This is a genomic window from Streptomyces sp. NPDC000151, assembly GCF_040301705.1.
Lineage (GTDB): Bacteria > Actinomycetota > Actinomycetes > Streptomycetales > Streptomycetaceae > Streptomyces.
The window spans coordinates 1-55,733 of the sequence record NZ_JBEPFC010000012.1; the positions used below are offsets into that span (position 1 = coordinate 1).

General features: G+C 73.2%; 53 protein-coding genes and 1 pseudogene. 26 read left to right on the forward strand and 28 right to left on the reverse strand.

The annotated features are described in order from the left end of the window. The 3 genes from ABT381_RS06140 to ABT381_RS06150 form a co-directional block, all read right to left on the reverse strand. Positions 1-1,112, reverse strand: a 1,112-nt coding sequence (locus ABT381_RS06140; protein ID WP_351588428.1) for a 3-hydroxyacyl-CoA dehydrogenase NAD-binding domain-containing protein, incomplete at its 3' end; no start/stop codon positions are given. A 173-nt stretch (positions 1,113-1,285) separates the two neighbouring features. Beyond that, a complete protein-coding gene (locus ABT381_RS06145) occupies positions 1,286-2,038 on the reverse strand; it encodes a CoA-transferase subunit beta (RefSeq protein ID WP_037799927.1) in 753 nt (250 codons plus the stop codon). 26 nt (positions 2,039-2,064) lie between these two features. After that, positions 2,065-3,045 carry a CoA transferase subunit A gene (locus ABT381_RS06150; protein ID WP_502965697.1) on the reverse strand — a complete coding sequence of 327 codons (981 nt, stop codon included), beginning with the start codon at positions 3,043-3,045 and terminating at the stop codon, positions 2,065-2,067. An 86-nt stretch (positions 3,046-3,131) separates the two neighbouring features. Here ABT381_RS06150 and ABT381_RS06155 point away from each other — a divergent pair, with 86 nt between their 5' ends. The 9 genes from ABT381_RS06155 to ABT381_RS06195 all read left to right on the forward strand — a co-directional run bounded on the left by ABT381_RS06155 (position 3,132) and on the right by ABT381_RS06195 (position 12,782). Next, positions 3,132-4,046 (forward strand): LysR family transcriptional regulator, encoded by a 915-nt coding sequence (locus tag ABT381_RS06155; RefSeq protein ID WP_351588431.1) that lies wholly within the window; start codon positions 3,132-3,134, stop codon positions 4,044-4,046. Positions 4,047-4,167: 121 nt separating this feature from the next. After that, on the forward strand, positions 4,168-5,391 hold the full coding sequence (locus tag ABT381_RS06160) for an acetyl-CoA C-acetyltransferase (RefSeq protein ID WP_351588434.1): 1,224 nt from the start codon (positions 4,168-4,170) through the stop codon (positions 5,389-5,391). Between the two features lie 139 nt (positions 5,392-5,530). After that, positions 5,531-6,871, forward strand: coding sequence for an MFS transporter (locus tag ABT381_RS06165; protein WP_351588437.1), 1,341 nt, complete (start codon positions 5,531-5,533; stop codon positions 6,869-6,871). 44 nt (positions 6,872-6,915) lie between these two features. Continuing rightward, entirely contained in the window at positions 6,916-7,749 is an 834-nt protein-coding gene (locus ABT381_RS06170) for an alpha/beta fold hydrolase (protein ID WP_351588440.1), read from the forward strand. Positions 7,750-7,916: 167 nt separating this feature from the next. Continuing rightward, entirely contained in the window at positions 7,917-8,408 is a 492-nt protein-coding gene (locus tag ABT381_RS06175; RefSeq protein WP_351588443.1) for a helix-turn-helix domain-containing protein, read from the forward strand. Then, positions 8,395-9,072 (forward strand): hypothetical protein, encoded by a 678-nt coding sequence (locus ABT381_RS06180; RefSeq protein WP_351588446.1) that lies wholly within the window; start codon positions 8,395-8,397, stop codon positions 9,070-9,072. The genes ABT381_RS06175 and ABT381_RS06180 overlap by 14 nt, the downstream gene beginning before the upstream one ends. Beyond that, positions 9,065-10,279 (forward strand): MAB_1171c family putative transporter, encoded by a 1,215-nt coding sequence (locus ABT381_RS06185; protein WP_351588449.1) that lies wholly within the window; start codon positions 9,065-9,067, stop codon positions 10,277-10,279. The genes ABT381_RS06180 and ABT381_RS06185 overlap by 8 nt, the downstream gene beginning before the upstream one ends. Positions 10,280-10,429: 150 nt before the next feature. After that, positions 10,430-11,656: a cytochrome P450 family protein gene (locus tag ABT381_RS06190; protein ID WP_351588452.1), complete on the forward strand. Its 1,227-nt coding sequence runs from the start codon at positions 10,430-10,432 to the stop codon at positions 11,654-11,656. 172 nt (positions 11,657-11,828) lie between these two features. After that, a complete protein-coding gene (locus ABT381_RS06195; protein ID WP_351588455.1) occupies positions 11,829-12,782 on the forward strand; it encodes a D-alanyl-D-alanine carboxypeptidase family protein in 954 nt (317 codons plus the stop codon). Here ABT381_RS06195 and ABT381_RS06200 read toward each other — a convergent pair. From ABT381_RS06200 to ABT381_RS06225, 6 genes are all read right to left on the reverse strand, one after another. Then, on the reverse strand, positions 12,769-13,371 hold the full coding sequence (locus tag ABT381_RS06200) for a DUF309 domain-containing protein (RefSeq protein ID WP_351588458.1): 603 nt from the start codon (positions 13,369-13,371) through the stop codon (positions 12,769-12,771). The genes ABT381_RS06195 and ABT381_RS06200 overlap by 14 nt on opposite strands. After that, the gene (locus ABT381_RS06205; protein WP_351588461.1) at positions 13,371-13,703 is read right to left on the reverse strand and encodes a DUF427 domain-containing protein; all 333 of its coding nucleotides are present in this window, start codon (positions 13,701-13,703) and stop codon (positions 13,371-13,373) included. The genes ABT381_RS06200 and ABT381_RS06205 overlap by 1 nt, the downstream gene beginning before the upstream one ends. A gap of 52 nt (positions 13,704-13,755) precedes the next feature. Next, the gene (locus tag ABT381_RS06210; protein ID WP_351588464.1) at positions 13,756-14,217 is read right to left on the reverse strand and encodes a thioesterase family protein; all 462 of its coding nucleotides are present in this window, start codon (positions 14,215-14,217) and stop codon (positions 13,756-13,758) included. After that, positions 14,214-15,179 carry a 3-hydroxyacyl-CoA dehydrogenase NAD-binding domain-containing protein gene (locus ABT381_RS06215; protein WP_351588467.1) on the reverse strand — a complete coding sequence of 322 codons (966 nt, stop codon included), beginning with the start codon at positions 15,177-15,179 and terminating at the stop codon, positions 14,214-14,216. Before ABT381_RS06215 ends, ABT381_RS06210 begins: the two co-directional genes overlap by 4 nt. 41 nt (positions 15,180-15,220) lie before the next feature. Further along, positions 15,221-16,108, reverse strand: a complete 888-nt coding sequence (locus ABT381_RS06220) for a beta-keto acid cleavage family enzyme (protein ID WP_351588470.1) — start codon at positions 16,106-16,108, stop codon at positions 15,221-15,223. 139 nt (positions 16,109-16,247) lie between these two features. Further along, a complete protein-coding gene (locus tag ABT381_RS06225; RefSeq protein WP_351588473.1) occupies positions 16,248-17,138 on the reverse strand; it encodes a TetR/AcrR family transcriptional regulator in 891 nt (296 codons plus the stop codon). 205 nt (positions 17,139-17,343) lie between these two features. Here ABT381_RS06225 and ABT381_RS06230 point away from each other — a divergent pair. Further along, positions 17,344-19,038, forward strand: a pseudogene (locus ABT381_RS06230) (SpoIIE family protein phosphatase); the annotation flags it as partial. Positions 19,039-19,140: 102 nt separating this feature from the next. After that, positions 19,141-20,415 (forward strand): MFS transporter, encoded by a 1,275-nt coding sequence (locus tag ABT381_RS06235; RefSeq protein WP_351588474.1) that lies wholly within the window; start codon positions 19,141-19,143, stop codon positions 20,413-20,415. 58 nt (positions 20,416-20,473) lie between these two features. Here the strand turns inward: ABT381_RS06235 and ABT381_RS06240 are convergent, their stop codons facing one another. After that, entirely contained in the window at positions 20,474-21,217 is a 744-nt protein-coding gene (locus ABT381_RS06240; RefSeq protein ID WP_351588476.1) for a L,D-transpeptidase family protein, read from the reverse strand. Positions 21,218-21,616: 399 nt separating this feature from the next. Between ABT381_RS06240 and ABT381_RS06245 the strand changes: the two genes are divergently transcribed. Beyond that, positions 21,617-23,014 carry an NADP-dependent succinic semialdehyde dehydrogenase gene (locus ABT381_RS06245; protein WP_351588478.1) on the forward strand — a complete coding sequence of 466 codons (1,398 nt, stop codon included), beginning with the start codon at positions 21,617-21,619 and terminating at the stop codon, positions 23,012-23,014. A gap of 18 nt (positions 23,015-23,032) precedes the next feature. Here ABT381_RS06245 and ABT381_RS06250 read toward each other — a convergent pair whose 3' ends face one another. Beyond that, positions 23,033-25,174: a SpoIIE family protein phosphatase gene (locus ABT381_RS06250; protein WP_351588481.1), complete on the reverse strand. Its 2,142-nt coding sequence runs from the start codon at positions 25,172-25,174 to the stop codon at positions 23,033-23,035. Between the two features lie 170 nt (positions 25,175-25,344). Here ABT381_RS06250 and ABT381_RS06255 point away from each other — a divergent pair, with 170 nt between their 5' ends. Continuing rightward, the gene (locus tag ABT381_RS06255) at positions 25,345-26,232 is read left to right on the forward strand and encodes a universal stress protein (RefSeq protein ID WP_351588483.1); all 888 of its coding nucleotides are present in this window, start codon (positions 25,345-25,347) and stop codon (positions 26,230-26,232) included. Here the strand turns inward: ABT381_RS06255 and ABT381_RS06260 are convergent, their stop codons facing one another. The 5 genes from ABT381_RS06260 to ABT381_RS06280 form a co-directional block, all read right to left on the reverse strand. Next, positions 26,233-27,444 (reverse strand): metallophosphoesterase, encoded by a 1,212-nt coding sequence (locus tag ABT381_RS06260; protein WP_351588485.1) that lies wholly within the window; start codon positions 27,442-27,444, stop codon positions 26,233-26,235. 84 nt (positions 27,445-27,528) lie between these two features. Beyond that, positions 27,529-28,035, reverse strand: a complete 507-nt coding sequence (locus ABT381_RS06265; RefSeq protein ID WP_351588488.1) for a DUF1990 domain-containing protein — start codon at positions 28,033-28,035, stop codon at positions 27,529-27,531. After that, complete coding sequence (locus tag ABT381_RS06270; RefSeq protein ID WP_351588491.1) at positions 28,032-28,877, reverse strand: YndJ family protein; 846 nt, start codon at positions 28,875-28,877, stop codon at positions 28,032-28,034. The genes ABT381_RS06265 and ABT381_RS06270 overlap by 4 nt, the downstream gene beginning before the upstream one ends. Positions 28,878-28,981: 104 nt before the next feature. Further along, a complete protein-coding gene (locus ABT381_RS06275) occupies positions 28,982-29,746 on the reverse strand; it encodes a crotonase/enoyl-CoA hydratase family protein (protein WP_351588494.1) in 765 nt (254 codons plus the stop codon). Next, on the reverse strand, positions 29,743-31,401 hold the full coding sequence (locus ABT381_RS06280; RefSeq protein WP_351588497.1) for an acyl-CoA dehydrogenase family protein: 1,659 nt from the start codon (positions 31,399-31,401) through the stop codon (positions 29,743-29,745). Before ABT381_RS06280 ends, ABT381_RS06275 begins: the two co-directional genes overlap by 4 nt. Positions 31,402-31,456: 55 nt before the next feature. On the opposite strand from ABT381_RS06280, the gene ABT381_RS06285 reads away from it, so the two are divergent. Beyond that, on the forward strand, positions 31,457-32,203 hold the full coding sequence (locus tag ABT381_RS06285; RefSeq protein ID WP_351588499.1) for a PaaX family transcriptional regulator C-terminal domain-containing protein: 747 nt from the start codon (positions 31,457-31,459) through the stop codon (positions 32,201-32,203). 41 nt (positions 32,204-32,244) lie between these two features. Here ABT381_RS06285 and ABT381_RS06290 read toward each other — a convergent pair whose 3' ends face one another. Further along, a complete protein-coding gene (locus ABT381_RS06290; RefSeq protein WP_351588502.1) occupies positions 32,245-33,090 on the reverse strand; it encodes a triphosphoribosyl-dephospho-CoA synthase in 846 nt (281 codons plus the stop codon). A 269-nt stretch (positions 33,091-33,359) separates the two neighbouring features. Here ABT381_RS06290 and ABT381_RS06295 point away from each other — a divergent pair, with 269 nt between their 5' ends. The 4 genes from ABT381_RS06295 to ABT381_RS06310 all read left to right on the forward strand — a co-directional run bounded on the left by ABT381_RS06295 (position 33,360) and on the right by ABT381_RS06310 (position 36,873). After that, positions 33,360-33,755, forward strand: coding sequence for a TOBE domain-containing protein (locus ABT381_RS06295; protein WP_351588505.1), 396 nt, complete (start codon positions 33,360-33,362; stop codon positions 33,753-33,755). 18 nt (positions 33,756-33,773) lie between these two features. Further along, positions 33,774-34,571, forward strand: coding sequence for a molybdate ABC transporter substrate-binding protein (gene modA / locus ABT381_RS06300; protein WP_351588508.1), 798 nt, complete (start codon positions 33,774-33,776; stop codon positions 34,569-34,571). Further along, positions 34,568-36,520 (forward strand): ABC transporter permease, encoded by a 1,953-nt coding sequence (locus tag ABT381_RS06305; RefSeq protein ID WP_351588511.1) that lies wholly within the window; start codon positions 34,568-34,570, stop codon positions 36,518-36,520. Before modA ends, ABT381_RS06305 begins: the two co-directional genes overlap by 4 nt. A 119-nt stretch (positions 36,521-36,639) precedes the next feature. Beyond that, the gene (locus ABT381_RS06310) at positions 36,640-36,873 is read left to right on the forward strand and encodes a hypothetical protein (protein WP_351588514.1); all 234 of its coding nucleotides are present in this window, start codon (positions 36,640-36,642) and stop codon (positions 36,871-36,873) included. Positions 36,874-36,924: 51 nt separating this feature from the next. Here the strand turns inward: ABT381_RS06310 and ABT381_RS06315 are convergent, their stop codons facing one another. Beyond that, complete coding sequence (locus ABT381_RS06315; protein WP_351588517.1) at positions 36,925-38,118, reverse strand: lactonase family protein; 1,194 nt, start codon at positions 38,116-38,118, stop codon at positions 36,925-36,927. Between the two features lie 203 nt (positions 38,119-38,321). Between ABT381_RS06315 and ABT381_RS06320 the strand changes: the two genes are divergently transcribed. The 3 genes from ABT381_RS06320 to ABT381_RS06330 all read left to right on the forward strand — a co-directional run bounded on the left by ABT381_RS06320 (position 38,322) and on the right by ABT381_RS06330 (position 41,084). Beyond that, a complete protein-coding gene (locus ABT381_RS06320) occupies positions 38,322-38,996 on the forward strand; it encodes a dienelactone hydrolase family protein (RefSeq protein WP_351588519.1) in 675 nt (224 codons plus the stop codon). Next, positions 38,993-40,342 (forward strand): erythromycin esterase family protein, encoded by a 1,350-nt coding sequence (locus tag ABT381_RS06325; protein WP_351588522.1) that lies wholly within the window; start codon positions 38,993-38,995, stop codon positions 40,340-40,342. Before ABT381_RS06320 ends, ABT381_RS06325 begins: the two co-directional genes overlap by 4 nt. A 70-nt stretch (positions 40,343-40,412) precedes the next feature. Beyond that, positions 40,413-41,084 (forward strand): phosphoribosyltransferase, encoded by a 672-nt coding sequence (locus ABT381_RS06330; RefSeq protein WP_351588525.1) that lies wholly within the window; start codon positions 40,413-40,415, stop codon positions 41,082-41,084. On the opposite strand, the gene ABT381_RS06335 is transcribed toward ABT381_RS06330, so the two are convergent. The 3 genes from ABT381_RS06335 to ABT381_RS06345 form a co-directional block, all read right to left on the reverse strand. Further along, complete coding sequence (locus ABT381_RS06335) at positions 41,056-42,354, reverse strand: acyl-CoA dehydrogenase family protein (protein WP_351588528.1); 1,299 nt, start codon at positions 42,352-42,354, stop codon at positions 41,056-41,058. The genes ABT381_RS06330 and ABT381_RS06335 overlap by 29 nt on opposite strands. A gap of 8 nt (positions 42,355-42,362) precedes the next feature. Beyond that, complete coding sequence (locus tag ABT381_RS06340) at positions 42,363-43,298, reverse strand: sulfite exporter TauE/SafE family protein (RefSeq protein WP_351588531.1); 936 nt, start codon at positions 43,296-43,298, stop codon at positions 42,363-42,365. Between the two features lie 138 nt (positions 43,299-43,436). Further along, positions 43,437-43,895, reverse strand: a complete 459-nt coding sequence (locus tag ABT381_RS06345) for an RrF2 family transcriptional regulator (RefSeq protein ID WP_351588534.1) — start codon at positions 43,893-43,895, stop codon at positions 43,437-43,439. 82 nt (positions 43,896-43,977) lie between these two features. Here ABT381_RS06345 and ABT381_RS06350 point away from each other — a divergent pair, with 82 nt between their 5' ends. Beyond that, positions 43,978-44,772 carry a class I SAM-dependent methyltransferase gene (locus ABT381_RS06350; RefSeq protein ID WP_351588537.1) on the forward strand — a complete coding sequence of 265 codons (795 nt, stop codon included), beginning with the start codon at positions 43,978-43,980 and terminating at the stop codon, positions 44,770-44,772. A 7-nt stretch (positions 44,773-44,779) separates the two neighbouring features. On the opposite strand, the gene ABT381_RS06355 is transcribed toward ABT381_RS06350, so the two are convergent. Together ABT381_RS06355 and ABT381_RS06360 are read right to left on the reverse strand one after the other, a co-directional pair. Next, a complete protein-coding gene (locus ABT381_RS06355) occupies positions 44,780-45,682 on the reverse strand; it encodes an aminoglycoside phosphotransferase family protein (RefSeq protein ID WP_351588540.1) in 903 nt (300 codons plus the stop codon). A gap of 3 nt (positions 45,683-45,685) precedes the next feature. Beyond that, complete coding sequence (locus ABT381_RS06360; RefSeq protein ID WP_351588543.1) at positions 45,686-46,600, reverse strand: NADP-dependent oxidoreductase; 915 nt, start codon at positions 46,598-46,600, stop codon at positions 45,686-45,688. A gap of 269 nt (positions 46,601-46,869) precedes the next feature. Here ABT381_RS06360 and ABT381_RS06365 point away from each other — a divergent pair, with 269 nt between their 5' ends. After that, complete coding sequence (locus tag ABT381_RS06365) at positions 46,870-47,949, forward strand: tetratricopeptide repeat protein (protein ID WP_351588546.1); 1,080 nt, start codon at positions 46,870-46,872, stop codon at positions 47,947-47,949. Here ABT381_RS06365 and ABT381_RS06370 read toward each other — a convergent pair. After that, positions 47,852-49,285: a lipase maturation factor family protein gene (locus ABT381_RS06370; RefSeq protein WP_351588549.1), complete on the reverse strand. Its 1,434-nt coding sequence runs from the start codon at positions 49,283-49,285 to the stop codon at positions 47,852-47,854. The two genes, ABT381_RS06365 and ABT381_RS06370, sit on opposite strands and share 98 nt — an antisense overlap. A 268-nt stretch (positions 49,286-49,553) precedes the next feature. Here ABT381_RS06370 and ABT381_RS06375 point away from each other — a divergent pair, with 268 nt between their 5' ends. After that, positions 49,554-49,727, forward strand: coding sequence for a hypothetical protein (locus tag ABT381_RS06375; protein ID WP_351588552.1), 174 nt, complete (start codon positions 49,554-49,556; stop codon positions 49,725-49,727). 64 nt (positions 49,728-49,791) lie between these two features. Here the strand turns inward: ABT381_RS06375 and ABT381_RS06380 are convergent, their stop codons facing one another. Continuing rightward, complete coding sequence (locus tag ABT381_RS06380) at positions 49,792-50,367, reverse strand: TIGR03086 family metal-binding protein (RefSeq protein WP_351588555.1); 576 nt, start codon at positions 50,365-50,367, stop codon at positions 49,792-49,794. A 151-nt stretch (positions 50,368-50,518) separates the two neighbouring features. On the opposite strand from ABT381_RS06380, the gene ABT381_RS06385 reads away from it, so the two are divergent. After that, positions 50,519-52,069 (forward strand): AMP-binding protein, encoded by a 1,551-nt coding sequence (locus ABT381_RS06385; RefSeq protein ID WP_351588558.1) that lies wholly within the window; start codon positions 50,519-50,521, stop codon positions 52,067-52,069. Positions 52,070-52,181: 112 nt separating this feature from the next. After that, positions 52,182-53,351, forward strand: coding sequence for a glycoside hydrolase family 88 protein (locus ABT381_RS06390; protein WP_351588561.1), 1,170 nt, complete (start codon positions 52,182-52,184; stop codon positions 53,349-53,351). 14 nt (positions 53,352-53,365) lie between these two features. On the opposite strand, the gene ABT381_RS06395 is transcribed toward ABT381_RS06390, so the two are convergent. The 3 genes from ABT381_RS06395 to ABT381_RS06405 are packed head-to-tail and all read right to left on the reverse strand — an operon-like array spanning position 53,366 to position 55,687. Next, positions 53,366-54,373: a zinc-dependent alcohol dehydrogenase family protein gene (locus tag ABT381_RS06395; RefSeq protein WP_351588564.1), complete on the reverse strand. Its 1,008-nt coding sequence runs from the start codon at positions 54,371-54,373 to the stop codon at positions 53,366-53,368. A 41-nt stretch (positions 54,374-54,414) separates the two neighbouring features. Then, positions 54,415-54,894, reverse strand: coding sequence for an RpiB/LacA/LacB family sugar-phosphate isomerase (locus tag ABT381_RS06400; RefSeq protein WP_351588567.1), 480 nt, complete (start codon positions 54,892-54,894; stop codon positions 54,415-54,417). Between the two features lie 34 nt (positions 54,895-54,928). After that, entirely contained in the window at positions 54,929-55,687 is a 759-nt protein-coding gene (locus tag ABT381_RS06405) for a triose-phosphate isomerase family protein (protein ID WP_351588570.1), read from the reverse strand. Positions 55,688-55,733: the final 46 nt, after the last annotated feature.

A 55,733-nucleotide genomic window follows, 5' to 3' on the forward strand; every position in this document is an offset into this window, starting at 1 on the left:
GGCAGCGACAGCGGGTCCACGCCGAGGGTGCGCGCGGGCGGCAGGCCCAGCCCCGCCACCGCCTCGGCGACGGTCGTGCCCCAGGTGGCGACCAGCACGACCGAGCCGTCACCCGGGAGTTCGGCGTCGTCGAGCACCGCGCCTCCCGTGGCGAGCGCCGAGCGCAGCGCCTCGGTACCGGGGCCCGTGTCGGCAACCCACACGGGCCGCTTGCCGTCGCCGGTGACGGGCGGCTCCGGCGTGGCGGCCGGTGTCGGGTCCTCGGGGCCGTACGCGTACCAGCCGCGGCCCGTCTTGCGGCCGTGCAGCCCGGCGGTCACCCGGTTCGGGGTGAGGAAGGACGGGCGGAGCCGGTCGGAGTGGCGGAAGCCGTGCCAGATGGTGTCGATGACCGCGGCGGTCACATCGAGCCCGGTCAGGTCCATCAGCTCGAACGGGCCCATCTTCAGGCCCAGTACGTCACGCGCGACGCGGTCGATGTCCGGCGCGTCGGCGACGGTCTCCTCCAGCAGCGCCAGCGCCTCGGTGACCAGTCCGCGCCCGGCGTGGTTGACGAGGAACCCGGGGGTGTCCGCGACCACCACCGCGCGGTGCCCCGTCCCCGCCACCAACTCGCGGAGCAGCTCCGGGATGTCCGGCCGGGTCGCCGCGCCCGGTACCACCTCCACGATCTTCATCAGCGGTACCGGATTGAAGAAGTGCAGCCCCGCCAGGCGCGACGGGTCCGCCAACGTGGCCGCGATCTCGGTGACCGACAGCGAGGAGGTGTTGGTCGCGAAGACCGTGGTGGCGGGCAGCGCCTCCGCCAGCTTCCCGAACACCTCCGCCTTGGTGTCCAGGTCCTCCCGCGCGGCCTCGATGACCAGCTCGACCTCGTCGCCGGGCGCCCAGGGGGAGTCCAGCGGCACGATCCGGGCGAGGGTGTCCGCCGCCTCCCGCTCGGTCGTCCGGCCCTTGGCGACGGCCCGGTCGAGCATCCCCCGGACGAAGTCGACGGCCGCGCCGACCGCCTCCGTACGGATGTCGCCCAGCTCGACGGTGTGGCCGGCTGTGGCGGCCCACTGGGCGATGCCGCGACCCATGACGCCGGCGCCCACGATCCTGATACGCACGTCAGATACTCCCTCGGTTCCTTGGCAGGGCCCCTCCCTCTCCCCACGAGCCACGAGGAGAGAGCCCCGTGATCGAGGCCCCCTCCCCCGCCTCCACCACACTCCTCGTGAAGCTACTCCCGCCCACTGACAATCCGGCGTGCGCCTCACACTCCGGGCGTTGCCCACCGCGGTCAGCGCAGGTACACCCGGTCCGGATCGACATCCTCGCGCAGCAGGCGCAGCTCCTCGGCGCTGGGCGGTTGTACGGTCTCCACCGTGTCGGCGACCGCCAGGTCCCAGCCGGTGTTCTCGCGTACCTGATCGACCGTCACGCCCGGGTGCACGGCGACCAGCTTCAGCTCCTCGCCGACCCCCTCGCGCGCCAGGATGCCCAGCTCGGTGATGACCCGGGTGACGCCCGTGCCGAGCGGCCGCACGCCTTCCTCCAGGGCGCGGTCGGGGCCCGGCGTGGTGCAGAAGTCCAGCTTCTCCGTGAACGAGCGCGGGTCGTGCCGGCGCATCACCACGAACACCTCGCGGGAGTTGGCCATCACCTCGACCGCACCGCCGGACCCGGGCAGCCGCACCTTGGGCGCGTCCCAGTCGCCGATGACGGAGGTGTTGAGATTCCCCCACTTGTCGATCTGCGCGGCGCCGAGGAACCCGACGTCGATGTGACCGCCCTGCAGCACGTACCCGAAGAGCGCGGGCATGGACAGCACCGCTTCGGCACCGGTGATCAGTACCGCGTCCGCGATGGTCTCGGGAAGGTGCGAGGGATGGGCCCCGCACACCCCCGACTCGTACACGATCTCCAGCCGCGGCGCGACCGTGAGGTGCGCGAGCGAGGCGGCGAGCGTGGGCAGTCCGATCCCGGCGAACACGGTCCGCCGCCCGGCCAGCTCCCGCGAGGCGACGACGGAAAGCCGCTCGGAGGAGGTCATTTCGGTGGGGTGAGTGGTCTCGGTGCTCACAGTCGCCTCCCGTAGTTCACCGGCAGGCTGAGTGCCTCGCCGACCGCGAGGGAGTTCCAGAACTCCTCGCCGAGCTTGCTGACGTACTCCGCGTGGTCCGCGGTGTCGAACACCCACTCCTTCAGCCACGCCTGCAGCCGGTCGCGGTCCTTGCTGATGCCGGACCAGGCGCGGTAGAAGGCGTTGTCGCGGTCGTAGTAGCCCTGGGCGAAGGAGGGGTGGGCGCCGCGGGGGCAGGCCACCACCGCGTCCACGGCGTGTGCCGGGATGACCGTGCGGTTCGGGTCGGAGCGGACGACCTCGTCCTCGACGATCTCCTCGACGACCACCACCGCCTTGTCCGCCGCGTAGACCGCCTCCGCCTGAACGCCCGTCAGGCCCCAGATCTGGGTGTTGCCGCTGCGGTCGGCGCGCTGGGCGTGGATGATCGTCACGTCCGGGTTGACGGGCGGGACGACGTACACCTGCTCGGGCTCGCCGTCCGGGCCCGGGTAGGGCGAAGTGACCTTGCGCAGACCCTCGTTGACCGAGGGCAGGTCGCTGCCGCCGTACGAGCGCAGCGGGTAGAACGGCAGCCGCTGGGCGCCCGCGAGGTAGCGGCAGATCATGCCGTAGTGGCTGTACTCCTCGAAGACCAGCGGCTCGGGGTCGGCCTTCTCGATGCGGCGGCGCAGCTCACCGAGCGATCCTGCCGAGGAGTTGCCGACGAAGGAGGAGACGAGGCGGGTGACGCAGCCCGCGGCGAGCATCTGGTCCACGACGATGTCCGCGGTCATCCGGACCACGGTGAGGTCGCGGCGGCCCTGCCGGATGATCTCGTGTCCGGCGGCGGTGGGGATGAGGTGCGTGAAGCCTTCGAGCGCGACGGTGTCGCCGTCATGGACGAAGGAGGAGATGGCCTCCCGCATCGTCATGGTCTTGTCCACGGTGCTCCTCGGCGTGCGGGGTAGCGGATCCGGTCCCGGATACCGTTTCATCGGCCATTGATCTGCGTCCAATACCGAATTAAGGTCAGACTGAGACGGTATGAGTAATAGTCGGTGACTGGGCGGGAGTGGGCGTCATGGAGCTGCGGCATCTCACCGCCTTTGTCGCGGTCGCCGAGGAGCTGCACTTCGGGCGCGCCGCCAAGCGGCTGCAGATGGCGCAGCCGCCGCTGAGCCAGCAGATCCGGCAGCTGGAGAAGGAGCTGGGTGTCCAGCTCTTCGAGCGCAACACCCGCTCGGTCCGGCTGACCAGCGCGGGCCAGTCCTTCCTCGATCCGGTACGCACGGTCCTGGCCGACCTGGACACCGCCACCCGCGCCGCGAAGGCCGCCGGGCGCGGTGAGTACGGCCGGGTCACCATCGGCTTCGCGGGCGCGTCCACGCACGAGACGCTGCCGCTGCTCACCCGCGCCGTACGGGCCGCGCACCCGGCGCTGGAGCTGGTGATGAAGGGCCAGACGTACGCCAATGTCGCGCTGGCCGGGGTCGCCGACGGCTCCCTCGACCTCGGCTTCGTCCGCCTCCCGGTCACCCAGCCCGGCGTCGCGACCCGGGTGATCGACGAGGAGGAGCTGGTCTGCGCGCTGCCTTCGGACCACCCGCTGGCCCGTCGCCGGCGCATCCCCATCGCCGCGCTGGCCGACGAGCCGTTCGTGAGCTTTCCCGCCAACGCGGGGTCCACGGTCCGGGACGCCACCGTCCGGGCGTGCGAGGCCGCCGGGTTCAACCCGCGGGTGGTGCAGGAGGCGCCCGATTCGTACACGATCCTGGCGCTGGTCGGCGCGGGCGTCGGCGTCACCCTCACCGTCACCTCCTGCCAGCACATCCAGCAGACGGGACTGGTCTACCGGCCGCTCGCGGGCCCGCCGATCCGGCTGCAGGCCGCGCTGGCCTGGCGTCCGGACAACCCCTCCGCGGCCCTGCGTACCGTCCTCGCGGTGGCCGAGGAGGCGCTGCCGACACCGGAAGGCAAGCCTCCGGCACGCGTCTGACCTGCGGTGATCGCCGATTGATAAATCTGGCGTCCGAATGCTGAGTGAATTGGATATTGGACCGGCTCAGTGCTCGGGTGGAAAAGTCACCGGGAAGCGTCCACCAGGAAAGGCCCGTGGCATGTCCGATCCCACCGAAATCGTCCTCTGCGAACCGCTGCGCACCCCGATCGGCAAGTTCGGCGGCGCGCTCGCGGGGCAGCGTCCCGCAGCGCTCGCCGCCCGGCTGATCACCGAGATCGTGCAGCGCACCGGTGTCGCGCCGGAGAAGATCGACGAAGTGATCCTCGGGCACGCCTGGCCCACCTCCGACGCGCCGGCCATCGGCCGGGTGGCCGCCCTGGACGCCGGCCTGCCCGAGACCGTCACCGGTGTCCAGGTCGACCGCCGCTGCGGCTCCGGCCTGCAGGCGGTGCTGGACGCGGCGATGCAGATCAAGGCCGGGTTCAGCGACGTGGTGATCGCGGGCGGCGTGGACGTGATGAGCGCCGCGCCGTACTACACCCACGAGGGCCGCTGGGGCATCAAGGGCCCCAACCTCCAGCTGCACGACTCGCTCAGCCGCGGCCGGGTCACCGCGGGCGGCGCGAATCACCCGATCCCCGGCGGCATGATCGAGACCGCGGAGAACCTGCGCCGCGCGTACGGGATCAGCCGCGCGGAGCAGGACGCGCTGGCGCTCCGCTCGCAGCAGCGGGCCGGGCGCGCCATCGAGGCGGGCCTCTTCGACGACGAGATCGTGCCGATCACGGTGCGCGGCCGCAAGGGCGACACCGTCGTGGCCGCCGACGAGCACCCGCGCCCGGACACCACCGCCGAGCAGCTCGCCAAGCTCAAGCCGATCATGGGCAAGCAGGACCCCGACGCCACCGTCACCGCGGGCAACGCCAGTGGCCAGAACGACGCCGCCGCTGCCTGCCTGGTCACCAGCGCCGCCACCGCCGAGCGGCTCGGCCTCACCCCGATGGTGCGGCTGGTCTCCTTCGCGCGTACCGGCTGCGCCCCGGAGACCATGGGCCTCGGCCCGGTCGGCGCCACCCGCTCGGCGCTGGACAAGGCGGGCCTCAAGCTCTCCGAGCTGGACCTGATCGAGCTGAACGAGGCGTTCGCCGCGCAGGTACTGGCCTGCACCAAGGAACTGGGCCTCGGCGAGGCCGACCACGAGCGGATCAACGTCAACGGCTCCGGCGTCTCGCTGGGCCACCCGGTCGGCGCCACCGGCGCCCGCATCCTGGCCACTCTGGCCCGCGAGATGAAGCGCCGCGAGGCCCGCTACGGCCTGGAGACCATGTGCATCGGCGGCGGCCAGGGCCTGGCGGCCGTCTTCGAGCGGGTCGCGGGCTGACCTACCACACCACCTCCGGGGCGCCGCCAGGACAACGCGGCGCCCCTGTTTCCCCCTCCCTCCTTCCCGCCCTCTTTCCTTCCTTCTTCCTTGCCCGCACCTCCCCTTCCCTGGATCAAAGACGCTTTCAGGAGCCCGTATGAGTGCGCAGACGGCACGTGAGCACACCAGAGCCGCCAACAGAGCGGGAATCGGCGCCTTCATCGGCTCCACCATCGAGTGGTTCGACTTCTACATCTACGGCACCGCCTCGGCCCTCGTCTTCGACAAGGTCTTCTTCCCCGAACTCGACGGCGCGCTCGGCACGTTGGTGGCCTTCGCGACCTTCTGGGTCGGCTTCCTGGCCCGCCCGCTCGGCGGCATCGTCTTCGGGCACTACGGCGACCGCCTCGGCCGCAAGAAGACCCTCGTCATCACCCTGCTGATGATGGGCCTGTCCACCACCGCCATCGGCCTGCTGCCCGGCTATGCCTCCATCGGCGTCGCCGCGCCGATCCTGCTCGTGGCCATCCGGATGATCCAGGGCATCGGCCTGGGCGGCGAATGGGGCGGTTCGGTCCTCATCGCCTCCGAGAGCGCCCCCAAGGGCAAGTCCGTGCTGTACGGGGCCTTCGCCCAGCAGGGCTCGCCCGTCGGCAATACCCTCAGCACGCTGAGCTTCCTCGCCATCAGCCGGCTGCCGGACGACGCCTTCACCTCCTGGGGCTGGCGCGTCCCGTTCCTCGCCTCCGCGCTCCTCGTCATGGTCGGCCTCTTCGTACGCCTCAAGGTCGCCGAATCGCCCGCGATGGCGAAGCTGATCGAGAAGAAGGAGGTGGCGAAGCTGCCGCTGACCGAGGTGCTGCGCAGCCACCCCATGCTGATCGTCCTCGGCATCGGCGCCTGCACCATCGGCCTGTCCGCGACGTACTTCAAGTCCACCTTCGCGCTGTCCTGGGCCACCAGCGCACTGGACTTCGACCGCAGCGCCTTCCTCACCATCATCCTGGTCGCCAACATCACCCAGATCATCGTGCAGCCCTTCGGCGCGGTTCTGGCCATGAAGATGAAGAGCTGGTCGCGTGCGGTGTGCGTGATGCTCATCCCCGAACTGGTCCTGATGCCGGTGATGTTCGTCCTCATCAGTACCGAGAACTACGGCCTCGCGATGTTCGGCGTCGCGATCGCCACCATCCCGCACTGCCTGTACTACGCCGCGCTGGCCGGAATGCTCGCCAGCCGCTTCCCCGCCCACCTGCGCTACACCGGCATCTCGCTCTGCTACCAGCTGTGCGGCACGCTGCTGGGCGGTACCACCCCGATCATCGGCCAGTCGCTCCTCAACTGGACCGGCTCGATCACCGCGGTCATCGTCTACGCGGTCTTCCAGGTGGCCCTGACCATGGGCTGCATGCTGCTGCTCCTGCGCCGCCCGAACCACGACGAAACGGCCTCCGAGCCGGCCCCCACCACTCAGGCCACGGCTCCGCTGCCCGGGTGAGAAGCTCGTGGGCGTCCGCTGCCGACGCCCACGGGAGGCCCGCCGTGCCCGCCGCGCCCGACGCCGAATCCTTCGTCCACCTCCGTGGCCGCCGCTTCGCGTACCGGGACTCCGGCGGGCCCGGCCCGCCGCTCCTCGCGCTGCACGGGCACTTCGGCCGCGGCCGGATCTTCGCGCCACTGGCCGGGGCGCTGTCCGGCCGGTACCGCGTCGTCGCCCTGGACCAGCGCGGCCACGGCCTGTCGGACAACGGCGGCGACTTCACCCCCGAGGCGTACGTCGAGGACGCGGCCGCGTTCCTGCGCACTCTGGACCTCGGCCCCGCCGCCGTGCTCGGGCACTCCATGGGCGGCGCCGTCGCGTACCTGCTCGCCGAGCGCCACCCCGCTCTCGTCTCCGCGCTGGTCGTGGCGGACATGACCGTACGCAACCACGAACCCGAGACCCACCCCGTCCTGGACGTGACGGCCTGGCCGCGCCGGGCCGCCTCGCGCGCGGCGCTGCGCGCGGCCATCGAGGCGCACGGCATTCCGGACGCCGGTTACTTCATGGACAGCGCCGTGGAGTACGCGGACGGCTGGGGGCTGCTGTTCGACACCGGCGACATGATGGCCTCGCAACGCGCCTTCACCGGCGACTTCTCCGCCCGCTGGGCCGCCTCCCGGCAGCCGGCGCTGCTGCTCAGGGCGGGCGAGAGCTTCGTCCTCACGCGCGGCACCGCGCAGTGGATGGCCGACGTGCGGCCCGGCACCCTCTTCGCCGAGCTCGCGGGCTGTGGGCATTGGCTGTACGCCGACGATCCGGAAGGCTTTGCGCGGGCCGTCGGCGGGTTTCTGGACACCCTCCGTATCGAAGAGGCCGACTCAACCACGAGTTGATGCCCGGAACGCCGGATAACGCTCACGGTGGGTAGGTGGACTGGTGCGTCCCGTTCCGCTCGTGAAAGGATGTGCGAAGCGGAGAGCGCGCGACTCAACTGTCCGTTGGGTGTGTGCGCTGCTTCGCCGTGGCTGGGACCAGGGCGGACAGGGATGGGGCACCGAACATGACGCGAGGAGGCGACGGCGCGCCGAAGAGCGGGCAGAGCCCGCTCGCCGAGCGGCTGAACCACCTCTTCGCCCACATGCACCCGCCCGGCGCGCCGTACACGAACGCCTACGTCGCCGAGGAGATCAGCGAGGGCGCCGAGTACGGCGACGTCACGCTCTCCGAGCAGTACCTCTCCATGCTCCGCAAGGGCAGACGCACCAACCCGAGCCACGAAGTGCTGCGCGCGCTCGCCAAGTTCTTCGCGGTGCCGGTCGGCTATCTGGTGGGGGACCTCTCCCAGCCGCAGGCCGACCGGGTGGAGGAGGAGCTGCGCTTCCTCGCGGCCATGCGGGACCAGCGGGTGCGGACCATCGCGCTGCGTTCGGTCGGCCTGCCGCCCGAGGTGCAGGACAGCCTGACGACGATCATCTCCCAGTTCCGGCAGCAGATGGACCTGCCGCCGGACCCGCCGGCGACCAGCGGTGAGGCGCCGCATGCCGGCCACTGACGAGCAGCTCTTCGCCGCCTGGCGGCGGACGGGAATCGAGGACGGTACGGCCATGCGGGTACGGCGCATACGCAGGCGGTGCAAGCAGCTCGTACAGGAGCTGGCGCTGCCCGCCGCGACCGATCTGCCGGGCCTGTGCGAGATCGTGGCGCGCCGCGTGGGCCGGCCGGTCCGGCTCGCGCCGATGAGCCTGGGCGGCGTGGTGTCCGGCATGACGGCGGGCACCGACGACGGCTGGTGGGTCTTCTACGAGCGGCAGACCTCGCCCTGGCACCAGACCCACATCGTCCTGCACGAGTTGAGCCACCTCCTCCTCGGGCACGAGCAGGACCCCACCGTCACCGAGGACGCGCTGAAGGTCTGGACGCCCTCCATGGACGTCGCGACGGCCGCCCGGCGGATGGGCCTGACCGCCCGCTTCGCCCGCCACCACTGCTACGACAACGCCACCGAGCACGAGACCGAGGTGCTGGGCACGCTCCTGATGGCCCATGTGGTGCCCGCCACCGCCAAGGACGACCCGCCGCTGAGCGGCGACGCCGCCGAGATCGCGGCCGCGCTGGGCCCCGCGCTCAAGCACATCCGCCGCGAGCTGGACGGTGCTCCGCACGCCCCGAACGCGGGGGACGCCGACCCCGATGACGGGGGACCGCCGCGTGTTTGACGTCGTCTACTTCTGCTTCGCGGCCGTCGCCTGGGCGCTCGCGGGCTACAAATTCCGCGCCTGGCTGCGCGACCGGGCCAACGCCGACCTGGGCCTGACCAGCATGATGACGGCGGGCGTCGCCACGGTCTTCCTGTTCTCCGCGCCGAGCCTGTACCGCGCCTTCGACCGGCTCACCGGCGTCGCCAACCTCGCCATGGTCTTCCTGTACTCCTCCGTCGTGGTCTTCGCGGCCGGCGCCCTCGTGCTGCTGCTCCGCTGGACCGGCGGCGAGGACGAGGCGGGCCGCCGCCGGGCCCGCTCCCGTACGCGCACGGTCCTCACGCTCGTCGTCGTGGCCTGGGCGGTGGCCGTCACCGGCTTCGCCGTCGGCCGCCCGGACGCCGTGGAGCACCCGCGCGACTTCAGCACCGCGTACACCGACGCGCCCGGCGTCATGGTCTTCCTGATGCTGTACCTCGCGATCTTCGGGGCCAGTCTCGCCGGGCTCGGCACGCTCTGCCCGCGCTACGCCACCAAGGTCGGCCCGTCCTGGCTCGCGCGCGGCCTGCGCGTGCTGGCCGCCGGCTGCTGGCTCGGCCTGCTCTACTGCGCCTGCAAGCTCCTCGGCTTCGCGCTCTCCTGGGCCGGGCACCCGGCGCTCTGGCTCTCCAACGGCGTGGCGCCGCTGAGCGCCTCGGTCGCCGCGATCCTCGTCCTCACCGGCTTCGCGCTGCCCGCCGCCGGGCCCCGCGCGTCCGCCTGGCGCCGGCTGCGCCGCCTCTCGCCCCTGTGGCGCGAGGCCACCGCGCAGGCCCCGGAGGTCACGATGGAGGGTTCACGGCCCGGCCGCTGGCCCTTCGCCGACCTGGAGTGGCGGGCCAACCGCCAGATGGCCGAGATCCGCGACGTACAGCGCGGCGTACGCCGGTACGTCGAGTCCGACGCCGTCGACGTCGCCCGCGAGCGGGCCCGCGCGGTGGGCGTCGGGCCGGAGCAACTGGCCGCGGTGGCCGAGGCCGTGGCGCTGCGCCGGGGCCTGGACAACCGGCAGGCGGGCCGGCTCCCGGAGCCGTGCGCCGAATCCGTCGTCGTCACGACCGACATGGCGCCGGCCGCGGAGTACGAACACCTGGCGCTGGTCGCGGACGTCTACCGCTCGTCCCTGGCCGAGACCGTGCTCGCCGAACTCCGGCAGCGCAGCAGCGTCAAGGAGCGCGGGGCCTAGCGGCGGCGCACCACAGACCAGGTGGCTCGGTACGGGGGTCCGAACCGCCTTTCGGCGCAGGGCGGCACGGGGCATGGCCCCGTAGCCGCCCTGTGCCTTGTCATGCCCCGGATACGGGAGGCGGGCCGCCACCCCATAAGGTCGGGATTCATGCAGAACACCGCCTCGCCCGACCGTCCGGACCCGATCGACACGACGATGCTGCTCGACGACCCCTACGCGGGGTACGAGCGGCTGCGCGAGGCGGGTCCGGTCCACCGGATCACCGGGCCCGACGGGCAGCCCGCCTGGCTCGTCACCCGCTACGCCGACGTCCGCAGCGGGCTCGCCGACCCCCGGCTCTCCCTCGACAAGCGCAACAGCTCGACCGGCTACCGCGGCTTCTCCCTGCCGTCGGCCCTGGACGCCAATCTGCTCAACATGGACCCGCCGGACCACACGCGGGTACGCCGTCTGGTGGCCAAGGCCTTCACGCCGGGCCGCGTCGACAAGCTCCGCGCCCCCGTGGCGAAGGTCGCGCACGACCTGCTGGACGCCATCGAGGGCAAGGGCCGCGCCGACCTCCTCGCCGACTTCGCCGGGCCGCTGCCGATCATCGTCATCTGCGACCTGCTGGGCATCCCGGAGCGCGACCGGCTCGACTTCCGTGCCTGGTCCGACGCGCTGATCACGCCCGACCCGGCCCGCCCGGAGGCGGCGAAGGAAGCGGTCGGCGCCATGCTCCGCTTCTACACCGGGCTGATCGCCACCAAGCGCGCCGAGCCGGGCGACGACCTGCTCTCCGACCTGATCGCCGTGCGCGACGAGCCGGACGGGGACGGCGGCGTGGCGGGGGACCGGCTCAGCGAGGACGAGCTGACCTCGCTGGCCTTCCTGATCCTCCTCGCGGGCTACGAGAACACCGTTCACCTCATCGGCAATTCCGTCCTCGCGCTGCTCGACCACCCGGACCTGCTGGCCGAGTTGCGGGCAGAGCCCGCCGGACTGCCCGCCGCGGTCGAGGAGTTGGCGCGGTTCGACGGCCCGGCGCCGCTGGCCATCCGGCGCTTCCCCCTGGAGGACATCGAGATCGGCGGCGTACGGATTCCGGCGGGGGAGAGCGTGCTGCTTTCGATCGCAGCCGCCAACCGTGACCCGGAACGCTTTGCCGATCCCACGAAGCTCGACCCGCACCGCGATATTTTCGGCCATCTCGCGCTCGGCCACGGCATCCACTACTGCCTCGGCGCCCCGCTCGCCCGGATGGAGACGCAGACCGCCCTCGACGCCGTGATTCAGCGGTTCCCCGGGCTTCGTCTCGACGTGCCGAGGGACGAGATCCAGTGGCGGCGGAGCATCCGGGCACGTGGCCTGATCTCGCTCCCCGTCGCCTGGTAACGGCGACTCGAACAGGCTTTTCCTGCATAACCGTTCCGGCATGCGGTAGAAAGGTTCTGAGCCCGCCCGGTGTGCATCCCCCGTCGCACCGGGCGGGTCTTCGCGTACCTGCCGTGAGCCGTCTGGCGCATCACCGACTGCGCATCGCCCCGGCCGTCCCTAACGTGGCTGCATGGGAACCGACACTGCTTCGACCAGGATCAACGGCACCCTGACGGCCATAGCCGTGGCGGGCGCCCTCACCGCTCTGCTCGCCCCGGCGCACGCCACGTCGACGCCCCAGGGCAGGGCCGCACCGGAACGATCCATCCCCCATACGGCGGCCTGGCCCGGAGCCCGCTCCGCACGGCACGCCGCAGCGCCGCCCGGCGGGCTCACCGCCCGGGCCTGGGCCGTCACCGACGCCGAGACCGGCCGCGTGCTCGCCGCGAAGGAGCCGCACCGCCAACTGGCCCCGGCGAGCACCCTGAAGACCCTCTTCGCACTCACCGTCCTGCCCAAGTTCCCCGCCGACATGGTCCGCACGGTCACCGCGGACGACCTCAAGGGCGTGGGCGAGGGCAGCAGCCTCGTCGGCATCAAGAAGGGACAGCGTTACAAGGTCGCCGACCTGTGGCGCGGCGTCTTCCTGCGCTCGGGCAACGACGCCGTGCACGTCCTCGCGAACATGAACGGCGGCTGGCAGGCCACCGCGCGGGAGATGCAGATCAAGGCGCGGATGCTGGGCGCGCAGGACACGGTGGTGAAGACGCCGGACGGGTACGACGCGGCCGGCCAGGTCTCCTCGGCGAGCGACCTCAGCCTCTTCGGCCGCAAGGGCCTGGAGAACGCCGACTTCGCCCGCTACGCCGCTACCGTCCGGGCCGCCTTCCCCGGCGGCTCCCGGGGCTCGTACGAGATCGAGAACACCAACCGGATGCTGGCCGGCTCGAAGGGCGTGCCGCGCTACCCCGGCATCATCGGCGTGAAGAACGGCTACACCAGCAAGGCCGGCAACACCCTGATCGCCGCGGCGAAACGGGACGGCCGCACCCTCGTGGCCACCGTGCTCGCCCCCAGCAAGAAGAAGAACGCGGTCTACAAGGAGGCCGCCACGCTCCTGAACTGGGGCTTCAACGCGAACTGACCCGCAGCCGGGGGGCGTGCGCGCTCGCGTCGACCGGGCCGCGCAGGGCGGCGGCCAGGTCACCTGCCCAGCGGGTGAGTCCGGCGACGTCGATGCCGTACGGGGCGGTCCGCGCGTACGGCTTGATGGCGGCGGCGCCGCGGGTCAGCAGCGAGGTGGCGCCCGTGACGTTGCCGCGCGCGGCGTGCGTGAGGCCGACGGCCAGCTGGGCGAGGCCGCGCCACAGCTCACGCTCCTGCGGCGGCCCGGACTTCCAGGCGTCCTCCAGCACCTCGTGCGCGTGGAACGGCTTCCCCGCGTCCAGCAGCCGCTGCGCCTCCGCCAGCGACTCCCGCGGCGCGCGGACCACGCCCTCGGGCTGCCGCTCGACGCCCTCGGCGCCGTACGGCAGCGGGCGGCCGAGACCGTCCCGCGGCCGGGCGTTGCGCGCCCGGCCCTCGGCGTCCCGGTCGCGGCGCCGCTGAGGCGCCTTCGGCGCGCAGTACGGACAAGGGGCCGCCGCGTCGTCCCTGATCCGGCCGCACTCGTCACAGACCCGGTCCAGCCAGCAGGCCGAGTCGCCGCCCTCGTCGTGTTCCGTCGTGCCCATCAGTCGTCGACGACCTCGGTCTCGTAGAAGCAGAAGTGGTCCTTGATCTCCGCCACGGCTTCCTTCGGCTCCGGGTACGCCCACACCACGTCCTCCGGCCCGTCCGGCAGCGACCAGTAGGACGCGTCGCCCTTGAAGGGGCAGTGGGTTCGGGTCCCGGAGGGGACGAGGAGGTCGGTACGGACGTCCTCGGGCGGCAGGTAGTACCGGGCCGGATAGCCGGTCTCCCGCAGCACCAGCGGCCGGGTGCTCTCGGCAAGCACCTGCCCGCCCTGTACGACGCGGACTCGATCGGAACTCTGCTCGACGGTGATGCGGTGGCCTGTAGTCATGAGTCCTCCTGGACGAGGAACGGTTCCCCGTCCAGGATCTCACTTCATGGCGTCAGACCTCCCGGATGCCCCGCCCCGCCCATTCCGGGGCGGGCCCGGTCAGCGCGGTGAGCCGGTCGCGCACCGCCTCCGGCAGCGGGGCCGAGCGGCCCGTTGTCCGGTCGACGTGGAGGGCGAAGAGTTCCTCCGTGGCGACCGGGGCGCCGTCCGTGTCACCGACGAACATCTCGTGCAGGAAGCGGACCTTCTTCGCGTCCACCCCCAGCACCGTCGTCCGGACGACCAGCTCGGCGTCCCGGTCCACTTCGAGGAGGTACCGGACATGGGCCTCGACCGTGTAGAGCGAGCAGCCGCTCGCCTCGCGGTACTCGGGACCCAGCCCGGTCCCCGCCATCAGCGCGTCCGTGGCGAACCCGAAGACGAGCACGTAGTACGCCTCGCTCAGGTGGCCGTTGTAGTCGATCCACTCGTCCTTGACGGACTGCCGGAAGAGCGGGAGCGCTGCCGCGGTCACCGGGCGCCCTTGCCCAGCCGGCCGGTGGCCCGCAGTACGTCGATGACGCCCTGATCGCGCTCGGCCACCAGGTCCGCGTACGTACGGCCGTCCGCGGCCTCGTCGCAGCCCTCGACCACCGCGTCCCGCAGCGCGCGGTCCAGCTCCGGGGCCTCCAGACGGGTCCACGGGGACTTCAGGGACGGGCCGAAGTGGTCGAGCATGTGCGCCATGCCGCCCTCGCCGCCGGCCAGCGCGAAGGTGAGCATCGGGCCCATGAACGCCCAGCGCAGGCCCGGGCCCTCGGTGATGGAGTCGTCGATGTCCCGCACTGTCGCCTCGCCGTTGGCGACCATGTGCAGCGCCTCGCGCCACAGGGCCTCCTGGAGGCGGTTGGCGATGAAGCCGGGCAGCTCGCGGTCCATGGTGATGACGGACTTGCCCGCGATGTCGTAGAAGCGGGAGGCCCACTCGACGGCCGCGCGGTCGGTCCGCTCGCCGCCGACGACCTCGACGAGCGGGATCAGGTACGGCGGGTTGAACGGGTGGCCGACGACGAGGCGGCCGTTGTCGGCGGCCTCGCTGTGCATGTCGGTCATCGGGTAGCCGGAGGTCGAGGAGGCGACGACCACGCCGGGGCGGGTGGCGGCGGTCAGCTCGGCCAGCAGCGAGCGCTTCAGGTCCAGCTTCTCCGGGGCGCTCTCCTGCACGAAGTCGGCGTCGGCGACGGCCTCGGCGAGGGTGGGCGCGACAGTGAGGCGGTCCTGCGAGGCGCCGTCGGCGAGCCCTATCTGCTCAAGCGCCGGCCAGGCTGCGGCGACGAGGCGGCGCAGCTTCTCCTCGGCGTCGTCGGCCGGGTCCCAGGCGGTCACGTCGTAACCGCGGGCGAGGAAGTGGGCGACCCAGCCGCCGCCGATGACGCCGGCGCCGATGCAGGCGACCTTGCGCACGTCTTCGGGGGCGAGGGGGATGGTGGAGGACATGGGGTGGGACTCCTGGGGTGGGAGGGGTGCGGGCCGGTGCGTCAGGCGCGGGGCTTGAGGCCCAGGCGGGCGCGGGCCTGGTCGGGGGTGGCGACCTTGGCGCCCAGCGACTCGGTGATCGTCACGGCGCGCTCGACGAGCTGGCCGTTGGTGGCCTTCACGCCCTTGGAGAGGTACAGGTTGTCCTCCAGGCCGACGCGGACGTTGCCGCCGAGCAGGATGGACTGCGCGACCCACGGCATCTGCATGCGGCCGAGCGCGAAGCTGGCCCACTGCGCGTTCTCGGGCAGCATGTTGACCATCGCCTGCAGCACGCCCGGGTCGGCCGGCGCGCCCCACGGGATGTCCATGCACAGCTGGAAGATCGTCGGGTCGTCCAGCAGGCCCTCGGCCCGCAGCTGCTTGGCGAACCACAGCTGGCCGGTGTCGAAGATCTCCAGCTCGGGCCGCACGCCCAGCTCCTGGATCCGCTTGGCGCCCTTGCGCAGCATCTCCGGAGTGGAGATGTAGAGGTTGTCGCCGAAGTTCAGCGAGCCGCAGTCCAGCGTGCAGATGTCGGGGAGCAGGTCCTCCACGTGCGGCAGCCGGTCCAGGCCGCCGACCAGGTCGGTACCGGGCTGCGCGCCCTTCTCCAGCGGCTGGTCGGGGTCCAGTACCAGGTCGCCGCCCATGCCGGCGGTGAGGTTGATGACGACGTCGGTGCCGGTCTCCTTGATGCGCTCGACGACCTCCGCGTACAGCTTCGGGTCGCGCGAGGGGTCGCCGGTCTCGGGGTCGCGGACGTGGATGTGCACCACGGCGGCGCCCGCGTTCGCCGCCTCCACGGCGGACTTCGCGATCTGTTCGGGCGTCACGGGGACGTGCGGGGAGCGGCGTACGGTGTCGCCCGCGCCGGTCAGCGCACAGGTGATGATGACCTCGTCGTTCATGACGGATGTCCCTTCTGCGGGTGGTGAGATGACGTGCCGTCAGGTGAGACGGCGGAGGGAAGGGAGGGGGTGTGCGGGCAGGCGTCGGCCACGCCTGCCCGCACACGATCGGGGCCGGACGGTTGTCCGGGTGCGTGCCTTACGGGGCGGCCGGCGCGTCGCCCGGCTCGGCGCTCAACTCGCTCTCCACGAAAGCGATCAGCGCGGCGTGCATGCTGTCCGGCGTCGTACCGCCGGGGGCCGTGGCCAGCACCTGCGTGGCCAGGCCGTCGATCAGCGCGGTCAGCCGGAGCGCGGTGAACTCCACGTCGACGGGGCGGAAGACGCCCTGCTCGACGCCGCGCCGCACGACGTCGGCGACGGTGGTCCGCCACTGCCGGTAGTAGTGGTCGTGCAGTCGCCCGACCTCGGTGGAGCGGGCCGCCTGCGCCCACATGTCCAGCCAGACCAGCCACTGCCGGCGCTGCTGCTCCGTGCGCGGCGTCTGCAGGGCGATGAGGTGCAGCAGCTCCTCGCGGGCGTCGGCGGCCCCGGCCAGTCCCTGGGCGCGGCGCGCGGTGTCCTCGTCCATGCACCAGCGGACGGCGGCCTCCAGGAGGTCGTCCCGGCCGGGGAAGTGGTAGTGGATGGCGGCCGTGCTCGTCCCGCAGGCGGTGGCGATGTCGGCGACGCGCACGGAGTGGAAGCCGTGCTCGGCGATCAGCCGGACCGTCTCGCGGACGATCTGCAGCGGCCGGCCGCCCTCGGGGAGCGCGGCGGGCCCGGCGTCGTCGCCCGGCGGCGCGGGCGTCCCGGTCCGGGAGCCCAGCAGCCAGCCGGCCTCCACTCCGCCGATCTCGGCGATGCGGACGATCTCGGCGACGGTGAAGCGCCGGGTCCCGCCGAGGGACCGGGACAGCTTCGAGGGGTCCATCACGATCCGCCGGGCGAACTCACGGCGGCTGCAGCCGATGCCGTCGATCACCTTCTTGACGCGGTCCGTGAGATCGCCGCTCTCGTCGGCGAGCCGGGTGCCGGGGTCTTCCTGCATGGCTCGGGACCGTAGCAGCGTGATGAGATCAGCGCAACGCCTTGCGCCCGGAAGGGGGCCCTCAAACACCGACATTCAGCGGCAAAATGCCGCGTGATGCCACGTGATGAGAGCTGACTGATGAGCAAGTCAGGACGGTCGCGCGACCGCACCCATCCGTGATGCGGACATCCCGTAAGGGCGGAAATGTGGCAAAGTGACGAACATGGCCGAACGGGGCGCGCAGCCGCCCGCCGTGTCGGCGCCGGAGCAGTGGCCCGCCCCGCCGGACCTGATCCTGGCGCTCAACGGAATGGGGGGCTTCGACTGGGACCTGAAGCGCGGGCGCCTGTACATGGACGCCGCCGCGCTACGGGTCTTCGACCTGCGCCCCGGCGAGTACGACGGCCGCCCCGAGACGCTCTCCCGCCGGGTGCCGCCCGCCGAGGCGGCCCGCCTGGACTCCCTGGTCGCCCAGGCCATCAAGGAGGGCAGCGCGACGTACGGCGCGTACTTCCGCGTCCGGTGCCGCGACGGCACGATGCGCTGGACCCACACCCACGGCGCCATCCACCGGGACGGCACCGGACGGCCGTACCGCATCATCGGCATCGTCCGCGACGCCCGCCAGGAGCTGGCGCTCTCCCGCACCGCGAACCCGGCGAACGAGGGGGACCGGCGCCGCCGCCGGCACAGCTCCGTCGTGGAGCGCACCACCGCGGCACTCGCGCACGCCAGGACCGTCGGCGACGTCATCGCCGTCCTCGGCGACAGCCAGGGGCTGAGCCGGCTGGGCGCGGAGAACGTGATCGTCGGCCTGGTGGAGGCCGGCCGCATCCGGCTCGTCTCCGAGGGGCAGGCCGGCAGCTTCGTACCGGAACACCGGTTCACCCGAGTGGCGGACGAGTTCCCGATGAGCGAGGTCGTGCGCACGCTCACGCCGCGCTTCGTCCGGTCCCGCGCGGAGTTCGCCGCCTGCTACCCGCGCCTGTGGCCGCACGTCCAGCCGCTGGACATCGGCTCGGCGGCCTACCTCCCGCTGATCGCGCAGGCCCGCCCGATCGGCGTACTCGGCCTCTTCTACCGCGAGGAGAGCGACTTCGGCACGCAGGAGCGCAGCATCCTCGTGGCGCTCGGCAGCAGCATCGCGCAGAGCCTCGCCCGGGCCATGCTCTTCGACCAGGAGCACGACCTCGCCGAAGCGCTCCAGCAAGCCATGCTGCCGCGCCGCATCCCCGCCGTCCGGGGCGCCCAGGTCGCGGTGCGCTACCGCGCGGCGCGGCTGGGCCGGGACATCGGCGGCGACTGGTACGACGTGATCCCGCTGCCCGGGGGTCCCCCCTCCGGTGGAGGCCGGCTCGCCGTCGTCATCGGCGACGTCCAGGGCCACGACATCCAGGCCGCGACCATCATGGGGCAGCTGCGCATCGTGCTGCGCGCGTACGCCGCCGAGGGCCACGCACCCGCCACGGTCATGGCCCGCGCCTCCGCCTTCCTGTACGAACTGGACACCGAGCGCTTCGCCACCTGCACCTACGCCGACATCGACCTGTCCACCGGCGCCCTGCAGATCGTCCGCGCCGGGCACGTCGATCCGCTGCTGCGGCACGCCGAGGGCATCTGCCGCCGGCTGTCCGTGGCCGGCGGGCTGCCGCTCGGCCTGTCCGCCCAGTTCGGCGACCTGGACTATCCGGTCACCACGGTGCGCGTCGCACCCGGCGAAACGCTCGTGTTGTGCACCGACGGCCTGGTCGAGCGGCCCGGCGCCGACCTCGACGAGGGAATGGCCCGGCTGGCCAGGGAAGTCCGCATCGGACCGCAGGACGTCCAGCAGCTCGCCGACCGGCTGTGCGCGCTGTCCCTCAGCGGCGACGGCGAGGACGACATGGCGCTCCTGCTGCTGCGCCGCAGCGGCACGCCCCCATCACGCCACCGCGGCTGAAGTACCTGCCCTCTGCAGCGTGTAAGGACTAAAGGTGGCCCCCGCCACATACACGCCCCGCGTGCCGTGCTTTACTGCCGCGTGCCCACTGAGACCGCCCCCGCCGGCCTGCGTTCGCGCATATTCGCCGACCTCACACCGCTGCGTACCTCCGTCCACTACCGCCGCCTGTGGACCGGCAACACGGTCTCCTGGGTGGGCCAGCAGATGACCGCGCTCGCGGTCTCGCTCCAGGTCTACGACATCACCCACTCGACGTTCTCCGTCGGTCTGGTCGGCCTCTGCTCGCTCGTCCCGCTCGTCGTATTCGGGCTGTACGGCGGCGCGATCGCCGACACCGTCGACCGCCGCACCCTGGGCCTGATCAGCGCCCTCGGCGCCACCGCGATGTCCGTCGTACTGGCCTCCGCCGCGCTGCTGCACATACGCCAGGTCGGGCTGCTGTACGCCGTCGTCGCGCTGCAAGCCGTCTGCTTCGCGATGAACTCGCCGGCCCGCGCGTCGATGATCCCGCGCCTGCTGCCCACCGAGCAGCTGCCGGCCGCCAACGCCCTGAACTCCCTCACCAGCAACCTCGGCCTGATGGGCGGCCCGATGCTGGGCGGCGTCATCGTCGGCCTGTGGGGCTACCAGGCCGCGTATCTCATCGACGTCGTCGCCTTCTCCGCCTCCCTCTACGCGATGTGGCGACTGCCCTCGATGCGCCCCGACCACGAGACGGGCGCGGACGGCGCCCGTCCGAAGCGCGCCTCCGTCCTGGACGGCCTGCGCTTCCTCGCCACCCGCCCCAACCTGCGGATGACCTTCTTCTCCGACCTGGCGGCCATGGTGCTGGCCCAGCCGCGCGCCCTGTTCCCCGCGATCGCCGCGCTGTGGTTCGGCGGCGACGCGAAGACCGTCGGGCTGCTGGTCGCCGCGCCCGCCGTCGGCGCGGTACTGGGCGGCCTGTTCTCCGGCTGGCTGGGCGCCATCCGACGGCACGGCCTGGCGATCCTGCTCGCGGTCGCCGCCTGGGGCGCGGCTGTCGCGGTCTTCGGCCTCACCCGCAACCTCTGGCTCGGCCTGTGCTTCCTCGCGGTCGCCGGCTGCGCCGACACCGTCTCGATGGTCTTCCGCAGCACGATGCTGCAGGCCGCCACCCCGGACCGGATGCGCGGCCGGCTCCAGGGCGTCTTCATCGTCGTGGTCGCGGGCGGGCCGCGGCTCGGCGACTTCCTCGCCGGAACGGCCGCCGACCTGGCCACCCCGGCCGTCGCCGTGGTCGGCGGCGGCCTGGCGTGCGTCGTCGTGGTGACCCTCCTCGGCCTCGGCAGGCGGGACTTCGCCAAGTACGACGCCCGGAACCCGCAGCCCTGACGCGCGGCCGGGCGCCGCTCAGTACCGCTCAGTGCCGTTCAGTGCCGCTCGGCACCGCTCAGTACCGTGTGATCGCCGTGTCCCCCGACCGCGTCCCGATCGCGATGTGCGGCCGCTTGCCGGGGTCCGCCCAGGCCAGAATGCGGGCCATCGCGTCGGCCGGTACCGAGACGCAGCCGGCCGTCGCGCCCTTGCCGTTGACGTGCAGGAAGATCCCGGCGCCGCGCTCGCGCACGGGGTGGTCGTAGTTGAAGCCGATGATCAGCGCCCGGTCGTACTGCGTCGGATAGTCGGCCAGCCGCTCCGACTCCTTCGCCGCGCAGTCGGCGGGCAGCGGCTCGGCCCAGCGGTTGTACGCGGCCGAGGCGTTGTCCTCGCACCACCAGGAGTTGTCGTGCACCCGGCGGTAGGAGACCTCCGTACCGGCCGGAGCCGCGTCGATCCCGAAGCCGTACGGCAGGTCGTACAGGCCGGTGGGCGTGGTGTTCGTGCCCTGCTTCCGGGTGCTGCCCTCGGTCAGGCCCTTCGCGCCGAAGCGGGCCGGCGCCGAGCCCGCCTGCCGCCAGTCGCCGTGCCGCTTCTCCCACCAGATCAGCCGCCCGTGCGTGGCCGCCGTCCGCGGCGCCTCCGCCGTGATCAGCTGCCGGCCGCCGCCGGTGTCCGCCATCCGGGCGGGCAGCGGCGCGCCCGTCCGGTCCGTCGTCGGGTGCCCGGGCGCCGCCGCGGCCGGGCCGGAGCCGGCCGTGACGGCCAGCGCGAGCGCGGCCGCACCGGCCGCCATTGCCAGGAACGAACGCTTCATGACGGCACTGTAGGGCGGAATCCCACCGCGCGCCGTAGCGATAGCCGGGCCAGACTCGGGTACGGGGGCCAGGAGAACCACCGCCGCGGGCGGACCGCCCGCGGCACGCACCACACCGTGAGATCCAGGAGGTCTTCCGTGGAACGGCAGCCGCACCCCGCGCGCGCTCACGACCCCGGCGGCCCGACACCGCCCAACCCGGGTCCGGGACCGGTCCCGGACCCCGTGCCGGGCCCGCCCGATCCCGTACCGCCCACCCCCGAACCGTCCCCGGTCCCGCGCCCGCCAGGCCCGAACCCCGACCCGGTACCGGAACCGTCACCGCAGCCCAGCCCGCTGGGCTGACCCGCATGCCCTCTTGACGCCGCACACGCATCACCAGAAGGAGAGGTGCTTCCCATGGCCATCGCCACGGTGAATCCGGCCACCGGCGAGACCCTCAAGACGTTCGACGCGCTCAACGAAGGCGAGATCGAGGACCGGCTGGTCCGGGCGGAGCAGACCTGGCAGGAGTACCGCACCACCGGCTTCGACCGGCGCGCCAACCTGCTGCGCAAGGCGGCGGAGCTGCTGGAGGCCGACGCCGACGACATCGCCCGCACCATGACCACCGAGATGGGCAAGCCGCTGGCCCAGGCCCGCGCGGAGGCCGCCAAATGCGTGAAGACGATGCGCTGGTACGCCGACCACGCCGAGGCGCTGCTCGCCGACGAGCACCCCCGGGCCGCCGACATCAAGGACTCCGGCGCGGCCCGCGCCTACGTGCGCTACCGCCCGCTGGGCCCGGTCCTCGCGGTCATGCCGTGGAACTTCCCGCTCTGGCAGGTGATCCGCTTCGCCGCGCCCGCGCTGATGGCGGGCAACGTCGGCCTGCTCAAGCACTCCTCGAACGTCCCGCAGACGGCGCTGTACCTCGAAGACCTCTTCCGCCGCGCGGGCTTCCCCGAGGGCGCTTTCCAGACGCTGCTGATCGGCTCCGGCTCGGTCGAGATGATCCTGCGCGACCCGCGGGTGGCCGCCGCGACGCTGACCGGCAGCGAGCCCGCGGGCCGCTCGGTCGCGTCCATCGCCGGTGACGAGATCAAGAAGACGGTGCTCGAACTGGGCGGCAGCGACCCGTACTTGGTGCTGCCCTCGGCCGATCTGGAGAAGGCGGTGGCCACCGCCGTCACTGCCCGCGTGCAGAACAACGGCCAGTCCTGCATCGCCGCCAAGCGCTTCATCGTCCACACCGACGTCTACGACGAGTTCGCCCCCCGCTTCGCCGAGAAGATGGCCGCGCTCAAGGTCGGCGACCCGATGGCGGACGAGACCCACGTGGGCCCGCTCTCCAGCGAGCAGGGCCGCTCCGACCTGGAAGAGCTGGTCGACGACGCCACCATGCACGGCGCCACCGTGCTGTGCGGCGGCGGCCGGCCCAAGGGCCTGGACCGCGGCTGGTTCTACGAGCCGACCGTGCTCGCCGACGTCACCAAGGAGATGAAGATCTACTACGAGGAGGCGTTCGGCCCTGTCGCGACCCTCTTCCGGGCCGCCGGCCTGGACGAGGCGATCGAGATCGCCAACGACACCTCCTTCGGCCTCAGTTCGAACGCCTGGACCGAGGACGCGGCCGAACAGGAGCGGCTGGTGCGCGACCTCCGGGCGGGCGGTGTCTTCTTCAACGGGATGACCGCCTCGCACCCGGGCATGCCCTTCGGCGGCACCAAGCGCTCCGGGTACGGCCGGGAGCTGGGCGACCACGGCATCCGCGAGTTCTGCAACATCACCACGGTCTGGTACGGCGCCAAGGGCTGACCGCCCATGACTCCGGCCTCACGAATCCTCGGGCGCGGGCACGGTGAACTCGCACCACAGCGCCTTGCCCGCGCCCCGGGCCTCCGCGCCCCACCGGTCCGACAGCGCCTCGACGAGCAGCAGGCCGCGCCCGGAGGTGGCGGTCTCGCCGGGGCTGCGCCGGCGCGGCCAGTGGCTGGACCGGTCCTCGACCTCCAGCCGGACCCGGCACCGCGGGCCGGACAGCAGCTCCAGCGAGACCAGCGCCCCGCTGTCGGTGTGCCGCAGCGCGTTGGTGATCAGCTCGGTGGCCACCAGCTCGACATCGCCCGCCACCTCCCCGGCCCGCCACTGCTCCAGCATCCGCCGCAGCTCGGCGCGTACTTCGCCGGGGCCCGCCGGGTCGGCCTGGTGGACGTGCAGCCGGATGCGCGGCGCCGCCGGGCCGCCGGGCTCGGCCAGCCGGCGCAGCAGCAACAGGGCCATGTCGTCGGGGGAGCCCGGCTGCTCCCACAGCAGGTCCGAGAGGTGGTCGGCGAGCGCGTCGAGCTCGCCGGGCCCGTCCTGCACGGCGCTGGTCAGCGCGTCGATCCCGGCGAGGATGTCCAGGCCCGGCTGCTCGACCAGGCCGTCGGTGCACAGCAGCAGCGTGGAGCCCGGCTCCAGGAACAGCTGCGTCTCCGGATAGTGGTCCTCGCCGAAGACGGTGGCCAGCCCCAGCGGCAGCCCGCCGTGCACGGTCGGCCAGTGCACGTGCCGCCCCGCGTCCGCGATCATCGGCTCCAGATGCCCGGCCCGGGCCACGTGCAGCACCCCCGACGAGAGGTCCGCCTGGATGTACGTACAGGTCGCGAACCGCTCGGTCTCCAGCTCGGCGAGGAACCGGGACGCCCGCCCCAGCACCGTCTGCGGCGGATGCCCCTCGGCGGCGTAGGCGCGCAGCGCGATCCGCAGCTGGCCCATCACGGCCGCCGCGTGGGTGTCGTGCCCCTGCACGTCGCCGATCACCACTCCGGTACGGCCCTGCGGCAGCGGGATGACGTCGTACCAGTCGCCGCCGACGTCCCGGCCGGTGCGCGCCGCCTCGTACCGGACCGCCACGTCACCTCCGGTGATGGCCGGGATGTGCCGCGGCAGCATCGAGTCCTGCAGCCCGGTCGCGAACTCCCGCTCCTGGTCGAAGAGGGTGGCCCGCTGGAGGGACTGCGCGATGACGCCGGCCAGCGCCAGCGCCAGGTTCCGGTCCTCCGCCGTGTGCACCTTCGGCTCGGTGTCGACCAGCCCGAGCGCGCCGATCACCTTGTCCTGGGCGACCAGCGGCAGGAACGCCGCGCTGCGGACGTCGATGTCCTGGATGTACGGCTCCAGCCGGGGATAGCGCCGCAGCAGGTCCTCGCGGGAGGTGACGAAGGCCGGTTCGCGGGTGAGCGCCGCCTCGGAGAGCGGCAGCGTGCGGTCCAGCGGCATGTGCAGCAGCTCGGGCAGGTGCAGCGGCTCCGTGGCCGCGATGACGTCGAAGACGCCGTTGTCGACCAGGCCCAGGATCAGCGAGTCGGCGCCCAGCCGCAGCGGGCCGTGGCGGTCGGTGAGCACATCGGTGACGTCCTGCACCGACAGCGCCCGGGACAGCGCGGTGGTGGTCCACTGCACCAGCGTGGTCTGCCGCTCGCGCACCTCGTCGGGGATGGTCAGCAGCGCCGAATCGGCCAGCTCGGCGGTGGCCTCGCGGACGATCCCCGCCATCCGGTACGGGCGGCCCGCCTCGCTGCGCAGGATCCGGCCCTGGATGTGCGTCCAGCGCGGTGTGCCGTCCCGGCAGCGGATGCGGAAGTACGCGCCGCAGGACCGCCGGCCCTGCTGGATCGCCTGCACGACGGCGTTGTCCAGCCGGTAGCCCTCCTCCTGCGGGACCCGCCGGAGCAGCGCGGGGCGCGTCCCGTCGAACTCGTGCGCATGCAGGTCGAAGACCGCGAGCCCGCCCGCGTCCAGCTCGAAGGCGCCGCTGTCCAGGTTCCAGTCGAAGGAGCCCATCCGGTTGAGCGCGAGCAGGTCGGGCAGGTCGATCCGCGGCCGGTGGATCTCCTCGTGCTCGGGATGCCCGAGGAGACCGCGGCGGCCCGGGCGCCGGTTCCGGGTGTCGTCCGCGCTCTCCCGTTCCGCGCCGTCCCAGCTCCACTCCATACCGGGATCTTACGGTCATATTGGGTAAGGATGGGAACTGAGGACGGCGGGGTGTCCCGGACCGTACGCGGCGCCGTCACCCCTCGTGCACGGGCGCCGCCGCCCGCCGTGGGCCCCAGGACACCAGGGCACCGGAGAGGCGGTGCCCGCACCGACGGATCGAGGAGATCGTGAACAGCACCCTTCCCGTCATCGCCGGCGTCGACGGCTCGCTGAACAGCCTCCGGGCGCTGGAGTGGGCGGCCGGCGCGGCCCGGCTCGCCGGGGCCGCGCTGCACGTGGTGCACGTCTGGCCGATCACCCCCATGCCGCGCGCGCTCGGCGACGCCCATCCGCACCCGGTCCCGGACCCCGCCGACCCCGTCCTGCAGGACGTCAGGGCACACCTCGCCGGGCGCGCCGAGGCACCCGAGACGCGGTATCTCTCCGTGCACGGCGCGTCCACCTCGACGCTGATCCGGCTGAGCGCCCAGGCCAGGCTGCTGGTCCTCGGCTCGCGCGGCCGCGGCGGCTTCACCAGCCTGCTGCTCGGCTCGGCGGGCCGGGCCGCCGCCATGCGGGCCGCCTGCCCGGTCGTGGTCGTGCCCGACGAGCGGCGCACGGAGCCCGGGGCCGGTACGCAGGGCCGGGTCGTGCTCGGGCTGCACCCGGAGGAGACGTCCGACGAGACGGTGGACTTCGCCTTCGCCGAGGCCGAGCGCCGCGACGCCGAGCTGCGCGTGGTCACCGCGTACCCGAACCCCTACCCGATGCTCGTCGCCCCCGACAGCCTGCCGCCCGGCACGCCCACGGCGGGCGAGCTGGAGGCCCACGCCGGCGTCCAGCAGGAGGAGCGGCTGCGCCCCTTCACCGAGCGGCACTACCCGAAGGTGGTCCTCGACCCGGTCCTCGCGCAGGGCGACGTGGCCGGCCGCCTGGTCGCCGCGTCCCGCGCCGCCGACCTGGTGGTGGTCGGCCGGCACCGCCGCCGGCTGCGCGACGGCGGCCTGATGGGCTCGGTCGCCAACGCGGTACTGCTGCACGGCCACTGCCCGACGGCGGTGATCCCGGTGCGGTGATCAGCCCACGGCCACCGGCGCGGCACTCCGCGTACGATGCGCGAGCTTCGCCGTACGCGTGGGCACATCCACGGTGTACGCGTCGATGGTCATCCTCTTCGCGGACACCTTCAGCACCATGAACCCATGGCTGGAGAAGTCCTGCCACTCCGCCGGCACGTCGAAGTGCGCCTTGCCGTCGCCCGTCTTCGAGGCCGCGCCACATACGACCTGGCGCGTGCCGCCGGTGCGGGCCGACGGCTCCAGAAGCTGCAACGTGTGGTCGTGCCCCGACAGGATCAGATCGGCGCGGCCGCACACCACCTCCTCGTACAGCTCCTTGAGGTGGACGCCGCTCGTGTAGTCCCCGACGGTGAAGCCGTCGTACGAACCCGCGCTGCCGTGCTTGCCGTTGTTCAGGTACGGGTGGTGGCCGAGCACGACCTTCCAACGGGCCCGCGACTTCTTGAGGGCACCCTCCAGCCACGCCCGCTGCTCCCGCATGTACGGACCGTCCCAGTGGAAGTACGGGTCGGTCTGCACGACGTACGAGGACACCGGGTTGGTGTCCAGCGCGAAGAACTCGACGAGCGGGGCGCCGTCGGAACCGGCGGGCAGCGCCACGCTGTAGTAGCGCGCGGGCATGTACCACCGCTTCGAGGTCGTCGCGTAGGCCACCTCCCGGTCGCCGCGCGAGGGGTCGCCGCCGCTGCCCGGTATCAGCCCCGAGCAGTCGTGGTTGCCCAGGACCATCAGCCACGGCACGTCGATGCCGGTGTTCGGCTTCTCGAACTTGTCCTGGAACTCGGAGTCGTGCGCCGACTCGGGCCCGTTCTCGTAGATGTTGTCGCCCAGCCCGACCGCCAGCCCGATCTGCTCGCTCGCCATCAGGTCCCGGGCGGCCGCCGCCACCGCGAACTGGCCCTCCTCGCCGGTCCCGGCGTCCCCGGTGACCAGCACGGCGAACTCGCCGTTGCCGTTGGGCGTGGTGGGGAAGGGGTACTTCCCCGCCGCCGCCCGGTCCTGCGCCGCGGCCGGTGCGGCCGCCCCGTACGGCAGCACGGCGAGCGCGGCGCCCGCGACGGCGCCGCCCAGGAGCGTGCGGCGGTTCAGGTTCAGTACGGGAGCGGTGCGCGTGCCGGCGGGGGTGGTCGGCTCCCCGCCGGGGACCGTGCCGCTCCGCACCCACTGGTCCTCGGTCATGTCCGCCTGCGGCGGAATCAGCTCACACATGCCAGGAGTTGTCTCATGACCTACTGGTCAGTTGGTGAAGATGTCATGAACGCGACGTAGACGTTCGGGGTGCTCAGGTGGGGGTTATCGGACCAGCCTGCGCAGCGTGCGGCCGCAGTGCCGCGCGTACGCCCGCTGGAGCACCGGGACCAACGGCCCGGCCAGCCGCGTGTACCAACTCGCCGCTCTGCTGAAGGCGGTGACGGTGAACCAGACGGAGCCGTCGGGGCGCAGCTCCGCGACGAAGGACTCCTCGCCGCATTCGGGGTGCCCCTCCAGCGTCCCGTAGCCGAAGCCGATCCGGTCGCTGTCGTACGTGCTCCACACCACCCGGCACGGCGCGGCGATCCGCAGCGGGCCGACGCCGAGGCCGCTCTCCACCGGCACGCCCGGCTCGGCGTGCGCGGCGCCCGCCCGGATGCGGACGCCGGCTGCCCGGTGCATCCGGAAGGTCGTGATCGCCTCACCCGCGCGTTCGAAGACCGCTCGGCCGTGGCCGACCGGCACCTCGACGTGCAGGTGGTGGTACTCGGCGGGGAGCGGGCCGTGCTGGGTGGCGCCGTGTTCGGGGTAGCTGAGTGCGGTGGTCATGCGCGCTCCTTCGATCCGGTGGTGCGGTGGACGGAGGCCGGCAGCCGGCGCCAGGCGAGCAGCGCGCAGAGCGCGAAGCCCAGCGCGTTGCCCACGCCGTGGGTCGCGGCCATCCAGGTCAGGGTCGGGTGCGGCAGCCCGCTCGCCTCGCCCAGCGCCCAGCTCAGCGCGAGCAGCATGGTCGCCACGAGGATCGCGGCCGAGACGGCGAGCAGGGCGCGGGTCGTGCGGTCGGGCGCCGCGGTCCGCAGGTCGCGCCAGGTGACCAGGGCGACCAGCCACATGCCGCAGCTGAGCACGGCGGCGCCCGCGAACTCGGCCCACTCGCCGGTGAAGTACCCGGCCAGTACCAGCAGCGTGCCGGCCGGGACGCTGAGCGCGGCGCAGCGCGCGGCGGGTGTGCCGTTCGCCCGGCAGACCAGCCCCGCCACCAGTGCGGCGGCGAAGCCGGCGAAGTGGAAGTGCGGCACGGTCAGCGACAGCATGCGCAGGGAGAAGCCGAACAGCTCGGTGCCGTGCCGCTCGGCGACCAGTGCGAGGCCCGCGATCGCCGGGGTGGCCAGCGCGGTGAGCACGGCGACCTCGCGCGGCGCGAGCGAGCGGGTGCGGAGCAGCCGCCGGGGCGCGAGCAGGGCGAGGGCGAGGGTGGCCGCGGCGTAACAGGCGGCGAGTGCGGTGGCGGCGGGGCCGCGCGGCAGCCACAGGCTCACCGCGCCGAGCGTAGCGGGCAGCCACCAGATCCGGCGCAGCCGCGCCGCGCCGGGCTCGCCGACCAGCGCGAGCCCCATCGGTATCACCGCCAGCATCCCCACCATGACGACGATACGGACCACTGCGTCCATGCCTGACCCCCTGTCTTGAACGTGTTCAAGTAACCCTCGTGGCAGACCGTACGCCAGAGGGTTGAACGCGTTCAAGTGGGGGTGCGTCTTGCGGGAGCCGGGCGTCAGGCCTCCATGGCGCCGTGCCGTCCCGCGCCCGACGCGAAGCGCGCGGCGCCCTCCGCCGCGTGGGCCAGGGATTCCTGCCCGTACCGGAGTTCGGCGGCCATCGCCGCCTCCTCCGTCAGTCCGGCCTGCTCCCGCACCGACGCCCGGTCGCCGCGCAGGCACTCCTGCGGGAAGCGGGCGAGCTCCGCCGCCAGCCGCTCGGCCTCCTCCCGGGCCCGCCCCTTCGGCACCACCCGGTTGGCGAGCCCCATCTCCAGCGCCTCGGCGGCCGGCACCGGGCGCCCGGTGAGGATCAGGTCCATCGCCCGGCTCTCGCCGATCAGCCGCGGCAGCCGGACCGTGCCGCCGTCGATCAGCGGCACGCCCCAGCGGCGGCAGTACACCCCGAAGGCCGCGTCCTCCTCGGCCACCCGCAGATCGCACCAGAGCGCCAGCTCCAGGCCGCCCGCCACCGCGTACCCGCTGACCGCCGCGATCACCGGCTTGGACAGCCGCATCCGGGTCGGGCCCATCGGCCCGTCGCCGTCCGGCGCCACACGATTGCCGCGCGGGGTGCCGATCGCCTTGAGGTCGGCGCCCGCGCAGAACGTGCCGCCCTCGCCCCACAGCACCGCCACGGACGCCGTCTCGTCCCCCTCGAACTCCCGGAAGGCGTCCGCGAGCTGACGAGCCGTCACGCCGTCCACGGCGTTGCGGGACTCCGGCCGGGACAGGACGACCGTGGTCACCGGGCCCTGCCGCTCGACCCGCACCGGGCTCATCCCGCCGCCTCGGCGGGCGACTTGGCGCGCGCCCGGGCCAGCACCCCGCCCAGGTCGGCGCCGGCCGGCAGGGTGCCGAAGGCGTGGCCCCACTCGCCGCCCAGCCGCGAGGCGCAGAAGGCGTCCGCGACCGCCGGGTCGCTGTGCCGGACGAGCAGCGAGCCCTGGAGGACCAGCGTCAGCCGCTCCGCGAGCGTACGGGCCAGCAGCTGGGCACGCTCCGGATCGGCCAGCTCCGGCAGCATCCCCTTCAGCCGCGCCACCGCCGCGTCCAGCCGCGGGTCCGCTCCTGCCGCGGCCTCCACCTCGGCGAAGTAGGCGTCCAGCGCGGCCGGTTCCCTGCCCAGCGCGCGCAGCACGTCCAGCGCCGCGACATTGCCCGAGCCCTCCCAGATGGAGAGCAGCGGGGCCTCCCGGTACAGCCGGGGCATCCCCGACTCCTCGACGTAGCCGTTGCCGCCGAGGCACTCCAGGGCCTCCGCCGCGTGCGTCGCGCCGCGCTTGCAGACCCAGTACTTGCCGGCCGCGAGCGCGAGGCGGCGCAGCGCGCCCTCGGCGGCGTCGCCCGCCTGCGCCCGGTCCACCGCCGCCGCCAGCCGCAGCCCCAGCGTCGTCGCCGCCTCCGACTCGATCGCCAGGTCCGCCAGCACCGACCGCATCAGCGGCTGGTCGGCCAGCTCGCGGCCGAAGGCGCGCCGGTGCGCGGTGTGGTGCAGCGCCTGCCGCAGCCCGGCCCGCATCCCGGCGGCCGAGCCGAGCACGCAGTCCAGCCGGGTCATATTGACCATCTCCACGATGGTCCGCACCCCGCGCCCCGGCTCGCCCACCGGCCAGGCCACCGCCTCGTCGTACTCGACCTCGGAGGAGGCGTTGGAGCGGTTGCCGAGCTTGTCCTTCAGGCGCATCAGATGGAAGCGGTTGCGGGTGCCGTCCGGCAGCACGCGGGGGAGGAGGAAGCAGGTCAGCCCCTCCTCCGTCTGCGCCAGGGTCAGGAACACATCGCTCATCGGGGCCGAGGTGAACCACTTGTGGCCGGTGATCCGGTACGTCCCGTCGGCCGCCCGCACCGCCCGCGTGGTGTTGGCCCGGACGTCCGAACCGCCCTGCTTCTCCGTCATCGACATGCCCGCGATCAGCCCGGCCTTGCCCAGCGGCGGCCGCAGCCCGAAGTCGTACGTACGGGACGCGAGCAGCGGTTCGTACTCGGCGGCCAGCTCGGGCGAGGCGCGCAGCGCCGGGACCGCCGCGTACGTCATCGAGATCGGGCAGCCGTGCCCCGGCTCGGCCTGCGACCACACATAGAACTTCGCGGCCCGCACGAGATGGCCGCCGGGGCGGTCCTCGGCCCACGGCGCGGCGTGCAGGCCCTGCTCCACCGCCACGGTCATCAGCTCGTGCCACGCCGGGTGGAACTCCACCTCGTCCACCCGGTGGCCGTACCGGTCGTGGGTGTGCAGCTTCGGCGGCTGCTCCTCCGCCATCCGCGCCAGCTCCTGCACCTCCGCCGAGCCGGCCAGCGCGCCCAGCACCTGCACCTCGCGCTCGGCCCACCCGGCGCCCTCCCGGTGCAGTGCGGCCAGCAGGGCCGGGTCGTCCGCCGCGCTGAACCCGGTGAGCGGCGGCGCCTGATTCAGGACTTCATGGGTGTCCGTCATACGGGCGACATTACAGTTCTCGTACATGCGATGGAAGACTGTAAGGGTGCCTGTCATGCCTGCCACGGATTCACCTCTCGCCCTGCGGCCGCTCACCGCGCGCTCCGTCGTGCTCAGCACGCTCCTCGGGCACCACCCGCCGCGGCTGCCCGCGCGCGCCCTGGTCCGGGTCGGCGAGCTGTTCGGCATAGCCGAGGGGACCGTACGCGTCGCCCTCTCCCGCATGGTCGCGGCCGGTGACCTGCGGCAGCGCGACGGCGCTTATGGGCTGACCGCCCGGCTGCTGGAGCGCCAGGCCCGGCAGGACGAGAGCCGCGCGCCGCGCACCGTGCCCTGGGCGGGCGACTGGGAGATCGCCCTGGTGGACGGCGCTGAACCACGTACCGCAGCGGACCGCACCGCGCTGCGGCAGGCCATGGCGGCACTCCGGCTCGGTGAGCTGCGCGAGGGCAGCTGGCTGCGGCCCGCCAACCTCGACCGGCCGCGGCCCGGCGTGGCCACCGAGCAGTGCACCTGGCTGACCGGCACGCCCGACGGCGACCCCGCGGCGCTCGCCGGCCGGCTGTGGGACCTGGCCGGCTGGTCGGCGCAGGCCCGCGCCTTGCTCGCGGCGCTCGGCCGGGCCGCCACCCCCGCCGACCGCTTCACCGTCTCCGCCGCGATCCTCCGCCACCTGCTCGCCGATCCCCTCCTCCCGGACGCGCTGCTCCCCGCGGACTGGCCGGGGCGTGAACTCCGCGCCCGGTACGGCGAGTTCGAGGCGGAGCTGAGTGAGCTGCTGCGCCGCCACGCGGAGGGGTGAGAGAGCGCGGGCGGGCTCGAAAGCCCGCCCGCGCTCGCCGCTCACGGCCCCGGTGTCAGCCCGTCCGTACCGAACGTGAAGTCCAGGAACAGGGCGGCGGACAGCACCGCGTGGCTGCCGCGCGGGGTGAGCAGCGGGTCGCGCATGTGCAGGTGCAGGCGGTCCAGGGCCTCCTGGCCCGCCGGGCAGCCGTAGCCGCCGGCCCGCACCACGTCCCGGGCGTCCATCTGCACCGACAGCAGCGCCGCAGGACCGCCCTCGTGCAGCAGGGCGGTGTCGTCGAGCGTCGCCATCAGCGTGAGCAGCGCGTCCATCCGCGCGGTGATCTCGGGCCTGCCGTGCGCCCGGGACTCGCGCAGCGCGGGCAGCGCCACTCGCCGTACGTGCGGGAAACCGGACCCGGCCTGGCCGGTCGCGCCCGGCACGTGGAAGTGCAGCCGGGCCCGGCCGCCCGGTGTCGCGAGGGGCTTGGGCGTGCCGTCGTACGGCATCCGGGCCAGCGTCGCGGCCGCCGCGCAGGCGGTGTATCCCGAGCGGCAGCCGGTGGCGGCGGCGCCCGCGACGAGCAGGCCGACGGCCCACAGCTCGCCCCGGTGCCCGGCGGCCTCCTCCGGGAGCCGCTCGCCGAGCCGGCCGAGCTCGGCGCGCAGGTGGCGGTCGAGGCGGCGGCCGTCGGCGGTCTCCGCCACCGCGGCGAAGACGGGGCGGAGCGCCGGTATGGAGCGGAGTTCGGCGGCGGGGTCGCCCGAGTCGTGCGGCGTGCCCGCGTCGGGGATCCGCGGCAGCCGGGCGCGTGCCATGCACGCGGCCACCGCGAGATCCGCGAGGAGGTGCGGGGTGACCGGGGGAGCGAGGCGGGCGGGCGAGGTCGGCGCGGGCCTGAGCATCGTCGGTGCCTTCCGTCGTACGGATCGGTCGGTTGCGGGGCGCTGAACGCGTCCCGAGCCTGTGATGCCGCCCACGGCGACCCGGTACGCGGGACTTCCGTCCCGTATGTCCGGCCCGTAGGTCCCCCTTTCGCGACGGCCGCCGACGTCTCCCCGTACGCGCGAGGTATGCGCGATCTTGTGCGATCGCACTATCCAGCTCGCATCTGCTAAGCCCAATCCACAGTCTTCCTTGCAGGTGAGAGGCCATCTGCCATAACGTGCCGCACATGCAGTCCTACACGATCGGCCAGGCGGCACGGCTGCTCGGCGTCAGCGCCGACACGGCGCGCCGCTGGGCGGACGCCGGCAAGGTCCCCACCCACCGGGACGAGGCAGGGCGCCGGCTGATCGACGGCCGTGACCTGGCCGCGTTCTCCACCGAGCTCGCCAAGAGCGGCTCCGGCGAGGACGAGCCCGCCGCCACTTCCGTCCGCAACGCCTTCCCCGGCATCGTCACCGCGATCAAGCTCGGCGACGTCGCGGCCCAGGTGGAGATCCAGGCGGGCCCGCACCGCCTGGTCTCGCTGCTGACCCGGGAAGCGGTGGAAGAGCTGGGACTGGAGGTCGGCATGCGGGCCACCGCGCGCGTGAAGTCGACCAACGTCCACATCGACCGGGTCTGAGCCCAAGGAGTCCACCCCATGCCCCGCCCCCGTACGACCGGCCGCCGCCGCACCGCCGCCGCCACCGCGCTCTGTGCCGCCCTGATCGTGCCCCTCGCCGCGGGCTGCGGCGGAGGGGCCGGCGACGAGGCGTCGTCCGGCGGCGGCGAGAAGACCACGATCAAGGTGCTGGCCGCCGCCTCGCTCACCGACGTCTTCAAGAAGGCCGGTGCCGCGTACGAGAAGGCCCACCCCGACACCATCGTGAAGTTCTCCTACGCCGGCTCGCAGCAGCTCGCCGCCCAGGTCGAGCAGGACTTCCCGGCCGACGCGCTGGTCACCGCCGACACCAAGACCATGGACGGCCTCAAGGGGAAGACCGGCACCCCGGTCACCATCGCCCACAACCGCCTGGTCATCGCCACCGGCGAGGGCAACCCCGAGAAGGTGAAGGACCTGAAGTCCCTCACCGACAGCGGGCTCAAGGTCGTGCTCGCCGCGCCCGCCGTGCCGGTCGGCCGCTACAGCCAGCAGGTACTGGACAAGCAGCACCTCAAGGTGAAGCCGGTCTCGCAGGAGCAGGACGTGCGCGGCGTACTCAGCAAGGTGGAGCTCGGCGAGGCCGACGCGGGCATCGTCTACGCCACCGACGCGGAGACCGCCCCCGGCAAGGTCGACGCCGTATCGATCCCCGACGACCAGAACGCCGTCGCCGCCTACCCGGCCGCCACCCTCAAGGTCTCCGAACACAAGAAGCAGGCCGACTCGTTCGTCACGTGGCTGCGGTCGGCGAAGGCGCAGCAGATCCTGCGCGACGCCGGATTCCAGAAGCCGTGAAGCCACCGCTGCGCCGGGCACCACGGCGGCGGGCCCCGCTCGCCCTGGCGGTGCCCGCCGTGCTGGCCGTGGCGTTCCTGTTCGTCCCGCTGGCCGGCATCCTCGCCCGTACCACCTGGTCGGACCTGGGGCAGCACCTGACCTCGCCCGGCGTCACCGACGCGATCCGGCTCTCGTTCGTCGTCGCGTGCTGGGCGCTGGGGCTCTCGCTGCTGCTCGGCGTGCCGCTCGCCTGGCTGCTGGCCCGGGTGGACTTCCCCGGCAAGGCGCTGGTCCGCTCGCTCGTCCTGCTGCCGATGGTGCTGCCGCCGACCGTGGGCGGCGTCGCGCTGCTGCTCGGCTTCGGGCGGCGGGGGCTGCTGGGCGGGGTACTGGAGGACTGGTTCGGGATCCAGCTGCCGTTCCACACCTCCGGCGCGGTGGTCGCCGCGACGTTCGTGTCGATGCCCTTCCTGGTGATCAGCCTGGAGGGCGCACTGGCCGGGCTGCACGCACGGTACGAGGAGACCGCGGCCTCCCTGGGCGCGGGTCCCTTCCGCGTCTTCTGCACCGTCACGCTGCCCATGGTCGCCCCCGGACTGGCCGCCGGCGCCGCGCTCACCTGGGCCCGCGCGCTGGGCGAGTTCGGCGCCACGATCACCTTCGCGGGCAACCTCCCCGGCGTCACCCAGACCCTGCCGCTCCAGGTCTATCTGCTCCTCCAGGACAGCCCGGAGGCCGCGACCTCGGTCTCGCTGCTGCTCCTGGCCGTCGCGATGGCCGTACTGGTCGCGCTGCGCGGGCGGTGGTCGGTGGGCGCCACGGCGAAGGCGCCTGCGGCGGCCGGTACGGACGCGCCCCCGGCAGGCGCGTCCGCCGAGGCGCGTGAACATGGCGAGGCGCTTCCCGAGGAACCCCCGGCGGACGCCCCCGCCTGGCCGCTGCACGCCGACGTCACCGGCTTCACCCGCCTCACCCTCGACGCCGGGCCCGGCACCACCATCGCCGTCGTCGGCCCCAACGGCGCGGGCAAGACCACCCTGCTGCGCGCGCTCCTCGGGCTCACCCCGCGCGCCCACGCCGCGCTGGCCCTCGGGGCCGACGACGTCACCGCCCTGCCGCCGCACCGCCGCGGCGTCGCCTGGGTCCCGCAGGACGGCGCGCTGTTCCCGCACCTCACCGCCCTCGGCAACACCGCTTACGGGCTGCGCGCCCGTGGCGTACCCCGTGCGGAGGCCCGCCGCAGCGCCCAGCAGTGGCTGGACCGGCTCGGCGTCGGCCACCTCGCGCACCGCCGTCCGGCCGGCCTGTCCGGGGGGCAGGCCGGCCGGGTCGCACTGGCCAGGGCGCTGGCGGCCGGGCCCCGGCTGCTCCTCCTGGACGAGCCGCTCGCCGCCCTCGACCAGACCACCCGCGCGCACGTCCGGCACACCCTGCGGCGGCACCTCGCCGGCTTCCGCGGCGTCTGCCTCCTGGTCACCCACGACCCGGTCGAGGCGGTCTCGCTGGCCGACCGGGTACTGGTACTGCAGGACGGCCGCACCCTTCAGGACGCCGCGCCCGCCGAGGTGTCCCGGCACCCCCGCTCGCCCTGGGTGGCCCGGATGCTCGGGCGCAACGCCTGGCCCGGCACGGCCACTTCCGACGGCCTCGCCCTCGCGGACCGCCCCGGCCGGCTCACCGCGGCCGAGCCGCTGGAGAAGGGCACCGAAGCGCTCGCGATCGTCGGCCCCGAGGCGGTGTCCGTGCACCGCACCCGCCCCGGCGGCAGCCCGCGCAACGTCTGGCCCGGCCGGGTCCGCGAACTCACCGCGGCCGGCAGCCGGCTGCGCGTCCTCGTCGGCTCGCCCGAAGTCCCCGACCTCGTCGCCGAGATCACCCACCAGGCCGCCGCCGAACTGGACCTCCGCGACGGCACGGACGTCTGGATCAGCGTGAAGGCCACGGAGGTCACACTCGTACCGGTGTGACGGACCGTCATGTCCGACGGCGCTTCGGACGGCGTTTGGACCGGACGGCAGGGGAAACCCGCGAGGGGGCCCCTTGGGCCCGTCCGGAGCCCGGTCCACGAAGTGGAGGTCGGTCCACCATGACCAGCAGCAACGAATCCGGTGAGGTCACCGGCACCAAGGACAAGAACTACAACCTGCTCTGGTTCACCGAGACGTGTCTGAACAACGCTCTGCGGATGGAGACGTACATCCAGGACGCGGAACGCGCGAAGGACAGCGAGCTGGCTGAACTGTTCCGCAAGGCCCAGGCCGACAGCCGCAAGGGCGCCGAACTGGGCAAGCAACTCCTGGGCAGCCGGCTCGGCGGCTGAGGGCCAGGGGCGTCGGGTGGTTCTCCGCGGAGAGCCACCCGACACCCACGCTTACAGCGGCAGTACGCACACCGGCATCGGCGCCTCGAACGGCTCGCCGGTCGGCCGTAGTTCGCCCGAGCGCGGGTCGACGCGGAAGGACGTGACCGTGTTCGAGCGCTGGTTTCCCGCGAACAGCAGCCGGTGGTCCGGCGAGAAGGCAATGTGGCGGGGGAAGTCGCCGCCGACCGGCACGGTGTCCAGCAGCCGCAGCCGGGCGCCGCTGTCCTCGACGGCGTACCGGGTCAGGCTGTTGTGGCCGCGGTTGGCCAGATAGGCGAACCGGCCGTCGGGGGTGACCAGGAACTGCGCCGGGTAGCTGGTGCCCGGGCCGGTCCCGGTGGACTGTGGGGCCCCGGGCGTGAGCCGGCCGGTGGCGGCGTCGTACGCGCAGACCACCGCCGTGTTGTCGAGCTCGTTCGCGAGGTAGGCGTGGCGGCCACCGGGGTGGAAGGTGAGGTGGCGCGGGCCGGCGCCGGGCCGCAGCGCCGCGGCGGACACCTGTCTCAGCGTCCCCGCGAGCGGGTCCAGCCGGTAGCTGTAGACGGTGTCGTTGCCCAGGTCGACGGCGAGCACATGGCCGCCGTCGGGGCTGGTGACGATCTGGTGCGCGTGCGGCCCGTCCTGGCCAGGGCCCGGCGGCGGCGCCGAGTGCGTCACGAGGTCGGTGCGCTCGCCGAGCGCGCCCGTCGCCGTATCGATGGGATGCACGGCGACGCTGCCGGAGAGGTAGTTGGCGCTCAGCAGCCAGCGGCCGCTGGGATGGACGGACAGGTGGCAGGGGCCCGCGCCGCCGGTGGAGCGGCTGCCCAGCACGCGGTGCGCGCCGTCGGCGGCGAGCGCGATCGCGGTGACCGCGCCGTCCGCGTTCTCATCGACGGCGTACAGGGTCCGGCGGTCGGGGGAGAGGGCCAGGTAGGAGGGGTCGGCGACGCCGGTGAGCACGCCGGTGCCGGTGATCCGGCCGGTCACCGGGTGGTACCTGCCCAGCCCCACGCCGCTGCCGCCGCCCGGCTGCGAGGTGTACGTGCCGAGGAACACCGGCCGGGACGCGGCGGCCGGTGCGGCGGTCGCTGTCTCCTGGCTGAGTGCGGCCGTCGCCCCCGCCGCCAGCGCACCGAGGAAGCCGCGGCGGCGGAGCCGCCCCGCGGGCCCGTTCTCCGGCTCCGGCGTGCGGTCGTTCACGTCCGGCGTGCGGTCACTCATGGAACACCTCGGGATTCTCATGATCGGGGAGCGCGGGACGGCAGCCAGAGTGGTCCATACCACCGGCGCTGACAAGACCCCCGACACCGCCCGGTCCAGGGCGGTTCGTTTGCCCGCTTCGCCGGGAAGCGTACGATCTTCCGTAGAGGGCTACCCGTGTCCGCAGGCGAGTGCACGCAAGCGAGAGAGCGGAAGAGAGTCCGATGACCTTCGAAGAATCGGTGTCCGTACCGGCCGGCGGCGTCGCTCTGACGGGTGACCTGCGCGTGCCCGAACCGGCCCACGGGGTGGTCGTCTTCGCGCACGGCAGCGGAAGTTCCCGGCACAGCCCGCGCAACCGCGGGGTCGCCGCCTATCTGGAAGCGTCAGGGCTGGCCACCCTGCTGATGGACCTGCTGACGGAAGAGGAGGACCGGGTCGACGAAGTGACCCGCGAGCACCGCTTCGACATCCCCCTGCTCGGCGAGCGGGTGGTCGCGGCGGTCGACTGGCTCGGCACCCACCCGGCCACGGAACGGCTGCGGCCGCACCTCTTCGGCGCCAGTACCGGATCGGCCGCAGCCCTGGTGGCCGCCGCTGCCCGCCCCGAACGGGTGGCCTCCGTCGTCTCCCGCGGCGGGCGCCCCGACCTCGCGGGCGACGCGCTGAAGCAGGTACGCGCCCCCGTCCTGCTGATCGTGGGCGGCCACGACGAACCCGTACTGGACCTGAACCGGCAGGCCGCCGCCGAGCTGTCGGCACCGAGCCACACCCACGTGGTTCCCGGCGCCACCCACCTCTTCCCCGAATCCGGCGCCCTGGACCAGGTCGCCATCGCGGCCCGGGACTGGTTCCTGGCGCCCGGAGAGCCGCCGCACGGGGAGGAGGCCCTCCGGTGAGCGCCGCGGCCGGCTCCGCGGACCTCGCGGAGATCACCGCCCGCGCCCGGCCGCTGACCGGCCCCGAGTCACTGGACCCGCTGCTGGAGCGGATCGGCGACGCGCGGTACGTCCTGGTGGGCGAGGCCTCGCACGGTACGGCCGAGTTCTACCACTGGCGCGCCGAGCTGACCCGCCGCCTGATCACCGAGAAGGGGTTCTCCTTCGTCGCCGTGGAGGGCGACTGGCCGGACTGCCAGGACGTGCACTGCTCGGTCACCGGGGCGCCCGGCGCGCCCGCCGACCCGGCCGACGCGCTGGCGGCCTTCCGCCGCTGGCCCACCTGGATGTGGGCCAACACCGACGTGGCCCGGTTAGCCCGCTGGCTGCGCGCCCACAACGACGCGCTGTCCCCGGACCGGCGCGTCGGCTTCTACGGACTGGACGTCTACAGCCTGTGGGAGTCCCTGGACGCCGTACTCGGCCACCTGCGGGAGCACGACCCCGGGCAGGTGGAACAGGCACTGGAGGCGTACCGCTGCTTCGAGCCGTACGCCGAGGACCCGCAGAGCTACGCGCTGGCCACGCGCCTGGTGCCCAGCGGCTGCGAGCCCGAGGTGATCCGGCTGCTGGTCGCGGTCCGCGAACGGGCACAGCGCATCAGGGCCGCCGACGGGAGCCTGGCCGACCTCGCGGCGCGGCAGAACGCGGAGGTACTGGCCGGGGCCGAACGGTACTACCGGGCGATGGTGCGCGGCGGACCCGACTCCTGGAACGTGCGCGACCACCACATGGCGGACACCCTCGACCGGCTGACGGCCCATCACGGCCCGGCCGCCAAGGCGGTGGTGTGGGAGCACAACACGCACGTCGGGGACGCCCGCGCCACCGACATGGCCGAGGCGGGGCTGGTCAACGTCGGGCAACTGGTCCGCGAGCGGCACGCCGCCGACGGCGTGGTCCTCGTCGGATTCGGGTCGTACGAGGGCACGGTGACGGCGGGGGAGAGCTGGGGCGCCCCGCCGCAGACCATGACCGTCCCCGCGGCCCGGCCGGGCAGTACGGAGGAACTGCTGCACCGGGCGCTGCCCGGCGGCGCGGCGCTCTTCCTGCTGACCCCGTCGCCCGGCACGTCCGGCGACCGCCCTGCGGGCCCCGGCCACTGGACGCGGATGCCGCGCGACCACCGGGCCATCGGCGTGGTCTACCGCCCGGAGCGCGAGAAGTGGGGCAACTACGTCCCGACCGTGCTCGACGAGCGGTACGACGCGTTCCTCTTCCTGGACGCCACCCGGGCGCTCACCCCGCTGCCCCGGCAGCACCCGGCCGACACGGGCGAGGAGGAGACCTGGCCCACCGGCCAATGACCGCGACCGTCCCTTGTTGCCCACCTCCCCGACCGCCTTTGTCGCCCCTTCGTCGCCAAGGAGACAGCACATGCGCTTCACGGACCGAAGAGACGCCGGCCGGCAGCTCTCGCAGCGGCTGCGCCGGCACCTCACGGCGGACCGGCCCGCCGCGCCGGACACGCCCGATGCGCCGGACGGGCCCCTCGTACTGGCCCTGCCGCGCGGCGGGGTGCCCGTCGCCGCAGAGATCGCGCGCGAGCTGGGCGCGCCGCTGGACGTCTTCATCGCCCGCAAGATCGGCGCCCCGGGCCAGCCCGAACTGGCCATCGGCGCCCTCGCCGGCGAGGACCCGCCGGTCTTCGACCGCCGCGCCCTGCAGTTCCTCGGCCTGGCCGAGGACGAGCTGGCCGCCGACGTCGCCCGCGAGCGGACCGAACTGCACCGCCGCGAGGACCTCTACCGCGGCAAGCGCGCCGAGTCCGTCCTCACCGGCCGCACGGTGATCCTCGTCGACGACGGCCTGGCCACCGGCATGACGGCCAGGGCCGCCCTGCGCAACCTGCGCCGCCGCGGCCCCGCCCGCGTCGTCCTCGCCGTACCGGTCGCCTCCCCGACCACCGCCGCCGCGCTCGCCGAGGAGGCCGACGACCTCGTCTGCCTGAGCAGGCCGCCGGACTTCCGGTCGGTCGGTGAGTGGTACGACGACTTCACCCAGGTCTCCGACGAGCGCGTCATCGAAGCGCTGCGGGCGGCCACATGAGGTCGGCGCGTGCGTTGTTGAGGTAGTGGGCGCCGATGTCGCGGAGCCGGTGGGCCGGGGAGCTGCGGGCGGTGAGGGCCCGGGCGTTGCGCCAGAAGCGGTCGAAGCCGGGGTCGGTCGCGGGGGAGGGGGCCTGGGTCCCGGCGGTGAGTTCGAGGACGCGCGTGGTGATGCGCAGCGCCGACTCCGTGGCGACGGCCTCGGCGGCGGCGACGAGGAAGGCGATCTCGGCGCGTTCGTCGGGGCCGAGCCCGGGGCCCGCCAGGAGGCCCTGCGCCATCGCGTCCGTCGCGCGGTCGACGACGGACGACGCGCTGTGCGCCGAGGTCGCCAGCTCGCCGTAGGCGAGGAGCAGATAGGGGTCCTCGCCGGGCGCCGTCGCGTACTCGCCGCTGCCGGTGTCGGTGAACGGATGGACGCCCGGCGCCACCCGGCTGATGTCCCGCGCCTCGGCCAGGGCGCCCTCGGCGTTGCCCAGCCCGACGTGGAGCAGGATCAGGCGGAGCGCGAGCGGGGCGAGCGCGGTGTAGGGGGAGACGGTGTACTCGTCGCCCGGGACGGTGCCGAGCACCTGCGCGGCCGCCACCGGCACGTCCTCGCAGCCCACGGTGGCCGCCCCGGTGAGCCGCTGGCCCAGCCGCCCTTCGGGAGCCTCCGGGTACAGGGTGGTGAACGCCGGGTCCACGACCACGATCACCGTCTCGCCGCTGTCGACGTGCGCGGCGGACAGGAGGAGCCGGTCGGCGACGCCCGCGCCCGCGGCGAGGGCGCGCTGCCCGTTCAGTACGTACTTCCGTCCGGCCTTCTTCCCGACGGGCGTGAGCAGCAGCCCGGCCCCGGCCGGCGTGCCGGGCGGCTCGGTGCTGCCGGCCCAGAGCCACTGCTCGCGCGCCGCCCGGGACTCGACGCGGGCCGCGTGCTCCGGCGCGCCGAAGAGCCGCGGGCCCCAGGACAACACGTAGTGGCGGGCGAGGAGTTCGGCGAGCGAACTGTCGGCCGCCGCGATCTCCCGTACGGCCGCGCAGGCGGTACGCCAGTCGGTGCCGCGCCCGCCGGGGCCCGGCGGCGCGAGGAAGCCCGGCAGGCCGGCCTCGCGCAGCCGGGAGACCTCTTCGGACGGCGGCTTGCCCGCCCGGTCGCGGGCGCTCGCGTCGACGGCGAGGTCGTCGGCGACCTCCCGGACGGCGCGCGGCCAGATCCCGTCGCCGTCCTGCTCCCCGTCGGCCGGCGGCGGCGCGACGGCACATCGGGCCGCTGAGTACGGAGCCATCGCGCGGGTCACCGGCCCGCCGTGCCGGCTTCGGCGGGACGGACGTCCGCCGCGTCCGCCGCGGGCCGCGGTGTGGTCGAGGCGGTGCGGCGGTGCTCCCTGAGCGAGTAGCCCACGGCGGCCGCCCACAGCGCGTAGACCAGGCCGTAGACCGTCCACTGGACGGCGTCACCGGCGGCGAGCCAGTCGCTCCGCAGCAGCGTGCGGATATTGGTGAGCACGATGAGACCGCCGACCGCCGAGCCGAGGATGCGCGGCGGTACGTGGCGCACCAGCCAGGCGGCGATCGGCGCGGCGACGAGCCCGCCGGCCAGCAGGGCCAGCGCCCAGAGCCAGTTGACGCCTTCGGAGCCGAGGCCGACGAGGAAGCCGAGGCTGGCCGCGACCGCCACCAGGAACTCGCTGGTGTCGATGGAGCCGATGACCTTGCGCGGTTCGAGGCGCCCGCTGGCCAGGATCGCCGGCGTGCCGACCGGCCCCCAGCCGCCGCCCCCGGTGGCGTCCAGGAACCCGGCGACCAGCCCGAGTGGGGACAGGAAACGCTTGCGCAGCGGCTTGCCGAGATTGCCGGTGGGCAGCCCGGAGAAGGTGAACCTGGTCAGCACGTACAGGCCGAGCCCCAGCAGGACGAGGGCCATCACCGGCTCCGCGAGCTCGGTGGAGAGGGCGGAGAGGAAGGTCGCGCCCGCGAAGGCGCCGACGGCCCCGGGGATGCCGATCTTCAGTACGACGCGCCAGTCGACGTTGCCGAAGCGCCAGTGTGCCGCGCCCGAGGCGAGGGTGGTGCCGATCTCGGCGAGGTGGACGGTGGCGGACGCGGCCGCGGGGTTGGTGCCCACGGCGAGCAGCAGGGTGGTGGAGGTGACGCCATAGGCCATGCCCAGGCTGCCGTCCACGAGTTGGGCCCCGAGCCCGGCCAAGGCCAACAGGATCAGCGTACGCACGGCTACCTCACAGCTTCCCTATGTTTCCCACTGGATTGGTAGGAATACTGGGCGCGAAAGGCCGTGACGACAAGGGCCTGTTCGGATGATGGACTAGCGCGTCTCGCTATACGAGAATCAGCAGGTGGGCGGGGGCCCTCAGGGATTCGTCCACGCCTCCGGCGCTTCGGTCAACCCGAGGACCTCCGGGGGCAGTTGGGCAGAGGCGACATCGGCCAGTGAGACGCCGTCCAGGATCTGGCGGACGTTGGCGCGCAGCGCGACCCACAGCGGCAGCAGCGACTCGGCGGGCCCGGTGTAGGACAGCTCCGGCGGCCGGACGCCGCGCACCGACACCAGCGGCCCCTCCACCGCGCGGATGACCTCCGCGATGCTGATCTCCGCGGCCGGCCTGGCCAGCCGGTAACCGCCGTTGCCGCCGCGCTGGCTGCGGACCAGCCCGCTCCGCCGCATGTCGTTCAGGATGCCTTCGAGGAACTTGTGCGGGATCTCCTGGGCGGCGGCGATGGCCTCGGCCTTCAGCGGCCCGTCGTCGGTGGATGCGGCGAGCTGCAGCGCGGCCCGTACCGCGTAGTCCGCCCTGGCTGAGATGCGCATGGCCGCATTATCCCGCACGGCCGGGGGCGCGCCGGGCGGGGCGGCCGACGGTCCGGCGCCTGGGGCGGCCTACGATCATCCGGTGGCGAGCGACGACGGATACCTCTTCGACAACCAGCAGACCGAGGCAGGCCAGCGCTTCGACGCGCTGTCCGAGCTCTTCGACCCGGTCACCTTCCGGCACCTGGCGGCGGTGGGCGTGACCGAGGGCTGGCACTGCTGGGAGGTGGGGGCGGGGAGTCCCGGCGTCCCGGCCTGGCTGGCCGAGCGGGCCGGGCCCACCGGCCGCGTACTGGCCACCGACATCGACACGTCCTGGATGCCACCGGACGCCGCGTTCGAGGTCGCGCGCCACGACGTGGGGACGGAGGAACCGCCGGCCGGGCCGTTCGACCTGGTGCACGCGCGGCTGGTCCTCGTGCACGTACCCGAGCGCGCGGCCGCCCTCGAAGCGATGGTGCGCGCGCTGCGCCCTGGCGGCCTGCTCGTACTGGAGGACGCCGACCCGGCGCTGCAGCCGCTGAGCTGCCTGGACGAGTACGGGCCCGCACAGCGGCTGGCCAACCGCCTGCGGCGCGGCTCCCGCGAACTGCTCGCCCGGCGCGGCGCCGACCTGGCCTTCGGCCGTACCCTGCCGCGGCTGCTGCGCGAGTCGGGCCTCACCGAGGTCGCGGCCGACGCATACTTCCCCGTCACCTCACCGGCCTGCGCCACCCTGGAGGCCGCGACCGTACGGCAGCTCCGCGACCGCCTGACCGACGCCGGCCTCGCCACGGACGAGGAGATCGAGGCCCACCTGGCGAACATCGCCACCGGCGAACTCGACCTGACAATGGCACCCCTGATCTCGGCTTGGGGCCGCAAGCCGGTGGTGTGACGCCGGGTCACGCGTGATCGTCGAGGACCTCCCCGATGACCTGCCGGGCGATGGCCGCCATGACCGGATTCGTGACCCGGTAGTAGCTCAGCTCGGCTAGGGCGACCGACAGCGCCCAGCCGCGTCCCCGCGCCCAGGCCGCGTCGTCGGCCGCCACGGCGGTACGGAAGACGGCGCGCGCGTCGGCCGCCAGTAGATACCACGCCGCGATCAGGTCGACCGCCGCGTCGCCCAGCCCCAGGCACCCGAAGTCGATGACGGCGCTCAGCCGTCCGCCCTCGACCAGGACGTTCCCCGGCTGCAGATCCGCGTGGATCCACACCGCGGGCCCGGCCGGCGCGGGGGCCCGCAGCGCCTCCTCCCACGCGGCGGTCGCCGCGGCGGTGTCGATGACCCCACGCAGCGCCTCCACCGCATCGCGCGTCGCGGCGTCCCGCGCCGCCAGCGGCTCACTGCGGTACGAGGGCGGCCCACCGGCGGTGTCGATCCGGCGCAGCGCGCCGACGAACCCGGCCAGATCCTCGGCGAACAGGCCGGTATCAAGACCGAGTTGGGGTGCGCGACCGAGGGCCGGATTCCCGCCCGGGAGCCACCGGTAGACGGACCAGTGCCAGGGATATCCCTCGCCGGGCACGCCTTTGCCCAGCGGTACCGGAATGGCCACCGGCAGCCGCGGGGCGAGCCGCGGCAGCCACCGGTGTTCCTTCGCGACATCGTCGGCGGCACCCGCGACGCGCGGCAGCCGCACGACCATGTCCCCGCCGAGCCGGTACATGGCATTGGACGTACCCGCCGAATCCACCGGCTCGACGCCGAGCCCCGCCCAGTCCGGGAACTGTGCGCCGACCAGCCGGCGCACGAGCTCCCCGTCGATCGCGCACTCGCCGGCCCGCATCCTGCCTCCAGCCATCCCTCAGTCCTCGACCACGAGGGCGATCTTCCCCCGGACGTGCCGGGTCTCGACCGCGCGGTGGGCGTCCGCGGCCTCCGCGAGCGGGAACGTACGGGCGATCTCGACGTGCAGCCCACCCTCGGCGTAAAGATCGACGAGCTGCTGCAACCGTCCAGCGGAACGCTGCGAGAACAGCCCGAGGATGCCCAGCTCCTCGACGCGCTCGAAAGCGACGAGCGTGCCGATCCGCTCGCGGTCCCCGACCAGCTCCACCGAGACGTCGACCGCATCGCCGCCGGCTCCGTCCAGGGCGGCGGTGACCCCCTGCGGTGCCGACTCCCGTACCCGGTCCGCCAGGCCCGCACCGTACGCCACCGGTATCGCCCCGAGGGACCGCAGGTAGTCGTGGTTGCGCGGCCCCGCGGTGCCGATGACGGTGGCGCCGTAACGCTTCGCGAGCTGGACGGCGATCGTGCCCACGCCCCCGGCCGCCGCATGGACCAGCAGCGTGTCACCGGCACCCACCTTCAGCCTCTCCAGCGCGGTGTGCGCGGTCTGCCCGGAAGCGGAGAGCGACCCGGCGACCGGCCAGGGCATCGACGCGGGCTTCGCCACGATCTGCTCGACGGGAACGACCACGTACTCGGCGTGGCCCGCCAGCATGGCCCACCCCAGCACCGCACTCCCCACCGGGAACCGCTCCGCGCCCTCGCCGGCCTGATCGACGACGCCCGCGAACTCATTGCCGATCTTCTGCGGAAAGGCCAGGGCCTGGCCCGGAGGAGTCCATCCGCCGCGCACCGCGCAGTCGGCGGCCTGCACGCCGGCGGCCTTCACCCGCACCCGGACCTGCCCCGCGCCGGCCGTCGGCGTCTCCACGTCGAGCAATTCGACGACCTCGGGCCCACCGAAGGAATTGATCGCTGCTGCCTTCACGACATACCTCTCCCGTCACACGGGGAACACCGCACCCGGTGATGCGGCCCGCTCATCCTCCTGACTCAACCGCACTTGAGGTCAACCGCTTTATGGGCTCCGCTCACCGGGCCGACCCCTAGGGGACACCCCGTACATCTCCAAGATGATCGGCCGGTCGTCCGTACATCCCCCGATGGAGGGCGATCACCGCAGGTGGAGGGACGTGTGCGGGGGTTTCCGGCGCATAGCGTCGTGGGCGGACCACGGACATGACCAGGAGGCTCGCGATGTACGGGAAGGCATTCGCTCCGGAGTATCAGGGGGAGCTGGGGGCGGAGTTGAGTGTGAACTCCTCGTACGAGGACGTGCTGGCCGCGGCGCGGAGAGCGCGGGGCGCCGCCGGGACGCCGGGGGACGCCGCGCGGGCCGCGCTCGCGGAGGCGGAGGCCGGGCGGCGGCTCGGGCGGGTGGCGGAGGCGGGGGACGCCTGGCGGGCCAGTTACCGCAGTGCGCGGACCGCGCAGGACGCCGGCGGCATGGCCTGGGCGCTGTGGAGCGGGGGCACCCTCGCCCGTCAATGCGGGCGGCTCGCGCTCGCCCGGCGGCTGCTCGCGGCGGCCGTCGAGCTCGCCGACCACGGCGGCGACCGCCTCGCCCATGGGTACGCGCTGGCCGGGCTCGCCGAGACCGGCCGGATACAGGGCGACTACGAGGCCGTCGCCGAGCTGCACGAAGAGCTGCTGGCGCAGGCCAGGGCGCACGGCGAGGCCCGCCACATGGTGTGGGCGATGTCCGGGATCGCGCAGATGCACCGCAACACGGGGGAGTACGGGAAGGCGCTGGAGCTGTTCGAGGAGTCGGCGCGGATCGCGGAGGGCGCCGAGGACGTACGGGGGCTCGCGTGGTCGCTGCGGGGCGTGGCCGACGTGCGGTCCGTGCTGGGGGCGACGGAGGAGGCGTTGCGGCTGCTCAGTAAGGGGGAGACGCTGTGCCGGGAGCTGGATCTCGCCGGGGCGCTGGCGTACAACCGCAAGATGCGGGGGAACGTGCTGTACCGGGCGGGGCGGTACGAAGAGGCCGCTGCCGTCTATCGCGGCGCGCTGGAGCAGTTCCGGTCCATGTCCGAGCCGCGCGGCAGCGCGCTCGCGCGGCTGGGGCTGGTGAAGTCCCGGGCGCGGACGGGATGGCCGTACGACGAGGTGCTCGCCGAGCTGGACGATGTCGAGCGCGAGGTCACCCGGATCGGGCTGCGGCACGCCCGCGACATGGTCAGGGCCTTCCGCGCAGAGCTGTCGGCGGGAAGAACTGCCGTACCGGCTCCCGGTGCCACCACGCGCCGGTCTCCCGCAGTTCCCGCCAGGTCGTGAAGCGGTAGCGGTAGAACATCGCCCGTACGTGCCGGGGCGGCGCGTCAGGGAAGGGGTTGCGGCGGAGCAGCCGCAGGGTGTCGCGGTCGTTCTCGAGGAGCCGTTCCAGGAACGGGCCGAACCAGCGGCCCGCGTAGCCCGGCGACAGCGCCGCGAACCACATCAGCCAGTCGAGGCGGAGGTGGTACGGCGCGAAGGGCCGCGGCATCCGGCGTACGTCGCCGGGCTTCCCCTTGAAGTCGTACTCCCGCCACTCCGTGTCCTCGGTGATCACCTCGTCGGCGGTGCCCTCGATGACGACCTCGTGCCGGACGCGGGTGATGGAGCCGAACGCCCCGTACGCGTTGACCAGGTGCAGCGGCTCGAAGGAGGTGTTCATCCGCTGCTGCCGGGAGATCAGGTTCAGCGCCGGGCGGTAGCTGAGGTACAGGACCCCCGCGGTCATGGCGATGACCAGGATCTCGTACCAGAGCGGGGGCGGGGCGAGGTCCGCCGGCGGGCCGACGAGGTCGCCGAGGCCGACCGCCGAGGCGTCGACGACGGACACCGCGATCACGATCGTCGCCCAGTTCAGCCAGGCGAAATTGCCCGAGAGCACCAGCCACAGCTGGGTGGCGATCATCGCCAGCGCCGCCCAGGTGGCGATCGGCTGCGGGGTGAAGAGGAGGACGGGCGCGAGGAGCTGCGCCACGTGGTTGGCGGCCGTCTCGACGCGGTGCAGCGGCCGCGGCAGGTGGTGGAAGAACCAGCTCAGCGGGCCCGGCATGGGCTGCGTCTCGTGGTGGTAGTACAGACAGGTCAGGTCGCGCCAGCACGGGTCGCCGCGCATCTTGATCAGCCCCGCGCCGAACTCCAGCCGGAAGAGCAGCCAGCGCAGCAGCCACAGGACGAGGACGGGCGGCGCGGTGCGCGCGTTGCCGAGGAAGACCGCGAGCGCGCCCGTTTCGAGGAGCAGCGTCTCCCAGCCGAAGCCGTACCAGGTCTGACCCACGTTGACGATCGAGAGGTACATCGCCCACAGCGCGGCCCACCACACCATCGACGCCCACAGCGGCACGGCGTCAGCCGCGCCCGCCAGCACGGCCGCCGCCAGCAGCGCCCCCGCCCACGCCCAGCCCGCGAAGAAGCGGTCCGAGAAGCGCCAGTGGAAGACCGACGGCGCCACCCGGAAGGGCACGCGACGCACGAAGTCCGGTACCGGGGTCATGCCGCGCTCCCCGATCAGCGCCCTGAACTGCAGCGCCGCCGACACGAACGCGATCACGTACAGCGCGGCCAGGGCCCGCTGGAAGACCAGCCGGCCCAGCCAGTACTCGGGCGCCGGGAACCACTCCACACGCCTATCCGTACCACCGCGGCCCGCCGCCGGAGTGGCTGAAACGGGCCGTACGGGGGCAGTTTCTCCGTCCTGTAACCCTATCGACGGTAATTACCGCGCAGCGGGGAACCCATGTCGTTAGGCTGGGGGGCGACGGAAGACCTATCTGGGAGATGCCGACATCCTCGGCCCGTCGCGGGATGCGCCACGACCATGGCCGAAGTCCCGGTTGTGCACACGGCGCCACCGCGTCAAGTACCTCATCCCTTTGGCTAAGGAGTGCGTGGTGGCAGCGGAACAGACGATCAGCAAGCAGCCCCGACCGAAGCAGGGCGAGCGCCAGGGGCGCATCCGGGAGGTGCGCAACCTCGAGGTCTGGAGCCGCTGCGCCCCGGTCCACCTGGCGGGCTGCGACGATGAATCCACGGCTGAGCAGCACATCTTCCGCGGCATCGACTGACGGGTACGGCCGGCCGGGTGATCCCGGCCGGCACGTTTCGACGCGTATTCTTCCCGGCCGTCGCCTACGGACGGCGGCCCAGCAGGCACAGCAGCCGGGTCTGGTCATCAGCGCCCGGCGGCGGCTCGACCGGCGGGGCGAAGAGCCCCGATTCGCTCAGCTCCTTGGCGTACGGCTCGACCTCGTGCAGCGCCGTGCTCACCAGCACTCCCGGCAGTTCCTCGGACGCGCCGACGGCCCGTGACAGGTCCCAGGCGTGCACGACCGCGTCCATGGTCATCTGACTGCAGTACGCGGCCGCGCCGCTGTCCCCGTACGACAGGTGGACCTGCCGGTCCAGTGCGCCGGGCTCGGTGAACGCCGCGACCGCGGCGACCGCCGCCCGGTCCCAGGTCGCGACCGGGTCCTCGCCCAGCACGTCGCCGCTGAATTCCTCGCCGACGTCCTCGATCGTGGCACCGTCCCGCACCAGCCGCGGCACCCACAGCTGCTCGGCGGTGAGGTGGTTCACCAGGTCGCGCACCGTCCAGTTCGTGCAGGGTGTCGCGGCGTCCCACTGGTCGTCGCCCACGGCGTGGACGCGGTCCCCGAACAGCTCGATGGCCTCGCCGTGCCGGCGCAGCATGTCGTTGGGCTTCATGCCTCCTCAGCATAGGAGCGGGCCCCCGCGACGGCCCCCCGACGCGCGCCCGCGTTACTCCCCTTCGCCTCACTGACGTGCCGTCAGCACTCTGGTCAACCTCCCGTGCGGTTGGTTGTATGTGCGCGAGCCGAAAATCATTGGAGGCTGCATGGATCTCGCGTCTGCACCCGCCGCCATCCGCTCCGCAGGCCACGAACGCCCCTACCCCGCCTTCCACGACCGCACCGCCCGCATCGCGACCGGGCTGCGCGCCCTCGGGATCGCGCCGGGTGACCGGATCGCGGTCGTGATGCGCAATGAACCGGCCTATCTCGAAATCACCACGGCCGCCGCCCAGGCGGGCATCTCGGCGGTCCCCGTCAACTGGCACTTCCGCCACGACGACCTGCGCCACGTCCTCACCGACAGCGGCAGCCGCGCCGCCTTCGTCCACACCGATATGCTGCCCGCCGTCACCGCCCACCTCCCCGCCGGCGTGCACGTCATCGAGGCGCCCGTGCCCGAAGGCGTCGCCGCTGCCTGCGGCTTCACGGCGCCACCGGTCAGCGGCGCGCACCCGGTACTGGACGACTGGCTGGCCGGCTTCGCGCCGCTGAACGACCCGGCCCCCGACCGCCCCTCCACGGTGATCTACAGCTCGGGCACGACGGGCCGCCCCAAGGGCGTGCTGCGCGACCCCGTACGCGCCGCCGACCTGCCCGACGCCGTGGCGAGCTTCCTCTCCTACTTCGCCGTGCGCCCCGGCGGCCGCACCATGATCCCGGCGCCGCTCTACCACGCATCGCCCAGCCAGCACGCCGTCCTCGCGGTCGCCTGCGGCCTGGACATCACGCTCATGCCGCGCTTCGACGCCGAGGAGTTCCTGCGGCTGATCGAGGCGCACCGTATCGAGCAGGTGCAGGTCGTCCCGACCATGCTGGTGCGCCTGCTGCGGCTGCCCAAGGAGGTCCGCGAGCGGTACGACCTCTCCTCCCTCACCTCGGTCGTGCACGCGGCCGCACCGTGTCCGCCGCACGTCAAGCACGCGATGATCGACTGGCTCGGGCCGATCCTGCGCGAGTACTACGGCGGCAGCGAGACCGGCGCCGTGACCTGGTGCGACAGCGAGCAGTGGCTGGCCCACCCAGGCACGGTCGGGCACGCCGAGGGCACCTGCGGGGTGGCCGTGCTCGGCCCGGACGGCCGGGTGCTGCCGCCCGGCGAGACCGGCACGATCTACCTCAGACCGGCCGACACCTGGCCGCGCTTCACCTACCTCGGCGACCCCGCCAAGCGCGTCGCGATGGAGTCGGCGGCGCTCCCCGGCTACGTCACCATCGGCGACGTCGGCCACCTCGACGAGGACGGCTACCTCTACCTCAGCGACCGCCTCAACGACATGGTCATCTCCGGCGGGGTCAACATCTACCCGGCCGAGATCGAGGGGTGCCTGCTGGCGCTGGACGGGGTGCGGGACGCCGCGGTGTTCGGCATCCCGGACGCGGAGTACGGCGAAGCGCTGGCCGCGCACATACAGGCCGACCCCGGCGCAGGGCTCACCGGTGAGGACGTCCGCGCCCATGTCGCGGCCCGGCTGGCCAAGTACAAGGTCCCCAAGGCCGTCGTCTTCGAGGAGACGCTGCCCCGCGACCCGTCCGGAAAGCTCTTCAAGCGGCAACTGCGCGAGCCGTACTGGGCAGGGCGCGGCACCAAGATCTGAGCGCTCCGCCTGCAATTCCCCTTCCGCCGACGGGAGTTGGCGTGCCATTCTTGCGCCGCATCGGTGAACGATGTTCACATACGTGACTTCCGTCGGCGGAAAGGGCGTACGCATGGCACACCTGGGGCACCTCGGACGATCAGTAGGCCGGCGCCGCGTTCTCGCCGCCGGCGCCGCGCTCGCCGCCGCACCGGCGCTCCCGGCCACCGCGGCGCGCGCGGCGACGGCCGTCGCCCCGGCCGGTGATCTCCCCTCCAGAGCGGAGATCACCGCCGTACTGCGCAGAGTCGCCGACCACTGGATCGGCGCGCACGCCGACCCCGGCGACAATCAGTGGGCCCGCGCCACGTTCTTCAGCGGCCTGATGGCCCTGTACGGGCTCACCCGCGACGCCCGCTACCTCACCTACGCGCGCGGCTGGGCCGAAGGCCACGACTACGCGCTGCACAACGGCGTCACCACCCGCCACGCCGACGACCACTGCGCCGGGCAGACCTATCTCGACCTGTACGAACTGGAGCCCGAGCAGGGGAAGATCGCGGCTCTTGAGGACTTCCTGCACCGCATGGTCTTCACCGACCGGCCGGAGAAGAACGACGACTGGTGGTGGGACGACGCGCTGCACATGGCCATGCCGCCGTTCGCCCGAATAGGCCGGCTGCGCGCCGAACCCGCCTACTGGGACAAGCTGTACGCGCTCTACACGCACACGAAGACGGCCGAGGGCGGCCCCGGGCTGTACGACCCGGAGACCGGCCTCTGGTACCGCGACAAGCGCTTCCTCCCCGGCGGCATCGCCTCCCCGGACGGCAGGCCCGTCCTGTGGTCGCGCGGCAACGGCTGGGTGGCCGGCGGCCACGTCAAGACGCTCAAGACCCTGCCCGCTGGCGCCCGGCACGTCCCGGAGTACCGCGCCACCCTGGTACGGGAACTGGCCGCGCTCCGCGCCGTCCAGCGCGCCGACGGGTTCTGGAATGTGAACCTCGCCGATCCCGCGCACCTCCCCGGCCCCGAGACCAGCGGTACGTCCTTCTTCCTGTACGCCACCGCCTACGCCCTCCGCGCCCGGCTCGTGCCGCGCACGCAGTACCTCCCGGTCGTGGCGCGCGCCTGGCAGGGCCTCGCCGGGACGGCCGTGCACGCCGACGGGTTCCTCGGCTACGTCCAGGGCGTCGGCGACCGCCCCGAGTCCAGCCAGCCCGTCGGCCCCGGCACGACCGCGGACTTCGGCGTGGGGGCCTTCCTGCACGCGGGCTGCGAGCTGGCCGGACTGGCCGGATAAGCCGGACCGGCCGATTACGCCGGGGCCTTGTCCGGGACGATCTGCAGCTTGCGGCCCGTGCCGCGCTTGAAGGTCTCCAGCGCCTCGGCGTACTCGTCCAGCGCGAACTGGTGGGTGATCATCGTCTCGGAGTCGATGACACCCTTGCCGAGCAGCTCCACGGCGCGGCCGTAGCTGTGCAGGATCGCCATCGAACCCACGATGCGGATCTCGTCGTTGTAGATCCGGAACGGCGAGAACTTCGCCAGCTCCTGGTCGGGGGCGCAGCCGAACTGCTGGAACGTGCCGCCCCTGATCGGCCGGGTCAGCCCGTCCTCGATGGCCTTGATGTTGCCGGTGCAGTCCGTGACGACCTCCCAGCCCAGCCGCCGTTCCAGGTCGTCCGCGCTGGTGGCGACGTGGTCGGCGCCGAGCTTCTTCGCCACCGTGAGGCGGTCCGCGTTGATGTCCACGACGGAGACGGAGCCCGCACCGGCGCGCTGGGCGACCTGCATGTAGAGCAGGCCCATGGTGCCCGCACCGTAGATCAGGAAGTTGTCGCCGAGCTTGGGGTCGACGATGTCGAAGCCGCGCACGATCGTCGACAGCGGCTCGATGAGCGGGGCGTGCCGCAGCTCCACGGTCTCCGGCAGCCGGTAACAGTTGCGGGCCGGTACCTTCACGTACTCGGCGGCGGCGCCGTCCACGGTGATGCCGATCGTGCCCCACTGCTCGCAGAGGTTGCCGCGGCCGATGGCACAGAAGTGGCAGGCGCCGCAGTAGATCGCCGGGTCGGCGGCGATCTTGTCGCCCTCGGCGAAGGACGTGACGTCCTCGCCCACCGCGACGATCTCGCCGGAGAACTCGTGCCCCGGGATCACCGGGTACTTGGTGGGCCCGAACTCGCCCGCCAGCATGTGCACATCGGTACCGCACAGCCCGGCGGCGGTGACCTTCACGACGACCTCGCCGTGGCCCGGCGTCGGGTCCGGCACGGTGGTCACGGAGAGCTTCTGCGGTTCCTCGATGACTACGGCGCGCATGGTGCTACCACCTTTCGAAGGAGGGATGGGGGAGCGGTGGTTCAGGCGGGGACGACGAGGTTGCGGGACTCGACCTGCTTGATCTTCTCCACCTTGGGCGCCGAACCGCCGCCCGCGAAGTCGGAGACCAGCCAGTGGTCCAGGCATACCAGCGCGGCGTGCACGCCGATGGTGCGGCTGCCGAAACAGGCGATCTGCGCGTCATTGGACTTGCGGGCCCGCTCGGCGCTGTAGCTGTCCGGGATCTGCGCGGCGCGGATGCCGGGCACCTTGTTGGCGGCGATGGCCATGCCGATGCCGGTGCCGCACACGAGGACGGCGCGCTCGTGCTCGCCGCGGGCGACGCTGCGCGCGACCCGTTCGGCCACGTCCGGGTAGTCCTCGTCAGGGGTCGCGCTGAGGTCGGTGACCGTGTGGCCGCGCTCCTCCAGGTGCGCGATCATCGCGTCCTTCATCGCGAAGGCGGCGTCGTCGCAGCCGATGGCGATGCGGTACGACTGCTCCGTCTGCGGGTCCTGCATGGTGGTCTCCTCCGGGTGGGTGCGGGGCGGCGGGTCAGGCGGGGGCGATCTCGTCGAGTACGCGGCGCAGGCCCTCGGTGTCGTGCGCGAGCCGGCCGAGGAACAGGCCGTCGACGGGGCCGGCGGAGAGCCGGGCGTAGGTACCGGGCCCGGCGGTGCCGCCGTAGATCAGGCGGCCGCGTACGTCGTGCGCGTCCAGGCACGCGCGGATCGCGGCGGCCACCGCGAGGACGTGATCGGCGGGCGCGGGGTCGGCGGCGCCGATGGCCCAGACCGGCTCGTACGCGATGACCACTTCACTGCCGGGCACGGCGCCCGAGAGCGCGGCCCGCACCTGCGTGAGGGTCTCCTCGACGGCCGCCCCGAGGTCGGCGCCGTCCCGCTCGCCCGCGCAGACGACGGGGACCAGCCCGGCGGCGGTGGCGGCGCGGGTCTTGGCGCGCACGGTCTCGTCGGTCTCGCCGAAGTGCGCGCGCCGCTCGGCGTGCCCCACCTCGACGTACGTGGCGCCGGCCTCGGCCAGCATCCCGGCGGAGACCTCGCCGGTCCACGGGCCGGACTCGGCCCAGTGCACGTCCTGTGCGCCGAAGGCCACGCCCGTACCGGCCAGCAGCTCGCGGGCGTCGGCGAGCGCCGGGAATGCGGGGAGGACGAAGAGGTCGACGGGCCGGGCGCCGAGCGCGGCGGTCTCCGCCAGCGCGGCGACGTCCGCGAGCCACTTCCGGGTCTCGGCGAGACCGAAGTACAGCTTCAGCGAGACGCCGATCACGGGGCGGCGGCGGTGAGAGATCACGTCGTTCATGATGCTTAAAACAAAACCATCTGTGAAGTTCACAAGT

Bases quoted from the DNA above. Each gene is read 5' to 3' on its own strand.
- ABT381_RS06145 (WP_037799927.1), bottom strand. From the start codon at position 2,038: ATGACCTCCTCCGAGCGGCTTTCCGTCGTCGCCTCGCGGGAGCTGGCC.
- ABT381_RS06150 (WP_502965697.1), bottom strand. From the start codon at position 3,045: ATGAAACGGTATCCGGGACCGGATCCGCTACCCCGCACGCCGAGGAGC.
- ABT381_RS06155 (WP_351588431.1), top strand. From the start codon at position 3,132: ATGGAGCTGCGGCATCTCACCGCCTTTGTCGCGGTCGCCGAGGAGCTG.
- ABT381_RS06160 (WP_351588434.1), top strand. From the start codon at position 4,168: ATGTCCGATCCCACCGAAATCGTCCTCTGCGAACCGCTGCGCACCCCG.
- ABT381_RS06165 (WP_351588437.1), top strand. From the start codon at position 5,531: ATGAGTGCGCAGACGGCACGTGAGCACACCAGAGCCGCCAACAGAGCG.
- ABT381_RS06175 (WP_351588443.1), top strand. From the start codon at position 7,917: ATGACGCGAGGAGGCGACGGCGCGCCGAAGAGCGGGCAGAGCCCGCTC.
- ABT381_RS06180 (WP_351588446.1), top strand. From the start codon at position 8,395: ATGCCGGCCACTGACGAGCAGCTCTTCGCCGCCTGGCGGCGGACGGGA.
- ABT381_RS06190 (WP_351588452.1), top strand. From the start codon at position 10,430: ATGCAGAACACCGCCTCGCCCGACCGTCCGGACCCGATCGACACGACG.
- ABT381_RS06195 (WP_351588455.1), top strand. From the start codon at position 11,829: ATGGGAACCGACACTGCTTCGACCAGGATCAACGGCACCCTGACGGCC.
- ABT381_RS06200 (WP_351588458.1), bottom strand. From the start codon at position 13,371: ATGGGCACGACGGAACACGACGAGGGCGGCGACTCGGCCTGCTGGCTG.
- ABT381_RS06205 (WP_351588461.1), bottom strand. From the start codon at position 13,703: ATGACTACAGGCCACCGCATCACCGTCGAGCAGAGTTCCGATCGAGTC.
- ABT381_RS06215 (WP_351588467.1), bottom strand. From the start codon at position 15,179: ATGTCCTCCACCATCCCCCTCGCCCCCGAAGACGTGCGCAAGGTCGCC.
- ABT381_RS06220 (WP_351588470.1), bottom strand. From the start codon at position 16,108: ATGAACGACGAGGTCATCATCACCTGTGCGCTGACCGGCGCGGGCGAC.
- ABT381_RS06225 (WP_351588473.1), bottom strand. From the start codon at position 17,138: ATGCAGGAAGACCCCGGCACCCGGCTCGCCGACGAGAGCGGCGATCTC.
- ABT381_RS06240 (WP_351588476.1), bottom strand. From the start codon at position 21,217: ATGAAGCGTTCGTTCCTGGCAATGGCGGCCGGTGCGGCCGCGCTCGCG.
- ABT381_RS06245 (WP_351588478.1), top strand. From the start codon at position 21,617: ATGGCCATCGCCACGGTGAATCCGGCCACCGGCGAGACCCTCAAGACG.
- ABT381_RS06250 (WP_351588481.1), bottom strand. From the start codon at position 25,174: ATGGAGTGGAGCTGGGACGGCGCGGAACGGGAGAGCGCGGACGACACC.
- ABT381_RS06260 (WP_351588485.1), bottom strand. From the start codon at position 27,444: ATGTGTGAGCTGATTCCGCCGCAGGCGGACATGACCGAGGACCAGTGG.
- ABT381_RS06265 (WP_351588488.1), bottom strand. From the start codon at position 28,035: ATGACCACCGCACTCAGCTACCCCGAACACGGCGCCACCCAGCACGGC.
- ABT381_RS06270 (WP_351588491.1), bottom strand. From the start codon at position 28,877: ATGGACGCAGTGGTCCGTATCGTCGTCATGGTGGGGATGCTGGCGGTG.
- ABT381_RS06275 (WP_351588494.1), bottom strand. From the start codon at position 29,746: ATGAGCCCGGTGCGGGTCGAGCGGCAGGGCCCGGTGACCACGGTCGTC.
- ABT381_RS06280 (WP_351588497.1), bottom strand. From the start codon at position 31,401: ATGACGGACACCCATGAAGTCCTGAATCAGGCGCCGCCGCTCACCGGG.
- ABT381_RS06285 (WP_351588499.1), top strand. From the start codon at position 31,457: ATGCCTGCCACGGATTCACCTCTCGCCCTGCGGCCGCTCACCGCGCGC.
- ABT381_RS06290 (WP_351588502.1), bottom strand. From the start codon at position 33,090: ATGCTCAGGCCCGCGCCGACCTCGCCCGCCCGCCTCGCTCCCCCGGTC.
- ABT381_RS06295 (WP_351588505.1), top strand. From the start codon at position 33,360: ATGCAGTCCTACACGATCGGCCAGGCGGCACGGCTGCTCGGCGTCAGC.
- modA (WP_351588508.1), top strand. From the start codon at position 33,774: ATGCCCCGCCCCCGTACGACCGGCCGCCGCCGCACCGCCGCCGCCACC.
- ABT381_RS06310 (WP_351588514.1), top strand. From the start codon at position 36,640: ATGACCAGCAGCAACGAATCCGGTGAGGTCACCGGCACCAAGGACAAG.
- ABT381_RS06315 (WP_351588517.1), bottom strand. From the start codon at position 38,118: ATGAGTGACCGCACGCCGGACGTGAACGACCGCACGCCGGAGCCGGAG.
- ABT381_RS06320 (WP_351588519.1), top strand. From the start codon at position 38,322: ATGACCTTCGAAGAATCGGTGTCCGTACCGGCCGGCGGCGTCGCTCTG.
- ABT381_RS06330 (WP_351588525.1), top strand. From the start codon at position 40,413: ATGCGCTTCACGGACCGAAGAGACGCCGGCCGGCAGCTCTCGCAGCGG.
- ABT381_RS06335 (WP_351588528.1), bottom strand. From the start codon at position 42,354: ATGGCTCCGTACTCAGCGGCCCGATGTGCCGTCGCGCCGCCGCCGGCC.
- ABT381_RS06345 (WP_351588534.1), bottom strand. From the start codon at position 43,895: ATGCGCATCTCAGCCAGGGCGGACTACGCGGTACGGGCCGCGCTGCAG.
- ABT381_RS06355 (WP_351588540.1), bottom strand. From the start codon at position 45,682: ATGGCTGGAGGCAGGATGCGGGCCGGCGAGTGCGCGATCGACGGGGAG.
- ABT381_RS06365 (WP_351588546.1), top strand. From the start codon at position 46,870: ATGTACGGGAAGGCATTCGCTCCGGAGTATCAGGGGGAGCTGGGGGCG.
- ABT381_RS06380 (WP_351588555.1), bottom strand. From the start codon at position 50,367: ATGAAGCCCAACGACATGCTGCGCCGGCACGGCGAGGCCATCGAGCTG.
- ABT381_RS06385 (WP_351588558.1), top strand. From the start codon at position 50,519: ATGGATCTCGCGTCTGCACCCGCCGCCATCCGCTCCGCAGGCCACGAA.
- ABT381_RS06390 (WP_351588561.1), top strand. From the start codon at position 52,182: ATGGCACACCTGGGGCACCTCGGACGATCAGTAGGCCGGCGCCGCGTT.
- ABT381_RS06395 (WP_351588564.1), bottom strand. From the start codon at position 54,373: ATGCGCGCCGTAGTCATCGAGGAACCGCAGAAGCTCTCCGTGACCACC.
- ABT381_RS06400 (WP_351588567.1), bottom strand. From the start codon at position 54,894: ATGCAGGACCCGCAGACGGAGCAGTCGTACCGCATCGCCATCGGCTGC.